Genomic DNA, 54103 nt, shown 5'->3' with positions numbered 1-54103 from the left:
GCAGTTCGACCCGCAGTTGGAAAGTGCCCTGAGAACCGTTCAGGTCCTCGGGGCGCAGCTCGCGCAGGAAGGTCTGGAACATGTCCTGCAGTCGGGGCAGGTTCGGCGTCAGCGCTTCGGCCGTGTCCTCATCGGGCAGCTCGAAGGTCAGCTTCAGTTTCAGGAAGGTCGACTTGCCGTCGGCCGTCTGCATGTTCACGACGATGTCGGGCAGCGTGTAGAAGACCACGCCGTCGGGGCCTTCCTTGATCACGGGCGCCGGACCGCCAGCAGCGGCCGCGCCGCCCTCGCCTTCCTTCTTCTCGCCCTTCTCTTCCTTTTTTTCCTTCTTCTCTTTCTTTTCCTTGCCGTGTTCGCCTTCAGCGGCGGCCTCCGGCTTGGGCTTCATCAGGAAGAAGGCCGCGGCTCCGCCGCCGCCCAGGACGAGGACGCCCGCGGCGATCGCGATGATCAGGATTGGCGGCTTCTTTTTCGCCGGGGCTTCGCCCTCGACGCCCTCTTCCCCTTCGGGAGCGGGAGCTTCCTTTTCCGGTTTCTTGGCCACGCGCGCGGTTCCTTGGAATCTATGCCCGTACACATGCGGGGGACATGGTTAACGATGTGTTTTGGAAGCCATTCTGTCGCAGGCTGAATCTGCCCGGCAGACTCCTCCACTCACCCCTGCGTTAACCTTCCTATTTGTTGATTTATAACGCGTTTTAGAGCTGGCACGAAGGTTGCTTCTGGAGATGCGGCGCATTTGTCGCGCCAGCCGCCCGAGTTAACTCGCCATGGACAACGCGCTTTATGTCGGCCTGTCGCGTCAGATGACGCTGCGCCGCCAGCTCGACATCGTGGCCAACAACATCGCCAACGCCAACACCACGGGCTTCAAGACCGAAGACCTGATGGTCGCCACCGAACAAGGCAAGCCGGCCCGGACCCTGGACGGCAAGGCCACGGTCAAGTTCGTGCTGGACACCGGCGTGGCCCGCGACTTCACGCAAGGCGCCATGACCAAGACGGGCGGCGACTTCGACCTGGCGATCGAGGGCAACGGTTTCTTCCACGTCCAGGCTGGCGGCGCCGACCGCTACACCCGTGACGGCCGCTTCACCACCAACCCGGAAGGCCAGCTGGTCACCCAGGAAGGCGCTCTGGTCCTGGACGACGGCGGCGGTCCTCTGACGATCGACCCGACGCTGGGCCCGGTCGCCATCGGCAAGGACGGCACGGTCAGCCAAGGCGCCGTGCGTGTCGGCCGCCTGGCCGTGGTCCGCCCCGACGACCTGTCGTCGATGGCCAAGGACGGCGACAATCTCTACCGCAACACCACCAACACCACCCTGGCAGCCGCCCCGGACGCCCGCGTCCACCAGGGCATGCTGGAATCCTCGAACGTCCAGCCAGTCATCGAGATCACCAAGCTGATCGAGATCCAGCGCGCTTACGAGAGCGTCGCCAAGATGATGGACAACACCGCCGAACTCTCCCGCACCGCCGTCGATCGGCTGGGCAAAGTCAATTAAGGGACGCTAGCCGATGCAAGCTCTCCGCACCGCCGCTTCGGGCATGTCAGCGCAACAGCTGAACGTCGAAGTCATCTCGCACAACATCGCGAACATGAACACCGTGGGCTTCAAGCGCCAACGGGCCGAGTTCCAGGACCTGCTGTACCAGCAGGTGGAGCGCGCTGGTTCGCAGTCGTCCAGCAACGGCAACATCGTCCCGACCGGCGTCCAGGTCGGCGGCGGCGTCAAGGCCGGCTCGGTCTATCGCATCACCGAGCAAGGCACCCCGACCCTGACCGACAACCCGCTGGACATCGCCATCCAGGGCAAGGGCTACCTGCCGATCCTGATGCCCTCGGGCGAGACGGCCTATACCCGCGCCGGCAACTTCTCGACCAACGACCAGGGCCAGATCGTCACCGAGGACGGCTACACCGTCCAGCCGGGCATCACGGTCCCGCAGAACGCCACCGACATCATCATCAGCAAGACCGGCCTGGTGCAGGTGAAGCTGGACGGCCAGACCGATCCGCAGACCATCGGCCAGATCCAGCTCGCCAACTTCATGAACGAAGGCGGCCTGGAGCAGATCGGCGACAACCTGCTGCTGGAAACCGCCGCCTCGGGCGCCGCCACCCTGGCCGCCCCCGGCGAACCGGGCTTCGGCATGCTGATGCAGCACTACACCGAAGCCTCGAACGTCGATGCGGTGACGGAAATCACCTCGCTGATCACGGCCCAGCGCGCCTACGAGATGAACTCGAAGGTGATCACCACAGCCGACCAGATGCTCCAAGCCACCTCGCAGCTGCGGTCGTAAGCTCATGAAGTCCTTCCTGTTCGCCGCCGCCGCCACGCTGATCGTCAGCGTCCTGTCCGCCCCGGCCTTCGCCGGCACGCCGGTGTCCCTGCGCATGGACACCACCGACGCCGACGGCCGCATCACGCTGGGCGACCTGTTCGACGGCGTGTCCGGCCCGGCCGCCAACATGGTCGTCGCCGCCCGCATGGGCCCGACCGCGGTGCTGGACGCCGGCCAGGTGCAGGTCTCGGCCCGCCGCGCCGGCTTCGACTGGACCAACAGCAACGGCATCCGCCGCATCATCGTCCGCGAAGGCCTGGACAATGGCGGCGTGTCGGCTGGCGCCGGCGGCGCTTCGGCCTCGGCCGCGCGTGGCAATGTGGAAGTTCTTGCCTATGCCCGCAGCATGATGGCCGGCGAAATCGTCCAGCCGCAGGACCTGATCTACGTGAAGATGGCCGGCGCCCCGGTCGACGCCCCGCGCGATTCCGACGCCGTCATCGGCCTGGCGGCCAAGCGCCCCCTGCGTGAAGGCGCCGCGGTCTCCCTGCGCGATGTTGCCGCAGCCCAGGTCATCAAGAGCGGCGACCTGGTCACCATCACCTATGATGACGGCGGAATTTCCCTTTCGCTTCAAGGCAAAGCGCTGGCCGCCGCCGCCACCGGCGACGTCTTCGCCGTCCAGAACACGCTCTCCAAGAAGGTCATTCAGGCTGTCGCGACCGGTCCCGGAAGCGCCGCCGTGGGTCCGCAGGCCCGGAGCTTGCAAGCCCGTTCGCAACCCGTCCGTTTCGCCGCTCGCTAAGAGGTAGCTCACCCCATGCGTCGCCCCGTCATCCTCGCCGCCGCCGTCCTGCTCGCCCCGCTGGCCGCCTGCTCCACCGTCACCGAAGCCGTGAAGGGTCCGAACCTGGCCCCGGTCGGCTATCCGGCCGAACTGGCCCCGATGCAGCAGCAATATGTCTCGGCCCGTGAGCCGGCCCCGCAGGCCGCTTCGGCCAACTCGCTGTGGCGCGTCGGCGCCCGCGCCTTCTTCAACGACCAGCGCGCCAGCCGCGTCGGCGACATCCTGACCGTGATGATCGACATCGACGACAGCGCCAGCACCAAGAACCAGACCGCGTCCTCGCGCACCTCGAACATGAAGGCCGGCATTCCGAACCTGCTGGGCCTGGAATCGAGCCTGGGCAAGGTGCTGCCGGGCGGCTTCGATCCGGCCAACGCCCTGAACACCAACTCGGCCACCACCAATGCCGGCGCCGGCAGCGTCCAGCGCTCGGAAAAGATCAGCCTGACGATCGCCGCCGTGGTCAGCCAGGTCCTGCCGAACGGCAACATGGTCATCCAGGGCACCCAGGAAGTCCGCACCAACGCCGAGCTGCGCCAGCTGACGGTGGCCGGCATCGTGCGTCCCGAGGACATCTCCTCGGCCAACACCATCAAGCACACGCAGATCGCCGAAGCCCGCATCAGCTACGGCGGCCGCGGCGACATCAGCCGCGTGCAGAAGACCCCGGCCGGCCAGTCGCTGGTCGAGAAGTTCTCGCCCTTCTAAGCGAGACGAAGCGTAAAGCCTTGAACGGGCGCGGCGGCTTTGGCCTCCGCGCCCGATTTCGTTTCAGGAGCCATTCAGGTCCCCGCGGCGTTGATCGAGCGAGGAGGACCTTCCCATGGCGTCCCGTATCGCCCTCGCCGCTCTGACGATCCTGACCGCAGGCCTGGCCGGCTGCGCGCACGAGAAGGTCGCGGTGAGCGGCTATCGCTGGGCGTATCTCGAAGCCCAGCAGGAAGCCCCCCGCCTGGCCTATGGTCGCCCGAACAGCGACGATGTCGTGCTGATGATCAGCTGTCGCCCTGGCCAGGACCAGGTCGACGTCTCGGCCGTGGGCCTGTCGGGCGGCGAGATCGTCCTGGCCTCGGGCCGCGCGGAAACCCGCTTCGCCGCCGCCAAGGTCGACAACGCCATGGGTGACGGCGGCCTCTTGGAGGCGCAAGGCAAGGCCAGCGCCCCGGCGTTGGCGGGTTTCAAGCGATCAGGCGACCTGGCGCTGCTGACCAAGGGCGAGCGCCACGACCTGGCGGCAGGTTCTGCCGACCAGGGTCACGTGAAAGCGTTCTTCAAGGCGTGTGGGGTCTAACAAAAACCGCTCATCCCCGCGAAAGCGGGGACCCAAGCGGCATTGGCCTGTAGGCATGTCTCAGCAAAATCCGCAGACTCAGCTTGGGTCCCCGCTTTCGCGGGGATGAGCGGATGTGGGAGTGAGCTTACGCCCTACGCCCAGCCCCCGCCGCGCTCACATTATCCATCCCCAGCGCCGAAAGCGCCCCGCGCAGGATACCATCCGCGTCGAGGCCGGCTTGGGCGTACATGGCGTCGGGCTTGTCCTGGTCCTGGAAGACGTCGGGCAGGCACAGGGTGCGGATCTTCAGGCCGCGATCCAGGGCGCCGTGCTGGGCCAGGGCCTGCAGCACGAAAGCGCCGAAGCCGCCCATCGAGCCTTCTTCCACCGTGACGATGGCCTCGTGCTCGCGCGCCAGACGCAGCAGCAGGTCGAGATCCAGCGGCTTGGCGAAGCGGGCGTCGCAGACGGTGGCCGACAGGCCACGCGCGGCCAGCAGGTCGGCGGCCTTCAGGCTTTCGGCCAGGCGGGTGCCGAACGAGACGATGGCGACGCTGGTCCCTTCGCGGACGATGCGGCCCTTGCCGATCTCCAGCGGGTCGATGGTCGCGGGCATTTCCAGGCCCAGGCCCTCGCCGCGCGGATAGCGGAAAGCCGACGGGCGGTCGTCGATCGCGGCGGCGGTGGCGACCATGCGGGCCAGCTCGACCTCGTCGGCGGCGGCCATCAGCACCATGCCGGGCAGAGCGCCCATGAAACCAATGTCGAAGCTGCCGGCGTGGGTGGGGCCATCGGCGCCGACCAGGCCGGCGCGGTCCATGGCGAAGCGCACCGGCAGGCCCTGGATGGCCACGTCGTGCACCACCTGGTCGTAGCCGCGCTGCAGGAAGGTCGAATAGATCGCCGTGAACGGCTTCATGCCGTCGGCGGCCAGGCCGGCAGCGAAGGTCACCGCGTGCTGCTCGGCGATGCCGACGTCGAAGGTGCGCTCCGGGAAGGCCTTGCCGAACAAATCGAGGCCCGTGCCCGAGGGCATGGCGGCGGTGATGGCGACGATCTTGTCGTCCTTCTCCGCCTGGCGGATCAGTTCCTGGGCGAAGACCTTGGTGTAGCTGGGCGGGCCGGCGGCCGCCTTCTGCTGCTGGCCGGTGACGACGTCGAACTTGGCCACGGCGTGCAGCTTGTCGGCCGCGCCCTCGGCGGGAGCATAGCCCTTGCCCTTCTGGGTGACGCAGTGGACCAGCACCGGCTTGTCCTCGAACGCCTTGGCGTTCTTGAGCACGCTGACCAGGGCGTCCATGTCGTGACCGTCGATCGGGCCGACATAGTGGAAGCCCAGTTCCTCGAAGAAGGTGCCGCCGGTGACCATGCCCCGGGCATATTCTTCCGCCTTGCGGGCGGCTTCGCGCATCGGGGTCGGCAGCTTTTCGACGACGGTCTTGCCCAGCTTGCGCACCGAGCGATAGGCGCCGCCCGAGACCAGGTTGGCCAGATAGGCGCTCATGCCACCCACCGGCGGGGCGATCGACATGTCGTTGTCGTTGAGGATGACGATCAGGCGCTTGGTCGTATCGGTCGCCGCGTTCATCGCCTCATAGGCCATGCCCGCGCCCAGCGAGCCGTCGCCGATCACGGCGATGACGCTGTTGTCTTCGCCCCCATTAGCCACTCGGGCGTCGCGCGCGGCGCAGAAGCCCAGCGCCGCCGAGATCGAGGTCGCCGCGTGAGCCGCGCCGAACGGGTCGTATTCGCTCTCGGCCCGCTTGGTGAAGCCCGACAGGCCGCCGCCCTGCCGCAGCGTCTTGATGCGATCGCGGCGGCCGGTGAGGATCTTGTGCGGATAGGCCTGGTGGCCGACGTCCCAGATGACGATGTCCTTGGGCGTCTCGAACACGTGGTGCAGGGCCACGGTCATCTCGACCACGCCCAGGCCCGCGCCCAGGTGACCGCCCGTCACCGACACCGCGTCGATCATCTCGGCCCGCACCTCGGCGGCCAGCTGCTTCAGCTCGGGTACGGAGAGGCCTCGCGTATCGGCGGGCGAAGCGACGGTGTCGAGCAGAGGCGTTTTCGAAGACATGTTTGACAAAAGCGCGGTCAGTTGCGGCGGTCCAGCACGAAATCAACGCTTTCGCGCAGATGTTCGGCTCGTTCGCCAAAGATTTCGAGATGGGAACGGGTTTGGTCGGCGAGAAGCGCCACGCGCTCTTTCGCCGCGTCCAGCCCCAGCAGGGTGACGTAGTTGGCCTTGCCCATGGCGGCGTCCTTGCCGCCCGTGGCCTTGCCCATGGTCTCGGGGTCGCCCTCGGCGTCCAGGATGTCGTCGACGATCTGGTAGGCCAGCCCTAAGTCCTGGGCGAAGGCCATCAGGGCGGCGCGCTCGGAATCCTTTGCCCGGGCGATGATCAGCGGAATCTCGAAGGCGAAGGCGATCAGGGCCCCGGTCTTCAGGCGCTGCATGCGCGCCACCGCGCCCAGGTCGTCGCGGACGCCCAGGATGTCGATCATCTGGCCCCCAGCCATGCCCTTGGCGCCCGAGGCGATGGCCAGTTTGCGCACCAGTTCCGAGCGGACATGGCCGTCGTCGTGGGTGTCGGGGTGGGCCATGATCTCGAAGGCCGCCGTCTGCAGGGCGTCGCCCGCGAGGATGGCGGTGGCCTCGTCATATTGCTTGTGCACGGTCGGACGACCGCGGCGGACGTCGTCGTCGTCCATGGCCGGCAGGTCGTCATGCACCAGGCTGTAGGCGTGGATGCATTCCAGCGCGCAGGCCGCCCGCAGCACCGGCCGCTCGGCCAGGTCGAACATCTTGCCGGTCTCGAGCGCGAAGAATGGGCGCAGGCGCTTGCCGGGGCCCAGGGCCGCGTAGCGCATGGCCTCGGTCAGGCGCGTTTCCGGACCGTCGGCGCGCGGCAGCAGCTCGTCCAGCGCCACGGTGACGATGTCGGCGGCCTGGACGATCCGCTTCTCGAGATCGCTTGCCGGACGCGGGCCCGCCATCAGTTGAACTCAGCCGCTTCGGCCGAGACGGCCCCGCCCTGCCCCAGGACGATCTTCTCGACCTTCAGGCGCGCGGCCTCCAGCTTCTTTTCGCAGTGGGCCTTCAGGGCCGCGCCGCGTTCGTAGATGTCGATGGAGCGCTCCAGCGGCGCCTGGCCCGACTCCAGCTCGGCCACGATCCGCTCCAGCTGCGCCAGGGCTTCCTCGAAGCTCAAGGCGGAGATGTCTGCGGGGGCGTTAACGGCGTCGGTCATTTCAACTCTCAGGTGAACAGGCGTCAGCCTAGTGTCCCAGGCCGATGCGAGCAACGGCCTAGAGCCTAGGCGTGGTTAAGGGAAGAGGCTTTGCGAGATCAGGGACAGATCAGGCGCGGCGGAAGCGCTTGATGCTCCAGTAGGCGTGGCCTTCGTCGACCAGTTTCGCCAGGCCACGCTGCTTCAGCGCGTCGGCGATCATCCAGTTGAAGAAGCCGTGAGCCACGACCAGGACATCCTGGCCCTGGTCGGAAAGCTCGACCAGCAGGTCGGCGGCCTTGCCGGCCCGCACCTCGGCCTCGGCGCGGGTCTCCTGGCCGCCGTGGTTGTTGAAGAACCACCACCAGAAGCGCGCGAAGAACCCCAGGCGCTTGGGCGACATCTTCAGCCACAGGGGCCAGGGCGGCGGCGGCAGCGGGGCCTCGATGAAGGTCGGGTCGGTGGCGAAGGCTCGGCCGCCGGTCACCGCCTGGGCCGTCTCGATGGCGCGGCGGCGGGTCGAGGCGATCAGCACGTCGGCGTCGCGAGCGATCTGGATCAGCGAGTCCGGCGGGGTCTGGCCTTCCTTCAGGCCGCCCACTTCATAGAGCGCCCACCAGTCGCCGTATTCGGGCGCGTTCAGGCGGACCTTGCGCGACAGGGCGGGTTCGCCGTGACGGGCCAGGGTGATGGTCCCCGACTTCACGGGCGGGGACGCTTGGTCGGCGGTCGTAACGTCGGCCATGTTGTAGAGAAGTCGGTCGGCGACCTCGCCGTTCCGTCCTCTCACCCCTCCTGAAGAGCGCGCACATGCGCGGCGGCGGATCGCCCCAGCGCCTGGAGGTCGTAACCGCCCTCGAGCGAGGACACAACCCGGCCCTTGGCCCTGGCGTTGGCCACCGAGACGATCGCCCGGATCGCCCAGGCAAAATCGTCCTCCTCCAGGCTCTGGGCCGACAAGGGATCACGGACGTGGGCGTCGAAGCCGGCCGAGACGATGACCAGCTCGGGCGCGAAGGCGTCGACCTTGTCCATCAGGCCCTCGAATCGCGACCGCCAGGTCTCGCGCGGCGCATGGGGAGCCACGATGGCGTTGGCGATATTGCCCAGCCCCGTCTCGGACGGATCGCCGGTGCCGGGATACAGCGGCGACTGGTGGATCGAGGCGAAGAACACCGTCGGATCGTTCTCGAACACCGCCTGGGTGCCGTTGCCGTGATGGACGTCGAAATCGACGATCGCCACCCGCTTCAGCCCCGCCGCCTGGGCCGCGCGGGCCGCCACGGCGACGTTGGAGAACATGCAGAACCCCATGGCCGCGCCCGGCTCGGCATGGTGGCCCGGCGGCCGCACGGCGCAGAACGCCCGCTGGGTCTCGCCGACCGCCACAGCGCGCACCGCCGCCGCGCAAGCCCCGGCCGCCCGACGCGCGGCTAGCAGGCTGCCGGTCGACATCACCGTGTCAGGATCCAGGGCCCGCCGGCCGCTGCTGGGCGCGGCGGCGAAGACGGCGTCCACGAACGCTTGCGGATGCACCCGCAGCAGGTCCTCGACATCGACCAGCGGCGCATCCTGCGGCTCCAGCTCCAGGTTCGGATCATCGTTCAGGGCGTCGATCACCGCCCGCAGACGCTGAGGGCTCTCCACGTGGCCGTCGCCCGGCTGGTGGTCCAGCATGTCGAGGTGGGTGTAGAGCGCCAAGGTCATGGGTCAGCCGGCCTTTCGCTCGGGCTCGACGGGCATGCCCAGCACATTGGCGTCGCCCCAGGCCTTCAGCGCGCAGATCACCGGCTCCAGGCTCTTGCCCTTGGTCGATAGCGAATATTCCACGCGCGGCGGCACCTCGGCATAGACGGTGCGGACGATCAGGCCGTCGGCCTCCAGCTCGCGCAGCTGCTTGGTCAGCATGCGCTGGGTCACCGCCCCCAGCTTCCGCGCCAGGGCGTTGAAGCGCATGCGGCCGCCCATCAGGTGGTACAGGATCACGCCCTTCCACTTGCCGTCGATCAGGCCCAGCGCCGCCTCGACGCCGCATTCCTTGGGGTCTTCCACGGCAGCCTCACAGTATACAAACGGGTACTACATACAGAAAATGACCGTACTTGCGAAGATCGTAGCATAGAGCGATCTCCTCCGCAGCGGTTCGAAACCGCCCATCTTTGGAGATCCCCATGAAGATCGTCGGCTTCCGCGAGCTCAAGCCCGCCACCGATCCCAACGCCCTGCTTGACCTGGAAGCGCCCGCCCCTGTGGCCACTGGCCACGACATCCTGGTGCGGGTGAAGGCCGTGTCGGTGAACCCCGTCGACACCAAGGTCCGCAGCCGCGCCCAACCCGCCGAGGGCGAGGTTCGCATCCTGGGCTATGACGCCGCCGGCGTGGTCGAGGCGGTTGGCGAGGCCGTCACCCTGTTCTCACCCGGCGACGAGGTGTTCTACGCCGGCGCCATCCACCGCCCGGGCTCGAACGCCGAGCTGCAACTGGTCGACGAACGCATCGTCGGCAAGAAGCCCAAGACCCTGGACTTCGCTCAGGCGGCGGCCATGCCGCTGACCTTCATCACCGCCTGGGAACTGTTGTTCGACCGCCTGGGCGTGGCCCGCGACGGCGGCGAAGGCCAGAGCCTGGTGATCATCGGCGGGGCCGGCGGCGTCGGCTCGGCCCTGATCCAGCTGGCCCGCAAGCTGACCAAGCTGAACGTGGTGGCCAGCGCTTCGCGTGACGAGACCCGCCAGTGGGTGGAGGGCCTGGGCGCGCACCAGATCTTCGACCACACTAAGCCGCTGGCCAGTGAGCTGGCGCGCCTGGGCCTGGACGCGCCGGCCTATATCGCCGTGCTGACCCACAGCGCCCAGCACTTCCCGCAGGTCGTCGACGCCATCGCCCTGCAAGGCAAGATCGGCATCATCGAAGCCGACGGCGATCTCAACATCCGCCCGCTGCAAGCCAAGGCTGCCTCGATCCACTGGGAATACATGTTCGCCCGGCCGCAAGGCACGCCGGACATGATCGAGCAGCACAGGCTGCTGGATGAGGTCGCGGACCTGGTCGACCAGGGCGTTCTGCGCACCACCCTCACCCAGGTGGTCGGCAAGATCCGCGCGGCCGACCTCTTGGAGGCCCACCGCATCGTCGAGAGCGCCCGGACCATCGGCAAGGTCGCCCTAGAGGGGTTCTAAGAAGCAAGGCTTCTGATTGAAGGGTCCGGTCATGGCGGCTACTCAAGCTGCCATGACCGACACCCTGCGCCGCGCCACCATCGAAGACGCCGACACCGTGTCCAGCCTGGGCGCGCGGACCTTCACGGAAACCTTTGCCCACCTCTATCCGCCCGAGGATCTGGAGACCTTCCTGGCCTATGCCTACGGCCTGGAGCGGACCCGGAACGACCTGGCTCATCCCGACAAGGCGACCTGGCTGCTCGAGGACGAGGACGGCGAGGCCATCGGCTACGCCCTGGCCGGGCCTTGCGACCTGCCGCACGACGAGATGGCTGAGGGTGACGGCGAGCTGAAGCGGATCTATGTGCTGAAAAGCCACCAGGGCGGCGGGCGTGGATCGCGGCTGCTGAACACGGCGCTGGACTGGCTGGGCCCGCGCCGGATCTGGATTGGCGTGTGGTCGGAGAACTTTGGGGCCCAGAAGCTGTACGGGCGGATGGGGTTTACGAAGGTCGGGGAGTATTTCTTCAAGGTCGGCGAGACGAACGATCTGGAGTTTATTCTCAGGCGAGGGTGAGTGACCTCCTTCTGCCCCCTCCGGGGGCGGACGACCGCGAAGCGTCAGGTGGGGGCCTGTGCGCCGGCCGACTCGCCCCCTCCGCGCCTTCGGCGCTCCTCCCCCGGAGGGGGAAGAAGGGTCACGGCATTGCGTCTCCAATCAGAACCCTCCACAATCCGAACATCCGTTCGAAAGTCGCGCCGATGTTCCTTCGTTTCTTCTCCGAGCTGCGCCAGGCCAAGGTGCCGGTGAGCCTGCGCGAGTACCTCCTCTTGATGGAGGCCCTGGACAAGGACGTCATCGACCGTCGGATCGAAGACTTCTATTTCCTGTCGCGCGCAAGCCTGGTGAAGGACGAGAAGAATCTCGACAAGTTCGACCGCGTGTTCGGCCACGTCTTCAAGGGCCTGGAGACTGTCAACGAAGGCCTGGCCGCCGACATCCCGGAAGAGTGGCTGAAAGCCCTGACCGAGAAGTTCCTCACCGACGAGGAGAAGGCCCAGATCGAGGCCCTGGGCGGCTTCGAGAAGCTGATGGAGACCCTGCAGGAGCGCCTGCGCGAGCAGAACAAGCGCCACGAGGGCGGCAACAAGATGATCGGCTCGGGCGGGACCTCGCCGTTCGGCAACAACGGCTACAATCCCGAAGGCGTGCGCATCGGCCAGGACAAGAGCCGCCACGGCCGCGCGGTGAAGGTCTGGGACAAGCGCGAGTACAAGAACCTCGACGACAGTGTCGAACTGGGCACTCGCAACATCAAGGTCGCCCTAAGGCGCCTGAGGAAGTTCGCCCGCACCGGCGCGGCCGACGAGCTGGACCTGAACGGCACGATCAAGGGCACGGCCGAGAAGGGCTATCTGGACATCCAGCTGCGGCCCGAGCGCCGCAACGCCATCAAGGTGCTGATCTTCTTCGACATCGGCGGCTCGATGGACGGCCACATCAAGCTCTGCGAGGAGCTGTTTTCCGCCGCCAAGACCGAGTTCAAGAACCTGGAATTCTACTACTTCCACAACTGCCTCTACGAGACGGTCTGGAAGGACAACAAGCGCCGCCACACCGAGAAGATCCCGACCTTCGACGTGCTCCACAAGTTCCCCGCCGACTACAAAGTGATCTTCGTCGGCGACGCGACCATGAGCCCGTACGAGATCACCTATCCGGGCGGCAGCGTCGAGCACTGGAACGAAGAGCCCGGCGCCATCTGGATGCAGCGGGTCACCGACATCTATCAGAGCTGCATCTGGCTGAACCCGACGCCCGAGCGGCACTGGGACTACACCCAGTCGATCGGCGTGATGAAGCAGATCCTGAGCGACCGCATGTATCCGCTGACCCTGGAAGGCCTGGATAAGGCGATGCGCGAGCTGGTCAGGGGCTAGAGCCCCCTCCCCCTTTTAGCGCGTGGCGGGCGGATCGCCGGGATGGCCGGCGATGTCGGTCGTGGTCGCTTGGCCGACCAGGCCGATGGTCGATGTGTCGAAGTGATCGTTGGCGATCGTCGTGCCCAGCTTGAAGGTGGCCGTCGTCGCGCCGCCCAGCAGGATGAACACGTCCTCGCGCCCGTCGCCGTCCAGGTCGAAGCCGACGCGGACGCCTGACACGGCCTTGGTCACGTCGGTCACCTGGGCGGCGGTCGCTTCGTTCAGCGTCGCGCCCTGGACGGCCAGCACGTCGTTGACGGCGGTCGTGGTGACCACGGTCAGCTCGCCCTTGCCGGTCACGGCCAGGTGGTCGCCCTTGCTGGCCTGATAATCCAGCACGACGCCCAGCAGGGCTTCGGCCTTGTCGGTCGGATGCTGGGCCGAAAGCAGGAAGGTGTCGGCGCCGGCGCTGCCGGAAGCCACGACACGGGCATTCATGACGATGCGGTCGTCGCCCGCGCCGCCGTCGATGCGGTCGATCTGGCCTTTGCCCGCGCCACCGCCATCGATGTAGTCGTCGCCGGCGCCGGCGGCGATCACTTCACCCTCGGCCGTGCCATGCAGGACGTCGTTACCGTTGGTGCCGACCACGGCCGCCTTGTCGCTGGCGAAGGCCAGCTCACGGACCTCGGCATTGCCCAGCGACAGCTCGTACTGGCCCTCGCGTTCCCCCTCCGCCGACTGCGGGACCGGATGGGTTTCGGACGAAGCGGTCGGAGTCGGCGCATGGCTCATATGCGCGCCATCGACCTGGGGCAGGCCATCATGGCCCTGCGCCGCGGTCTCGATCGCGAGGCCGTGGGCCGTAACGGCCTTGACCGGCGTCGCGTTGGCGGCTTCGCCTTGCGCGGCCTGCGGCGCGACATGGCTCTGGGACCGATCGGCTTCGAGGTTCAGCGCCGCGATCAGCTTGGACGCCACGCCCTCGATCGCCGGATCGTCCAGGCGCGGCAGGTTCTCGAAGTTCAGGCGGCCGGCTTCGCCCAGATCGACGCCGCGCAGCTCCAGATAGAGACCCACGGCGATGACCAGCGACAGGAAGGACTGGGCCTCGCGGCTGGCGGGATTGAACGCGACCACGACGCCGGTCTGGTTGTCGACGTTCGAGGACAGCACCTGGCGCAAGGCGCCCCACAGGCTGCCGACCTGATGGAACATGTCGACCGCCGCGTCGTGCACCACGAACTGGCCGTCGATACGGGCGATATGAACCAGCACATCCTGGTTGCCGTCGGTCACGACGTACCAGGGATCGCCGGAATCGGTCTGACCGAACACGACATCGATGTCGCCATAGGTCGACTCGAGTTGCTGGGTGAGCAACAGCAGCAGGCCCCGCTCGTTGGCGGACCAGTCGGTGGCCGGAGGCCGGGGACTGAAGGCTAGGATCTCACCCATCAAGCGGCTCGTCAGGCTTGCGCCGCTCTGTCGGCGACAGGCTCGGCCTCTTCGGCCGCGCCGTCGAACAACAGGCGGTACAGCTCAGGTTCGTAGTACCGCAGCAATGTGCGGGCGAATTGACCGGGTTCAAGCCCCAGGCTTTCGGCCCAAACGGCCTGGGCCTCGATCGGCACCCGACCCAGACCGTTCTCCACCTGAGACACGAAGGTATAATAACGCAGGCCGGTCTTCTCGGCCAACTCGGCCTGAGTCAAGCCTACCGCCTCGCGTGCGGCCTTAAGCCACCGCCCCGCTTCACGCCGGAGGGTCTTCGTCAACGCCGCCTTGGCGGGGTTCATCGCCGTTCTGGACATCGCTAAGCCGCTTTCGCGCCCAACTGCGGGCGCTCCCCTAGTTGTTACACATTGCGTAAAAACGCAACAATCTGTTGCGACCTCATCGAGAGGCCTTGCGGAACATGAATTCCGCACATACAGTTTTTATGCAACTATTTTGAGCGCAACAAACACATGTTTGTCTCGATCGACCCCGCCCACTCCCGCGCCGCGACCCGGAGCGTTCAACCGCGCCTGTCGCTGATCATGGTCGTCTACATGACCGGCCCGGCGCTGATGGAGAGCGTGCGCCACGTCCTGGACGAGCCGCTGGTCGAGGAATTCGTCCTCGTCGACAACGGCTCCTCCCTGGCCGACGCGGCGTGGCTGCGCGAGCTGGCCCGCCGCGAACCGCGCGTGCAGCTGCTGCAGGGCCTGGGCAATATCGGCTTCGCGCGCGCCGCCAATCTGGGCGCGGCCGCCGCGAAGGGCGAGGCGCTCGTCTTCCTCAATCCGGACGCGTTCCTGACCCCCGGCGCGGTGGCGGCCCTCGTGGACGCCGCCCGCGACCGCCCCTCGCCCTGCGTGATCGGGGCCCGGGTCTTCAACACCGACGGCACAGAACAGCGGGGCGCGCGGCGCGGCGAGATCACGCCGGTCACGACCCTGCTTACCCTCTCGAAGCTTAGCGCCACCCTGCCCCCGCTGCGCCGCTTCGAGATCCACCGGGAGAGCGAAGCCCCCCCTTCGCACCCGGTGGACACCCCTACGATCTCGGGCGCCTGCTTCTATATGTCGGCGGCCGACTTCCACGTCCTTGGCGGTTTCGACGAAGGCTTCTTCCTGCACGTCGAGGACATCGACCTGTGCTGGCGCGCCCGCCAGCAGGGCGGCAGCGTGCTGTTCCAGCCCAACGCCCGCATCATCCACGTCGGCTCGACCAGCAAGGAAAACCCGCTGATCATCGAGTGGCACAAGGGCAAGGGCCTGGTCCGCTACTTCCTCAAGCGCGCCGACACCCTGCAGCGCAAGCTGCTGGCCCTGGTGCTGGCCCCGCTGATCCTGGGCACGGCCGTCGCCCGTCCGCTGCTGCGCCAAGTGCTGCGCGGCCGCATGGGCCGCCCGGCCGAACGCCTGGCGCCCTTGACGAAACCGGCCGTCTGAAGCCTCACTGGATCACCCGAAGGTTGATCCAGTCATGCGCCGACATCTCGCCCTCACCGCCGTCGCCTGCGCCCTGCTGGCCGCCTCGGGCGCACACGCCCAGCGCCAGCGTGGCGACGAGAGCTGGGGCCAGACCGGGGTGTCATACCTGCAGTACCGCACCGACGCGGTCGAGTGCGCCTACAAGGTCGGCCAAAGCGCGCCGGTGGCGTTTGCCGAGGTCGACCTGATCTTCGGGAGCAACATCTCCATGCCCGGCGCCGAGAAGGACGTCGACCTGCCGATGCGCGAGATGGTCGACTCCGCCAATCCCAACCCCGGCCGCATGAGCCGTCCGTTCCGTGAGATCTCCAGCCAGCTGCAGGAGCCGCTGGCCAAGTGCCTGGGCGAGCGCGGCTACCGCCGTTTCCGCCTGACCAAGGATCAGACCAAGGAGCTGAAAGGCCTGTCGGTCGGCTCCAAGGCTCGGCAGGTCTATCTGTGGAACCTGGCGGTGGATCCCCAGGTCCAGCAGCGCCAGACGGCGCGCCGCTAGCCGGCCTTTCTAGCCTGCGAGGGGCTTCATGCAGGCGGCGTCGACCACGCTCTCGTCGAAGGCGCCTGGCTCGGGCTTGGTCCAGGCGCGGTCTTCGAAGGCATAGGCCGTCTCGGCGCCCTTCAGATTGTTCTCGGGATAACGATAGACCGCCAGGCTGCGGAAGCTGCGGGCCTGGCAGTCGACATCCTGAGCCATGCGCTCGGATCGGAAGCTCAAGCCCGCCTCGCTCTGCGGCGTGCGGAACTCGTGGCGCACCCAGACCCGCTGCCAGGGCTGCCCGGCCGGCGTCTTGCCAGTCTTGGCGAAGGTGATGACGCCCTTGTCCTCGCCCACGCCCAGGAACGGCCAGCCGATGCCCTCGATGCGCTCCGACCACCGGGGCGCGGCCTTCGTCTTCTGGTCCGGGGCCGTGATCGTCACGGAATCGACTTTGGCCTGGTCGTCCTGAGCTTGAGCCGGGGTCGCGGCCTGTCCGCCCAGCAGCAGAAGAGCCGTCAGCATGCCGATCATCGCTCGCTCCCCGTGCATTCCTTGGGAAAAGCCTAAACGCGAACGCCGTTACGCGCTACAGGGACGATCTTGACGCTTGCGCCAAATTCGAACGGCCGTAAGACTTCCCTACGGGTAAAGGGGAATACGTAGTGAGTCCGACCACCGACGCCGCCGCTTCAACCGAAGTCGAGGCCGCCGAGACCGAAGCCGCCACCAAGAACCTGGTCTTCGTCGCCGCCGAGCGCCTGTTCGCCCTGCACGGTTTCCAGAACGTCTCGGTGCGCGACATCACCGCCGCCGCCGGCGTGAACCTGGCCTCGGTGAACTATCACTTCGGGTCCAAGGACGCGTTGCTGTTCGAGATCTTCCGGCGTCGCACGGCCGAGCTCAATCGCGAGCGCGCCAAGATGCTGCACGAGGCCAACGACCGGAACACCGGTTCGCCGCCGGTGCGCGAGATCCTGGCCGCCCTGCTGACCCCGCCCCTGCGCTGGCTGGCCCCGGACCACGAGCGCCGCATCTCGCTGCAGTTCCTGATCCGCGCCCGCAGCGAAGGCACCGACGAGATCCGCAACGTGCTGAAGACCGACGTCTCGCACCTGCGCCGCTTCTCCGACGCCCTGCTGCGCGCCCGCCCCGACCTGTCGCCGGAAGACGTCTACTGGCGGCTGCACTTCACGCTGGGCATGCTGCACAACAACCGCTTCGCCGAGTTCGACCGCCTGAACGTGCTGTCGGAAGGCCAGACCAGCGAGTCCGACGTCGTGGCCCTGCTCGAGCGCATGCTGGCCTTCGCGGAAGCCGGTTTTAAGGGCTAGGAACCTCAACCATGCCGGGCGCGTTGAAGCCCCGGCATGGGACGGCTGCGCATCCTTCATGAGACGCGGTACTACTATGAACGGCCGGTGCGGTTCGGACCGCAGCGGCTGCTGATCCGGCCGCGCGACAGTCACGCCCTGCGCATCGTCGAGGCCAGCTTGCGCCTCTACCCGCCCGGCGCCACGCGCTGGAGCTATGACGCCAACGGCAACTGCGTCTGCATCTTCGAGCCCAGCGGCAAGTCGGACGCCATGCGGGTGGCCAGCGAGCTGGTCATCGACCGCTATCCCGCCCCGCTGGTCCCACAGCGGGTCGAGAACCCCGACACCCTGATGCCGATCGTCTATTCCCGCGAAGACCGCACGACGCTGGAGCCGTTCATCGCCCCGGTCACCGACGATCCGGACGCGGTGCTGCTGCGCTGGCTGCGCGGGGTGCAGGCCCACAAGGACGAGCCGGCCCTGGCCTTCCTGCTGCGCATCAACGAGCTGATCCACAGCCAGTTCACCTATTGCAACCGCTACGAAGAGGGGGTGCAGACGCCGGTCGAAACCCTGCAAAAGCGCAGCGGGGCCTGTCGCGACCTGGCCTGGCTGATGGTCGAGGGCCTGCGCCGCCTGGGCTACGCGGCGCTGTTCGCCACCGGCTACATCCACTCGCCCGGAACCCAGATCCGCGGCGCAGGCGCGACCCATGCCTGGTGCGAGGTCTTCCTGCCCGACCTGGGCTGGCTGGAGTTCGACCCCACCAACGGCCTGGCGGAATCGCCTGACCTGATCCGTGTCGCCGCCACCCGAACGCCTGCTCAAGCGTTACCTGTCTCGGGCGCCATCATCGGCGACCCAGGCGCGGCGCGCCTTCAAGTTTCCGTCGACGTTCGGTTGGTCGAGGATATCAACTCTGCGGCGTGATAAGTTCAGTGGCGTACGGGAGGAAAAGCCCATGACCAGAGGCTTCCAGAACCAAGACCCGATGCAGAACGTCTGCTTCCCAAAGGCTGAGCCCAAACCTCAGCACGGCCAGAAGCCGGATCCAGCGTGCGTGAAGCTGAAGGAAAAACGGACCTTCGAGCCCAAGCCGGGCCACTAGCGCGCTGATCTTACTCGCGGTTCGGTTGTCACGCGAGCTGGCTATACATGTGCGCTAGGGACCGTTAACTTACGTTAGGGGATATGGGGAGCTGATCGAGCATGCGACGCCTTGCGCTCGTATGTCTGCTGACGACAACCGGCGTCGCGATCGTGGGATCGGCGACCGCGCTGTCGACTCGCGTCCCTGAGGAATTCAACCAGACCCTAACCCTGGCTGGCGGCCCCGAGGCCACGAGCCAGCCCGCCTATGTCGACGATCCGGACGCGCCGATCGCCACCGCTCGGTATGGCGGCGAGCGTTCGCGGGCCCCGTCGGTCGAAACCTATGCCACGCCGACGGCCGCCACGGTGGCGCTGGCGGGTGACCCAGCCGAGACCGCCCTGGCTGGCGCGCCTTCCGTCATCGCCGAGCAGGCCGCTCCGCTCCCGGCCCCCAAGACCATCCCCGCCAAGATCGAACCCGCCCGGCCCGCCGCCCGCATTCTGGCGGAAGCCCCCGCTCCGCGTCGCGCGCCCGTGCTGGCCCTGACCCGCGTCCACGAGATCCGCCCCTACGGCAAGGTCCTGAAGGTCGAGGTCAACGACCAGCCCCTGCCCTTCACGCCGCTGGGCCTGCAGTCCAATGCCGTGAAGCGCATCACCCTGACGGCCTCGAACATCATGTCCAAGACCCGCGCCTCGGCCGAGGACCTCAAGCGCGGCCGCTGGATGCTGTTCGCCGCCAGCTCGGGCAAGGCCTATGGCCTGAACCTGATCCGCGACACCATCGATGGCTGGCGCAACGCCGGCTACAGCGAAGAACGCGTGGCCCGCTTCGGCAGCCGCCAGGTCGGCCTGGGCTGGCGCAAGGACAACCGCCAGGTCTCGCTGACGGCGACGCGGCGGAAGCTGAACTCCATCGACTATTCCGACAAGGATACGGTCGTGGGGGTGACAGTTTCGGTGCGCGGGAAGTAGCGCCTACCTCCGGAAACCCGACTATCCCCGCGAAGGCGGGGATCCAAGCCGACTTTCCACAATCTCCGTCATTCCCGCCCTTGTGGCGGGAACCCCTCTATCCGCCGCAAGTGCGGAGGGCCGCTTGCATCTCACGTATCAGCTGAACCAGGGGTTCCCGCCACAAGGGCGGGAATGACGGTGGTGAGGTGCGTGATGAACGTCGATCCGCGCTACCCCTTCTTCACCGGCCACAGCCCATCCACCGGTCGCTTCAACACCTCCGCCGCCTTGGCGTGCAAACTCGCCGCCCCGAGCTTCCCCCCCTTGGCCGCCGCGATCGTCCAGGCCTCCAGATTACCCCCCGTCCGGTCGTAGCCGTCAGCCTTCAACAGGCCATACAGCCCCGCCGCTAGCACGTGCATGCCGTCATCGGCCTTCTCCCAACGGACGTGAGGCTCGACCGCAAAACCCAGGCGCTCGCTGACGATCTGCTCCAGCGCCTCGACCATGTCCTCGTTCAGCAGGCCTTCCAGGCTGTTGTAGCCGAAGGACGGATCGTGCTCGGCGACGATCTTCTTGAGCAGGGCGTCCTGCTCCAGCACCACCAAGGCCGCCTTGGCGGCGGGGCCGTCCATCGGGAACGGCGGGTGCAGCACCTCGTGAGCGGCGTTGCGCAGCACGATCTCGTCAGGCCAGGCGATGCCGGTGATGAAGCGTTGGCCCTGTACGCGGATGCCGTGGGGCTTGTTGAACCACAGCAGGACGATCTCCAGCGAGGCGTCCAGCGGCCGGCCCAGCAGACGCTCCTGCTCGGCGATCACGTCATAGCCGGCCAGCTTCTGGCGCAGGGCCGGCAGGCGGGTCTCGGCGGTCGGCGCCAGCATCTTTTGGCGTAGCTCGACGAAACCCGCTTGGCGCAGGCCGTCCAGCACGAGCCGGATGCGCGGCCGGCGGGCGATGAACTGGTCCCAGTCCTTCTGGTCCCAATAGGCGCTGGCCTTGTAGGGCGGCAGGATCGCGGTCTCGGCCGCGTCCAGGGCGGCGATCACCGCGTCCAGGGTGTCGAGCCAGGCGCCCGACATCAGGGTGCACAGGCCCGGTCCAAGGAGCTGGTTTTCCTTGTCGGCCTCGGCCTGCAGGCTGGCCATGGCCTCCATGGCGGCCTTGGGCATGCGCGGCAGGACCTGCGCCAGCTCGTCCTTGTAGTAGCGGGCGTAGAAGTCCTTGCCCGACAGCGGGCCCAGGAAGCACAGGGCGTCGAAGCCCTCCGACAGGCTGACCGTCCACTGGGTGCGGATCGCGGCGAAGGCCGGAGAAGCGGAGACGGCTGCCAAGGCGGCGGCGGTGAGGAAGAGTTGACGGCGGTTCATGGACCGGACCTTCGCCATGCCCGGCTGTTTCGGTCTTGAAAGGATGTGACCGCTCAGCGTCTGGACCCTCGCCGTCCACAGGCGTAAAGCGCCCTTCGTGTCCGATCAGCCTCCCTCCCCGCTCGCCACCCGCCTGATCTCGATCGCGGTGGCCAGCGCGCTCCTGATGGAGTTCATCGACTCCACGGCCCTGTCGACCGCTCTGCCGACGCTTTCCAGAGCCTTCGCGGTCGACCCGATCCACCTGAAGCTGGCTTTGACCTCCTACATTCTGGCCCTGGCGGTGTTCACGCCAGCCAGCGGCTGGGCGGCCGAGCGGTTCGGCGCGCGGCGGGTGTTCCTCAGCGCCATGGTCGTCTTCCTGCTGGGCTCGGCGCTTTGCGGCCTGTCCAGAAGCCTGGAGGCCCTGGTGGTCTCGCGGATCCTGCAGGGGATCGGCGGGGCGATGATGACGCCGGTGGCGAGGCTGATCGTGGTCGGGGCCACGCCCAAGGACAAGCTGCTGACCGCCATGGGCTGGTTCACCATGCCCGCCCTGGTCGGCCCCCTCATCGGTCCGCCGATCGCCGGCCTGGTGCTCAGCGTCGCCGACTGGCCGTGGATCTTCTACATCAACCTGCCCGTCGGCCTGCTGGGCATGACCGCCGTGATGCGCTTCGTGCCCAAGAGCGAGCCGCGCAAGGATCTGGGCCGCTTCGACACCCCCGGCTTCATCCTGTCGGCCCTGGCGATCAGCGGTCTGGTGGTCGTGGCCGAGACCTCGGGCGTCAACCTGCTGCCGCCTTGGGCGCAGATCGGATTGCTGGTCCTGTCCGTGGCTTGCGGCGCCATCTACCTGCGGATCGCCAAGCGCACCGGCCGGCCGATCCTCGACCTGACCCTGCTGCGCTATCCCACCTATCGCGCCAGTCTGCTGGGCGGGACGCTGGTTCGGTTAGGCATCGGGGCCAGTCCGTTCCTGATGCCGCTGCTGCTGCAGGTCGCCCTGGGCTGGAGCCCGCTGCGGGCCAGTTTCGTCACCCTGGCCACCGGCGTCGGGGTGCTGGTCGCCCGGCCGTTCGCGGCGGCGGGCCTGAAGCGGTTCGGCTTCCGCACCTCGCTGATGGTGTTCGTCAGCCTGACGGCGCTGTTCACGGCCGCGCCCGGCTTCTTCGGACCCGCAACGCCCATGTGGCTGATGATGGCCGCCCTGACCCTGGGCGGGTTCTGCCGCTCGAACCAGTTCATCGCCGCCAACACCATCGCCTATGCCGACGTGCCGGAAACCTCGACAGCGGCGGCCTCGACCTTGGCGGCGGTCTCCCAGCAGGTCGGCTTGGCCCTGGGCGTCAGCTTCGGCGGCATGATGCTGCACTGGGCGCGCGGCGCGGACGGCGCCCTGACGCCCGACCGGTTCACCATGCCGTTCGTGGCCATCGGCGTGGTGACCCTGCTGGCCCTGCCGGTCTATCTGGCCTTGGACAAGGACGCCGGCTCGGCGATCAGCGGGCGCAAGCGGCCAGTCTAGGCCTTGCTGCGCCGGCCGCCGCGCGAATGATTGGCGGTCATCGGATCAGGCTTCTTCGGCGGGACCCAGCCTTCTGGCCGACGCGGAACGGGCTGGTCGGTGCCAAGGCCCATCTTGCCGGGCGTCTGGCGCTGGAAGTACGAGGCCTGGGGCTGCCCCTCGACGTCGCGCACCATGGCGCTGTGCTGGATGCCTTCGATCTCGACCCGCAGCTTGCCGGCGGTCTCGAAATCCTGAGCGGCGACAGCCTCCGCCAACTGCTCTTTCAGTTCGTCGAGATGCGACATGGACGCCTCCGTGGGACCTGCCCACGGAGAACGTCCGAAGTCGGATTTAGCCCCGTGCGGCAGCGATGCGGGCGCGGGCGATCTCGTCGGCGACCAGGTTGGCCGGACGCTTTTCGCTGATGGACTGGTCGATGACCTCGGCCAGGGTCTGGGCCAGGCGGTCCAGCTTGCCGGCCACCCAGTCGCCATCGAAGGCGCCGCCGGCTTCCAGGCCGCGGATCTCGGCGGCCACGTTGATGATGCCGCCGCCGTTGATGACGTAGTCGGGGGCATAGAGGATGCCGCGATCGAACACGGTCTGGCCGATCATGGCGTCGGCCAGCTGGTTGTTGGCGCCGCCGGCGATCACCTTGACCTTCAGGCGTGGCAGGGTCGTTGCCGAGATCGCGCCGCCCAGCGCGCAAGGGGCGAAGACGTCGGCCTCGACGTCGAAGATGGCGTCGGCCGGGACGATCGTCGCGCCGGTCTTGGCGGCGACCTCGTTCAGGGCCTGCTGGTTCACGTCGGCGATGGTCAGGACCGCGCCGGCGGCGTGCAGCTTCTCGGCCAGATAGGCGCCGACATGGCCCACGCCCTGGATAGCGACGTGGACACCCTTGAGATCACGCTTCAGAGCGCGCTCGACACACAGGCGCACACCCCGGAACACGCCCTCGGCGGTGACCGGCGACGGATCGCCCGAGGCGGCCGCGTGGCCTTCCAGGCCAGCGACGAAGCGGGTGGTCTTGCGGGTGCTTTCTAGGTCGGCCGGCGAGACGCCGACGTCTTCAGCGGTCCAGTACTTGCCGCCCAGGCTGTCGACGGCGCGGCCGAAGGCCTCGAACAGCTCCGGCGTCTTCTGGCTGCGGCTGTCGCCGATGATCACGGCCTTGCCGCCGCCCAGGTCGAGCTCGGCCATGGCGTTCTTGTACGACATGCCGCGCGACAGGCGCAGAGCGTCGGTCAGGGCCGCGTCGCTGCTGGAGTAGTCCCACATCCGGCAACCGCCGGCGGCCGGGCCGCGCGCGGTCGAGTGGATCGCGACAATCGACTTCAGACCAGTTTTTTCATCGAAGAAAGCGTGGACGCCTTCGTGTCCCTCGAAATCGGGGGAATCGAACAAGGTCATGCTGTCGGTCTCGCCTCAGCTAGAATGAACGTGGCGGCGGTGTACGCCCCCTCGCCGCGCCCTACAACCCTCAACGCTACCGCTGCGACGACTTGCGTTTCTTGGGCTTCGGCGGGTCCAACGCTGTCATCGCCGCCACGCTGGAAGGAATGGGCGGCGCGCCCGACGGCGGCCAAGGCCCGGGGGCGTCGCGCAGGAAGGCCTCGGCGTCGCCCCAGACGTTCACGGCCTGCTTGTCGACCAGCAGCAGGTGGTAGCCTTTGGCGTAGTAGGCGGTACGTGCGCCAGGCCGCAGCCGGCCCACCGCCTCGACCGTCGGCTCGCGCGGAATGACCTTGTCGTTGGCGCCGTAGAACCAGGCGGTCGGAACCTTGATGTCGCCGGTCGACTTCCAGGCCCGCTCCATCAGCCCGACCAGGCCGTAGATGGTGTCGGACCGCGCGCCCCAGATCATCAGCGGGTCGCGGCCCATGCGGCGCAGCTCGTCGATGTTGTCGGACGCCATGATGTCCTTGACCAGCCAGTCCGGCGGCTTGACCACCCAGCTGCCTGTGGCGTGAGCGGTGATCCACAGGCTGAGCCGATTGGGCAGCGGCTGGTTCGACCAGCCCCAGACGGCCGGCGCGAACAGCATCAGCTTGTCGACCGGCGGCGGATTGTCCGAGGCCATGGCGCTGATCGCCAGACCACCGCCCATGCTGATCCCGGCCAGGGCGACCTTGGCGTTCGGATGCCGCTCGCGCACCGCCGTGATCAGCGCCCGCACATCGTCCAGCACCAGGTCGGCCGGCGCCCAGACGCCACGCTCGGGCGAGCGGCCAAAGCCCCGGACGTCCAGGGCATAGGTCGCGATCCCCCTGCCCGCCCACCAGCCGGCCGCCAGGTGGAAGGCGTTGGCGTAGTCGTTCATGCCGTGCAGGCCGACAATCACCCAGTCAGGCTCGCTGGCCGGCAGCCAGCGCATCAGGCCCAGCTTGGCCCCGTCGAAACTCACGAAACCGTCGTCGGTGATCCGAGGCCCGCGAAAGCCCAAAGCAGCCAGGTCCGGCCTCTGCCGGAGCGGCGCGCAGCCGGCGAGGACGGCGGCCGAGGCGGTCAGGATCAAGGCGCGGCGGTTCATGCCGAGAGAATGTCCGCGACACGTTGGCGAAGGAAGGGCACGACCTCGGCCTCGAACCACGGATTGCGCTTCAGCCAGCCGGTGTTGCGCCATGACGGATGCGGCATCGGCAGGACATTCGGCCCGAATTCGCGCCAGCGGGCGATGGTCTCGGTCATGGTCCTGCTGGTGCGGCCCGGCAGCGCCCAATCCTGGGCGTAGCTGCCGACCAGCAGGGTCAGCTCGACATTGGGCAGCTGCGCGAGCAACGGCGCCCGCCACATCGCCGCGCAGCGCGGCGGCGGCGGATAGTCACCGCCCTTCGGATTAGTGCCCGGAAAGCAGAAGGCCATGGCCGCCACGCCGATCTCGGGCCGGCCGTAGAAGGTCTCACGATCGATCCCCATCCACTGGCGCAGGCGATTGCCGGACGGATCGTTGAACGGCAGGCCGGTCTCGTGGACTAAGCGCCCGGGCGCCTGGCCGGCGATCAGGATCCTGGTCTCCTCACGCACCCGCGTCACCGGCCGGGGCACATGCGGCAGATACGGCGCGCAGGCCCGGCAGGCGGCGATGTCGGAGAGGATCGTGTCGAGCGGCATCGGCGAGGATTTAGGCGCGCCTCGCCAAAACCCAAGCTCGACTAGTCTTCGTCGCCGTCGATCTCGGCCTCGGGGGTTTCCTCGAACGAGGTCGGATCGCCTTCCAAGCGCGTACGGATGCGATAGACGCCGCGGAATTTCTCGGGGTTCACCGGCTTGTTGTGGCGCAGGATCACCACCTTGCCCTCGCGGGCCAGCTCGATGGCGTTGGTGCGCACGTGGCCCAGGATCTGCTGCCAGCGCTCGGGCTGGATCGCCTTGGCGACGTTCATCGGGTCGATCGACTTGCCCTCGGCCAGCGGGGCCAGCATGGACAGGATCGTGTCTTGGATCGGGGAGGTCATGAGCGCTCCCTTGCCACGGATTGTCAGCAGAGGCGAGACCGAGCGCTTGCGCCTCACTCCGCGCCCTTCTAACTGAACATCGATAAGAACAAGCGGAGGGAGCAGGTCATGGACGGTGGCGCCGACATCTGGAGCGGTCCCAAGCTGGTCGAAGACGGCGAATGGGCCGGCTGGCGCACCTGGACCGGCATGGACCCGTTCGAAGACCGCGCTGGCCCCTTCTACTTCCGGGAGGCGGACGACGGCCGCATCACCGCCGCCTTCCGCGCCGAGGCCCACCACATGAACGGCGGCGGCTTCATGCACGGCGGCTGCATGATGACCTTCGCCGACTACTCCCTGTTCGCGATCGGCTGGCGCGCCCTGGAAGACAGCCGCGCGGTGACCGTCAGCCTCAATGGCGAGTTCATCGGCCCCGCCCGCCCCGGCGACCTGGTCACCTCGACCGGCGAAGTGATCAAGGCCGGCGGCTCGCTGATCTTCATCCGCGGCCTGATCTCGACCGGCAGCGGGCCGATGCTGAACTTCTCGGGCGTGGTGAAGAAGATCAGGGCGCGCTAGGCCGCCATCCCCGCCTTCGCCGCCGGACGCGCCAGCATCGCGTCGAACCAGCGGTTCACCTGGACTAGCTGAGGATCCGGCCGCCACTTGATCATGCGGCCAAAGTCGATGCTGGCCACGGCCACCACGTCGGCGATGGTCACGCGATCCGTGGCGATGAAGGCGCTCTCGGCCAGGCGGCGATCCAGCATCTTCAGGCTGCGCATCGCCCCGCCCAGATTGTAGGCCGCCACCTCGGGGATCTGCGCCTCCAGCGCCGCCATGCCCGGATGGCTGTGGCGCACGCCCTGCATGATCGGCGTAGCGACCATCAGTTCGGTGCGCCGCAGCCACATCTCGATGATCGCCGTCTCCTTCGGATCGCGCCCGAACAGGTTCGGCTCGGGATAGACGCTCTCCAGGTAGCGGCAGATGGCGACGGACTCGGTGATCACCGTCCCGTCGTCCAGCTCCAGCGCCGGCATGTGCGCGAGCCCGGCCTTGGCCTTGTACTCCGGCGACTTGTGCTCGCCGCTCATGATCGACAGCGTGACGATCTCGACGTCGTCGATCCCCTTCTCGGCCATGAACCAGCGGACACGCCGGGGATTGGGCGCGCGGAGGCAGTCATAGAGTTTCATACGGTTTCCTCCCGTTGCCGGCAGGATGAGCGCTTTCCGTCACGGAACAAAAGCCCTTCCCCCTTGATGGGGGAAGGGTTGGGATGGGGGTGACTGCTGAATGGCCGCCGCGACGCGCGGGTCTTGGGCGGATCGAAATTCAGCTTTGAGCCCCCAAACCCGATCATCCCCGCGAAGGCGGGGATCCAAGCTGATTTTCAGGATGAGGCTAGGCCGAGCTACGACCCTCTGACTCGGCTTGGATCCCCGCCTTCGCGGGGACGATCGGTGAGGGGATAGAGAGGCTTGTGAATCTTGCGCGCTTGACCGCGCCGGGTGCGTGCCGAGGTCTTGGAGTTCCTTCGGACACGCTGTCACCCCATCCCCAACCCTTCCCCATCAAAGGGGAAGGGAGAGAATGAAGCAACCAATCGTTGATTACAGCCCGAACAGCGCTCGCGGCATCAGGCCGATCAGCGAGCCGGTGAGGCAGGTGGCCAGGAAGCCGGCCATCATCGCCTTCCAGACCAGGCTCAGCACCTCGGCGCGGCGTTGCGGCACCAGGACCGAGAAGCCGGCCACGTTCATGCCGACCGAGCCGATGTTGGCGAAGCCGCACAAGGCATAGGTCATGATCATGCGGGTGCGCTCGTCCAGCGTGGTCGCGCCGATCTTGGCCATCTGGATGAAGGCGGTGAACTCGGTGAGGATCAGCTTGACGCCCAGCAGGCCGCCGGCGGTGCCGGCTTCCTTCCACGGCACGCCCATCGACCAGGCCAGGGGCGCGAAGACCACGCCCAGGCCGCGCGCGATGCTCAGCGGCTGGCCGCCGACCGGGGGCATGACGCCCAGGATCTTGTCGACCATGGTGGCCAGGGCCACGAAGACGATCAGGGTCGCGCCGACGTTCAGCGCGATCTGCAGGCCATCGGTGGTGCCCTTCATGACGGCGTCGATCGAGCTGCCGTAGGTCTTGTCCTCGACCGAGAGATCCAGGTCGCCGCCCTTCTCCATCGGGTCGGACGGGACGATGATACGGGCCAGCAGCACGCCGGCCGGGGCCGAGATGATCGAGGCCGTCAGCACGTGGGCGGCGGCGTTGGGCAGAACGCCGGCCAGGATGGTGGCGTAGGCGACCATGGTCGAGCCCGAGACGCAGGCCATGCCGACCGCGATCAGCATGAAGAGCTCCGAGCGCGACAGCTTGTCGAGATAGGCGCGGATGAAGATCGGGCCTTCGATCTGGCCCATGAAGATGGTGGCGGCGGTGGCCAGGGCCGGCGGGCCGCGCAGGCCCAGCGTCTTCTGGAACAGGAAGCCGAAGCCCTGGGCCAGCCACTTCAGGATCTTCCAGTGCCACAGCAGCGCCGACAGCGCGCAGACCACCAGGATCACCGGCATGACGCGGAAGGCGAAGATGAAGCCCGCGCCCGGATTGCTGACCGGATACGGCTGATCGCCGCCCGCCAGGAAGCCGAACACGAAGGCGGTGCCGGCCTGAGTCGAGCTGGCCAGGCCCTCGACGGCGCCGTTGACGCCTTGCAGCAGCTGGCGCGCCTGCGGCAGGCCGAACAGCACCACCACCAGCAGGACTTGAACGACGAGGGCGGCGATCGCCAGAACCCACGGGAATCGCTTGCGATTCTCGGAAACGAGCCAGCAGAGGCCCAGGGTGAGCGCCAAACCCGCCAGGGCCTGAACGTTCTCAGGACGGAACATCAAGACGAAGACCTTACTCAAGTGGCGCGCGCCCCCGCGACGCCGGCCAAGGGCGAAGAATGACACCAAGTCAGCGGTCGCACGCAAGCGCCTTGCGTAAGGTTTGGTTAAGGAAGGCGTCGATTGCCTAAGTCAGAAGCCTATTACCAACAGATCCTGTCATCCCGGCCGAAGCGGAGCGTAGAGCCGGGACCGCCGCAAACACGGAGCGTCCGGCGGTCCCGGCTCGGCGCGCTACGCGCTTGGCCGGGATGACAGCATGGGGCGTTACGCCGTCACACTCGCCCCACTACCGGCGCTCGAGGAACTGGAAGAGCTGCTCGACGCCTCGGTCCCCTCGCTAGGCGGCGGTCCAGGCAGCGGGCCGCGCATGGCGTGGGTCGCCTGGTTGGCGGCGGCGCTGGAGATCGCGCTGGAGATCTCCTCGGTCGACAGGCTGCCGTCGCCATCGCTGTCGAGGGCCGAGACGATGTCCGACGCCATCTTGTCCTCCAGCCCCTGCCCTTTGACCGCGTCGGGCGCATTGGCGGCCAGGGCGGTAGAGATCTCGCTGGCGGTCAGCAGGCCGTCGCCGTCCGCGTCGCCAGCCGACATCACCGAGCTGGCGACATCGTCGACCGACTGGGTCGACAGCAGCGAGCTCAAGGTATCGCCGCCGAAATGTCCGCTCGGGCCGCCGCCGCCGCGCATGGGCGGCGTGCCACGATGCTCACCACCCGAGCCCTGCACATTTTGCCCGATAGACTGGAATTCGGCCTGCGACAGCTGCCCATCGCCGTCGGCGTCGGCGGTCTTGAACATCTCCGCCTGCTGGAGCTGGCGCAGCTGGGCCCAGTTTGTAGAGGACGCAGCGCTTGTGACGCTCATATCGCTCTCCCGTTGTTGAAGGCGCCGAGAAGCCGGCGCACGGGAGACGCAGCCAAAAATGTTCCAGCTTTCCGCGTGTTACACGGCCGAAACGAAGCGCCCTTAGCGCCCGGTCAGCTCGCTGACCAGGTCGCCGCGCTCATACACCTTGTCCAGCGCCTGCAGGATCGCCGGAGCCGAGAGCGAGACGGTCCGGTTCGTGGCGCCGTCATAGCCATAGGCCCCGCCCAGCGAGGGCAGGTTGCCGTCGAACGCCACGCCGATCAGGCGCCCCTTGGCGTCCAGCACCGGCGAGCCCGAATTGCCCCCGATGATGTCGTTGGTGCTGGTGAAGTCGAAGACGGTGTCGCCCTTCAGCCGATCCTTGGCCTCCAGCCAGCGCGGCGCGGCGGCGAAGGGCTCGGCGCCGGTCACCCGGTCGTAGAAACCGGCGAAGGTCGTCGTGGCCGCGATCGCCCTGCCCCGCTCTTCCCAGCCGGCGACCTTGCCGTAGGACAGCCGCAGCGAGAACGTCGCATCGGGATAGACGCTGTCGCCCAGCACGGCGAAGCGGGCCTTGGCGATCTTCTCGGCGGCGATGTCGGTCGGGCCAGAGACCTGGGACTCGTAGGCGGCGCGGGCCTCGCGGGCCACCGGGTCGGTGCGCAGGATGAAGCGGATCAGCGGATCCTCGGAAGCCTGCACCGCCGCCAGGCCACCCTTCCACAGAGCCATCCGCATGTCGGGATCGCCAAAGTCCGTCTTGGCCAGGGCCTCGGCGACAGCTTCCGGGCTCTCGCGGCCCAGCAGCGCCTTCACCGGCGCGGAGTCGACGCCCAGGGACTCGCGGGTCTTGAGCAGCCAGTGCTCCAGATAGATCCGCTCCAGCGCCGGATCGGCCGGCGGCGTGTCGGCCAGCTTGCGCTCGATCAGCGGCAGCCTAGCGTCGACATATTCGGGCAGGCGCTCGGCCTCGGGCTTCTCGCGCTCCACGGCGGCGCGCACCAGCAGGCGGGCATAGTAGTAGAGCTCCGAACCGAGGCCCGCGCCGCTTTCCAGCATCCGCCAGGGGACGAACAGCTCGGCGGCGGCGTGTTGGGCCTGCGCGATTTCGTCCCAGGCCGCGCCGGTCTGCGCCGCCAGCGCCGGATCGGCCGCGACCTTGGCGCGCAGGGCGTCTTCGTCGGCGCGCTTGGCCGCCATGAAGGCCTTGTCGTTCAGCGCCGCCTGCTTGCCCACGCCCAGCTTGTAGCTGTTCTGCACCCAGGCCAGGGCCTGGGCGGCGATGCGAGCCTCGCCGGTCCCCTCCCGGCCAAACTGGATCAGCCGCCCGCGCACCTCGGCCCGCTGCAGCTGGGTCACCGGCAGGACGAGGTCGCGCTGCGTCTCCAGCTGGGCCACGGTGAGCTGGCGCTCCGTCGAGCCTGGGCTGCCAACGACGAAGGTCGGCTCGCCCTCCACCGGCGGCGCGTCGCGCCACTCCAGGTGGCTGCGCGTCGAGGCCGGCTTGCCGTCGACATACAGCCGCACGAAGGCGACATCGAAGGCGTAGCGCGGGAAGTTGAAGTTGTCGGGATCGCCGCCGAACGCCGACGCGGCGATCTCGGGCGCGAAGACCAGCCGCACGTCGCTGTAGCGGCGGTACTTGTAGACCTTGTACTGCCCGCCCCGGAAGAAGCCGATCGCCTGGCAGCGCAGGGTCTGGTCCATGCCGCAGGCGGCCAGTTCGGCCACCGCCATGGCCCCGTCGCGGACCCGCAGGAAGTCGCGCCCGGACTTGCCCACCACGGCGGCCCGCACCTGGTCGGTGACGTCGATGATGGTCAGCAGCACCTCGGCCTGGACGCCGGCGCACTTGCGCTCCTCGTCGCGGCCGTCGGTCAGGAAGCCGTCCCGGGCGTAGTCCTCATCTTCCTGCGTCGACAGCACCTGGGCGCAGTCGGCGACGCAGTGGCTGTTGGTGATCGCCAGCCCCTGGCCGCTGACCAGCCCCGCCGAGCAGCCGTTGGTCAGCCGCACCGCCGAGGCCTGGGCGGCGTCCAGCCAGGCCGGATCCAGGGTCACGCCCGTGGCGGCCTTGATACGCTCCACCGGGATCTTGTCGAAGGTCCACATGCCCTCGTCGGCGCGTACAGGCGCCGACGCGGCGAACGCCAGCGCCAGGCCGGAAGCCGCGCGAAAGATCGTGAAGGGGTGGCCTGATCGCTGCACTGAAGGAGTCGCTTAGCCCCGACGACGGCGCCCAGCCAGCCCGTTCCGCTCGCCGCGCGAATATTTCACATCGGAAATGCGCCTTACCCCGATTTAACTTGGCCGTCTGGCGATCGACGGTCATTGCTGCAACCAACGGTTTGGGGGAGCAAGAGTCGGAATGTCGTTGGCCTTGGCCACTCTTCTCTATGAGTGGCGACGTTACATGGCGGCCGTTGTCGCCCTGGCCTTTTCGGGCCTGCTCATCTTGGCCCAGGTCGGCATCTTCGTCGGCATCGGCAAGGGCTTCACCGCCCAGATCGACCGCGCCCGCGCCGACATCATGGTGCTGGGTCCGGGCGCCAAGGCCCTGTTCGGCGGCCCGTCCGGCCTGCCGCGCCGCATGATCCCGCTGGTCTACAGCCATCCCGAGGTCACCCAGGTGGCCCCGCTGGACGGCTCGGGCGGCCGCTTCCAGAACATCCTCAGCCCCGAGGAGCAGGCCAAGGAAGAAGCCCGCGCCAAGCGCGCCGGCAAGGGCAAGCCCGGCGGCTCGGCCCGCAAGAGCGAGTTCGTCAACGTCACGGTGATCGACGCCATCCCCGGCTACGTCACCGTGCCCACCGACTACACCCAGTCGATGATCGAGGCCCTGCGCCGCCCCTACGCTATCGCGGTGGACGAGACGGCGCTCAAGCGCCTGGGCGTCAAGAAGGGCGACAAGGCGCTGTACAACGGCAAGACCGTCTATGTCGCCGTCGTCACCAAGGGCTATCCCAACATCATCCAGCCCACCCTGGTCATGTCGCGCGACACCCTGCGCATGCTGGGCGAGGCCGACACCGGCCAGCGCGTCGGCCCGCTGATGGTCGAGATCCAGGACCCCTCGCGCGCCGAGATCGTCGTGGCCCAGCTGAACAAGAAGGCAGACGGCAAGTTCCGCGCCTGGACCCGCCAGGAACTGGCCGACGCCAATTCCGGGGCCATGCTGGACGACCAGATCATCGGCATCATCCTGGGCTTCTCGGCCTTCCTGGGCCTGCTGATCGGCGTGATCATCACTTGGCAGACCCTGCGCGGCGCGATCATGGCCAACATCAAGGAGTTCGCCTCCTTGCGCGCCCTGGGCGTGTCGATGGGCGACCTGCGCAACATCGTCATGGAGCTCTCCTTCTGGGTCGGCGTCGTCGGCGTGGTCGCCGCGGGCCTGCTGACCTGGCTGGTGTCGCTGATCGCGGTGGCCGGCGGCGTGCCGATGTATTTCCCACCGACCCTGATCATCATCGTCGCCGTCTTCCTGGTGGTGATCGCCATGGTGTCGGGCTTCCTGTCGCTGGGCATCCTCAAGAACAGCCAACCTGCGGATCTTCTGCGATGAGCGGCACCAACAACGCCCACAAGCGCGGCGAGACCGCCCTCGAGGCCAAGGGCATCGTCAAGCGGTTCAAGACCGGCCGCACCTTCATCGAGGTGCTCAAGGGCGTGGACTTCGACGCCAAGCACGGCGACGTGACCATGGTCATGGGCCCCTCGGGCTCGGGCAAGTCGACCCTGGTCGCCGCCCTGTCCGGCCTGCTCAAGCCCGACGCGGGCCACGTGGCGGCGCTGGAGGCCGACGACCTGTGGTCGCTGTCGCGCGGCAAGATCGACAAGTTCCGCCTCGACCACTGCGGCTTCATCTTCCAGGGCTTCAACCTGTTCCCGGCCCTGTCGGCCAAGCAGCAGGTGATGACCGCGCTGAAGTACCAGGGCGTCGGCAAGGGCGAGGCCGCCCGACGCGCCCAGGCGGCGCTGGAGTCGGTAGGCCTGGGCGCCCGCGTCAACCAGCGCCCGTCCGAACTCTCCGGCGGCGAGAAGCAGCGCGTGGCCATCGCCCGCGCCCTGGCCAAGAATCCCAACCTGCTGTTCGCCGACGAGCCGACCTCGGCCCTCGACGGCGAGAACGGCCAGATCGTCATCCGCCTGCTGCGCGAGGCGGCTTCCGTCCGCGGCGCGGCGGTGATCTGCGTGACCCACGACCCGCGGCTCGAGGCCTATGCCGACCGCGTCATCCACATCGAAGACGGCCGGATCCTGGACGACGTGCGCCGCACGCCCGACGCCAATCCCGCGCCGCTCAGCCACTGATTTCCTGGGGGAATTTTAGACCATGCCCGCGTTTCTGCGCCGCCCCGCCTTCTGGATCGTCATCGTCGTCGTCGCGCTGCTCGGCGGCGGGTTCTTCTACATGAAGGGCCAGGCGGCCGAGAAGAAGAAGCAGCTCGAAGCCGCCGCCGCTCAAGAAGAGCCCTCCCCCTACGCCGCCATCGCCCAGGGCAAGGCCGACGTCGAGGGCGGCGTGATCCAGGTGGCCGCGCGCCGCCAGGGCATCGTCCGCGAGGTCTATGTCCAGGAAGGCGACATCGTGAAGGCCGGCCAGCCTCTGGCCAAGCAGGAGGACGACGACGTCCGCCTGGCCTCTCAGACCGCCGCCGCCGCCCTGGCCTCGGCCAAGGCCCAGCTGCAGCTGTTCCAGGTGCAGCTGCGCACCGCCCAGCGCGAATATAACCGCCTGCAGAACCTGTCGGCCTCGAACTTCGTCGCCGGCCAGCGCCTGGACGCTGCCCGCGACCAGATTGCCTCGGCCCAGGCCAATATCGGCGCCCAGCAGGCCGCCATCGGCGTGGCCTCGGCCCAGGTCGCCCAGGCCCAGTACAACCAGGAACTGACGATCATCCGCGCCCCGGCCGACGGCCGCATCGCCCGCCGCCAGGCCAATCCGGGCGCCGGCGCCTCGACCCTGAACGTCACGGCCATGTTCGACCTCGAGCCCAACACCCAGCGCATCGCCCGCGCCGAGATCGTCGAGGCCGACATCCCCAACGTAACCATCGGCCAAGAGGTCGAGATCCAGCCGGAAGGCAATCCCGACAAGACCTACACCGGCAAGGTCCTGCGCCGCGCCGCCGTCTTCGGCGCCCGCAAACTGGCCTCCGACGACCCCAGCCAGCGCAGCGACGAACGCGTCGTCGAGGTGGTGGTCAGCGCGGACGGGGCGCCGCTGCTGGTGGGCCAGCGGGTGCTGGTGAAGTTCATGAAGCCCGGCCAGAAGGCTGGGGTGAAGCGGGATAAGCCTGCGGCCCCGGTGGCTGGGGGGATGACGAAGAAGAAGGCGTAGGGCGCTACGTCTGCCCTCTCCCCTTGCGGGAGAGGGTGGCCCGCGCAGCGGGTCGGGTGAGGGGTTGCGCTTCGTTATCCGACAAGCCTTTCGACCCCTCATCCGTCGCCTGCGGCGACACCTTCTCCCGCAAGGGGAGAAGGGAACGCATGTCCACTTCCGCTCATACTTGCCCCCTCCGCGCTGACGCGCTCCTCCCCCTTAGGGGGAAGAAGGAGCGCGATCACCTTCCGCCCCCTTTGGGGGCGGACGACCGCGTAGCGGTCAGGTGGGGGCCTGCGGCGGTGGCCGCTCCCCACCCATTGCAGACGTCACCCACCAAACCCCTCTCTCTTAGAGAGAGGGGATCTGGGGTGCTGTATGCTCGGCGTTCGCGCGATTGAACCCTGCGAAATCAACCGCTTGTCGATTTTACACGCCTTTCAATCCCCCGCCCTCACCACCGCCCCATACTAACCCCACCTGGCGGCTTGGAAGGGACGTCCGGCCGGCGATCGTGACGGCTGTCAGGGGTGGTCGAGCGGGAAGCGCTTGTCGGCGCGGGGAAACTCGCAACTGCATCCCTCCTACGGCGGTCGGCCCTGGAACACAGAAACGACGTGGGATGTCAGGCCGATGAGAGCAACAGGTCCGGGCTGAAATCGCCCGGGCGTTCCGGGACCGGGGTCGTCGCCCCGGCCCGCCCGTCGGGGGCCGACTGTCGGAAGCGGGTTAATACCCCGCGCGCCGCTGGCTCATCGGATAACGGCTACGCGGAGCGCTCTGGCTTCGTCGAAACGGTAATCACTCTCCAACCTCCGGGCGTCGCCCGGGCGCTCCGCTTCCCCTCCCTCGCTTCAGCGGCCGAGCCGCGTGAAGGCGAACAACCGTGCGTGCGGAGCTCCCCTTGACCTCCCTTCTCCCGCGCCGCACAACACGGCCAAACCAAACACGCGTTTGAGGAGACGACGGGCATGACGGACATCCGCTTCGACGGCAAGGTGGCGATCGTGACGGGGGCCGGCGGCGGCCTGGGCCGGCAGCATGCCCTGGAGCTGGCGCGGCGCGGCGCCAAGGTCGTGGTCAACGACCTGGGCGGCAGCGTCGACGGCTCGGGCGGCTCGTCCGAAGCGGCCCAGAAGGTGGTGGCCGAGATCGAGGCCTTCGGTGGCGAAGCCATCGCCCACGGCGCCTCGGTGACGGACGACGCCGGCGTCGCCGACATGGTCAAGACGACCATGGACAAGTGGGGCCGCATCGACATCCTGATCGCCAACGCCGGCATCCTGCGTGACAAGACCCTGACCAAGATGGAGCTGGCCGACTTCGAGCTGGTCATGCAGGTGCACGTGTTTGGCACCTTCAAGCCGATCAAGGCGGTCTGGGACATCATGAAGGCCCAGAACTACGGCCGCATCGTCGTCACGACCTCGTCGTCGGGCATGTACGGCAACTTCGGCCAGAGCAACTACGGCGCGGCCAAGATGGCGGTGCTGGGCCTGATGAACACCCTCAAGCTCGAGGGCGCCAAGAACGACGTGAAGATCAACGCCATCAGCCCGGTCGCCGCCACCCGCATGACCGAAGGCCTGATGCCGCCGGAAGTGCTGGCCAAGCTGGCGCCGGAATATGTCACGCCGGGCGTCGTATACCTGGCCTCGGAAGAGGCTCCGACCGGCGCGATCCTGACCGCCGGCGCCGGCGCCTTCGCCCTGTCGCGCATCTACGAGACCGAAGGCGTCTATCTGGGCGAAGGCGGCCTGTCGGCCGAGGAAGTCCGCGACAGCTGGGACAAGATCACCGCCGAGGACGGCCAGAAGGCCTACTTCAACGGCGGCGAACAGGGTCAGAAGTTCTTCCGCAAGATGGCTGGCGGCTAACCTTAGGTAAAGCGCCAGAATTCGGTCCATTTTGACAGAACAACGATTGATGCGGGGCCTTTACGGCCCCGCTTCTTTAACGAAACCGACAAAATTCATGTTCTGGACAATTTATAGCAACGCTATTTGAACAGGTACGTTAAAGGCGGCGCTCCTCCAGCGCCGATAGGTGCTCGGCGGGCCTCTTCCTCCCCAAGAAGGTCGCTGTAAAATGTCTCTCTCGCGTACCAGCCTCGCCGCCGGCGTTGCTCTGCTGGCGCTCGCCGCCGCTTCCCAGGCCTCCGCTTCGGCCTTCTACCTCCAGGAACAGTCGGTGCGCGGCACCGGTCGCGCCTATTCCGGCGAAGTCGCCGACAAGGGCGTGGGTAGCCTGTGGTGGAACCCCGCCGCGATCGCCGGCATCGAAAAGAGCGAAGCCGTCTTCGGCCTGAACCTGATCCAGGTGAACTCCAAGGTCACCAACAACGGCTCGACGATCACCCGCCCGGTGCCGCCGGCCGGCGTGACCACTCCGATCGGCGGCGCGGGCATCGCCTACGACCCGATCAATGACGGCGTCGTGCCGAACGGCGGCGCCGCCTTCAAGATCAACGACAAGCTGTCGGTCGGCATCAATGTCGCCGCGCCGTACAACTTCACCACCGAGTACAACGCCGACAGCTGGACCCGCTACGACGCGCTGAAGTCGCACCTGCGGACCATCAATGTCGACGGCGTCGTGGCCTATCGCGTCAACGACATGATCGACCTGGGCGTGGGCGTCACCGCCCTTTACGCCGACGCCGAGCTGACCAACGCCCTGCCCAACATCTCGCCGCTGCAGCCCGACGGTTCGCAGGCGCTGAAGGGCGACGGCTGGGCCTATGGCTACACGGTCGGCGCGCAGATCCACCCGTCGTCGAGCTTCACGATCGGCGCCAGCTATCGCTCCAAGATCGACCAGAAGCTGGACGGCACGGTGAAGGTCGCCGGCCTGCTGGCCCCGATCCCGGCCGCCAACAACTTCACCGCCGACGGCCAGGCCAAGATCACCCTGCCCTGGATCGCCAATGTCGGCGCCCGCTGGGCCGTGAACGACGCCTGGACCCTGAACGCTTCGGTCAGCCGCGTGGGCTGGGGCGAGTTCGACGCCATCCGCGTCAGCCTGCCGGGCGCCACGACGGTCAACGTCCAGAACTACAAGGACGTGACGACCTACGCCGCCGGCGTCGACTGGCAGGCCTCGCCGCGCCTGACCCTGCGGGCCGGCGTCCAGTACGACCCGACCCCGACGCCGGACGTCGGCCGCACCGCCCGCGTGCCGGACGGCGATCGCATGATGTACGCCGCCGGCGCCACCTGGGCCGCGACCGACAACATCAAGCTGGACGCGGCGATCAGCTACATCAGCTTCGACGACACCAAGATCACCCGCGACGACCTGACGGCGACCAGCTCGACCGTCCGCCTGCGCGGCGACGTGACGGGCTCGGCCGTCGTGCTGTCGACCGGCGCGCGCTTCAGCTTCTAAGCTGACGCAAGGCTGAAAATGGAAAGGCCGCTGGAGCGATCCAGCGGCCTTTTTCATCTCTATCTCCCGCTTTCGCGGCGAAAGCCGGGACCCAGATCGAGCCCTGAAATATTCAGGACTGGGTGAAGCGGCTCTCGGATCATCCCCAGACGCTCTGGATGAACCTGGGCCCCGGCCTTCGCCGGGGAAACGGATATCAGTCAGCCCTTCACAGTTTCCCAGAGCGTAGCGGCCGCCGCGACGAAGACTTGCGCCGCCTGGCCCTTGGGCTCGGAGATCACGACCGGCACGCCCTGGTCACCGCCGACGCGGACGGCGATCTCGATGGGCACGCGGCCCAGCAGCGGGGTCTTCAGGCGCTCGGCCTCGGCCACGCCGCCGCCTTCGCCGAAGATCGGGATCAGCGCGCCGGTCGAGGGATCGGCGAAGAAGGCCATGTTTTCGACCAGGCCCAGGATCGGGGTGGCGGTCTTCTCGAACATCGCCGCGGCGCGGCGGGCGTCGATCAGGGCGATCTCCTGCGGCGTGGTGACCAGCACGACACCGTCGATGCGCAGCTTCTGCACCAGGGTCAGCTGGACGTCGCCCGTGCCCGGCGGCAGGTCGACGACCAGCACGTCCAGCGGCTGGGCCTCCGAGCCCCAGGCCACGTCGTGGATCATCTGGCGGACGGCCGACGAGGCCATCGGCCCGCGCCAGATCATCGCCTTGCCCTCGTCGACGATGAAGCCGATCGACATCAGCTTGACGCCGTGGGCCTCAAGGGGCTGCAGCTTGTCGTTCTCGAACAGCGGATCGCCATCGACGCCCATCATCTTGGGGGCCGAGGGACCGTAGATGTCGGCGTCCAGCAGGCCCACGCGCAGCCCTTGCTTGGCGAAGGCGACGGCCAGATTGGTCGAGACGGTGGACTTGCCCACCCCGCCCTTGCCCGAGGCCACGGCGATGACGTGGCGGACATGGACCGGCTTCTCGGCCTCCGGCGGTGGGACCATCTTGGCCTGCGGATCCTCGGTGACCTTGGCGCCCTTGCGCACCCGGGTCGCGCCCTCGGCGGCCTGGGCGGTCAGCACGACCTGGGCCTGCTCGACGCCCGGCAGAGCGGCCAGAGCCTTCTCGGCGGCGTCGCGGATCGGGGCGTAGGACGCGGCCTGGCTGGCCGGGACTTCCAGCATGAAGCCGGCGCGGCCGTTGCGGACGACGAGGCCCTGCACCAGGCCGGCGGCGACCAGCCCCTGCCCGCTCGCCGGGTCGACGATACAGTCCAGCGCCACGCGGGCGTCGTCGAGGGTAGCGGTCACGGGGAAGCCTCCGAATAGGAGCGCCTCATATCCGCGCGACCGCCAGCCTTTTCAAGCGCCTTAGCGCTCGACGATGTCCTTCTGCTGCGGGGCCAGCTTGGCCAGCAGCTTGTTCTGGGCGGCGAACGGCACGCCTTCCTTGTCCATCGCGAACTGCAGGTTCTCGATCAGCGCGTTCATGTCGCGATTGGTCGTGCCCTGGTCCTTGTGCGAGCTCTTCATATCCTTGCCGGTGTAATCGCAGCCGCCGCCCAGGATGTAGCAGAACTGCTCCTTCAGGGTCCGCTTCAGCCGCACCTTGTCGGCGGCGGCGAAGAAGTCCTTGATCCGCGGGTCGGCGAAGTTGCGCTCGACCATGGTCTCGACGATGCGGTCGATGCCCGCCTTGCCGTGGAAGGCTTCGAACACCTTGGTGTCGGTCATCGGCGTCGCGCCGGCATTGGCGTTCGACTGCTTGTAGGCGTCGACGGGCTTCTCACCGGGAGGCACGGCGTCCTGGGCGAAGGCCGAGCCGGTCAGGGCGAAGGCGGCGACGGCCGCGAGGAGATACGTCTTTTTCATCGGCGAGATCCCCTTAGAAGCCGGCTTGCAGCGACAGGTAGAACCCGCGCTGGTTCTTGAAGGTGGCGATGTCGCCCAGGTCCACATAGGCCCCGGTCACCGAAAGATGCTTGTTCACGGCATAGGCGACGAACAGGTCCTTCCAGTCGTCTTCCTTGGCGAAGCCTAGGTTGCTGGGCTTGGTGCGGTACTCGCCCCCGACCACCAGGCGCTTGCTGAGCAGATAGCCGGCCGAGCCCTCGAACTGCGGCTTGTAGCTGTCGCCCTTGTCGCCGCCGAAACCCAGCAGGCCCGACTGGTTGGCCTTGGTCAGGCGCACGGTCCCGTTCAGTACCAGCGACTTGTCGAGCAAGAGCTTGGTCGCCGCCACGTAGAAGTCGACCCCGCTGTCCTTCTTGGCGCCGACGGCGCGGACGATGGCGTCCTGATCGTTGTCCTTGTACTGGGCCCCGACGCTGACCTGCGGGATCCAGGTGTCCTGGGTGTAGACGGCGTCGCCCAGCACCCGGACCTTGGCGCCCAGCACCGTCTGCTTGAAGGTGAAACCCTTGCCGAGACCCAGCTTGGCGCCCGTCGCGCCGGTGTCGAATTCCTGGCGGGCGGCCGACAGCTCGACGCGGTCATGCCAACCGACGGCGGCGCCATAGGTGCGCAGGCTGTAGTCCTTGACGTCGACATAGGTCCCGTGGACCTCGCCGCCGACGCCGTGATTGGTCTCACCGCCCGCGATCACGGCCCAGGTCGACAGGCCGCCGCCCGCGCTGCCCTCGACCGTGCTGACACCGTGGGTCAGCAGCAGCTTGCCGCCGGTCTCGATCTCGCCGGCATGCGCCGCGCCCGATGCGCAGACCGCCAGCAGGGTCGCGGCGATCGCCGCGCTCGAAAGTCGCTTCATAGCCCCCTCCTCAAGAGAGCCGGCGACAAGCCCCACTCGAGCGCCGACGTGCGGGACCGTGACCGCGAAGCTTTTACAGACGGTTTCCAAGTAAATGCCGGATACCCGAAACAGTGTCGCACCCCGTGTCGCACCCGTTAACGCGCATTTCATCCCGCCAGAGCTAGAAAAGGCGTGATGAAAAGGCTCGCTCTACTTCTGATGGCCACGCTGTGGGCAGCGCCCGCCATGGCGGGTGATTTCACCGTCACGGTGCGCGGCGCCGACGGCAAGCCCGTGCCCGACGCCGTGGTCATGGTCTATCCGAACGGCCAGCCGACCAAGGGTCCGATCAAGTTCCCCTGGCCCTATCGGGTGGCGCAGCAGAACATCCAGTTCAACCCGTTCATGCTGGTGGTCCCGGTCGGCGCGGACGTCTCGTTCCCCAATCTCGATAAGGTTCGTCACCACGTCTACTCGTTCTCGGCAGGCAACAAGTTCGAGATCAAGCTGTACGGCCACGAAGAGAACCGCACGGCCAAGATGAACACGGCCGGCGTCGCCGCGATCGGCTGCAACATCCATGACCAGATGGTCGGCTTCATCCGCGTGGTCGACACCCAGTACGCCGGCAAGACCGACGCCAACGGCGTGGTGACCATCCAGGACGTCCCGGCCGGCGCGATCAAGGCCAGCGTCTGGCACCCGTACATGCGAGCCATGAAGAACGAGAAGACGCTCTCGACCACCAGCGTCGGGGCCGGCGCGGCCCGCGAGCAGGTCGCGGTCGAGCTGCGCGCTCCGGCGGGGCACTGACGCGCCGATGTTCCAGCGCCTGCAGACCAAGCTCACCGTCCTCTATGCCGGGCTGTTCGCCCTGGCGCTGAGCCTGGTGGCGGTGACGGTCTATGTGGCGATCGCCAAGAACGCCCAGCGGGCGGTGCGCGAGGAGATGGCCGCGTCCGGCACGGTGTTCGACCGCGTCTGGACCCTGCGCAACCAGCGCCTGCACGACGGCGCCGAGCTGCTGTCACGCGACTTCGGCTTCCGCGCCGCCGTCGCCACCCATGACCGCCCGACCGTGGAGTCGGCGATCGCCAACCTGCGCCAGCGCCTGGGTCTGGACCTGGCCTTCACCGTCGGCGTCGACGGCGAGGTCGTGGGTCTGGACCCGGCTCGCCTGGACCTCGAAAAGCTGTGGAGCGCCCTGGACGCCGAGGACGACGCGCAAGGCGTCTTCGCCATCGACGGCAAGCCCTACCAGCTGATCTCCGCCCCCATCCTGTCGCCCACCCTGACCGGCTGGATCGTCTTCGCCGCCAAGCTGGACGAGCCCGAGATGCAGGGCCTGGAGAAGCTGTCGGCCATCGGCCTGGACGCCCAGGTCTTCGACCAGCGCGGCGAGCAGTGGGTCTCGGCCGACACCGGCCCCGTCAACAAGCCGCTGGCCGCCTTCGTGGCCAAGGCCATGCACGACAAGCTGCGCGCGCCGGCCTTGCTGCGCGGCGGCGCCGACAGCCTGGTGCTGGTCAAGCCGATCCGCACCCTGGACAAGAGCTCCGGCGCGGCCCTGGTGCTGCGTTATCCCGTGGCCCAGGCCATGGCGCCCTACCAGCCGCTGATGGCCGCTGTCCTCGCGGTCGGGCTGATCGGCGCGGCCCTGGTCGCCGCCGCCAGCTGGGCGCTGTCGCGGGGCCTGGCCAAGCCGATCACCGCCCTGGACGTCGCCGCTAGCCGCCTGCGCGACGGCGAGGACGTCAGCGTCGAGGTCACCACCCAGGACGAGATCGGCCGCCTGGCCCAGAGCTTCAACCAGATGGCCTCGGAGATCCGCGAGCGTGAAGCCCGCATGATCCACCAGGCCTCGCACGACAACGAGACCGGCCTGCCCAACCGCGTGGCCATCGAGGCCGTCATCGCCCAGCGTCTGGCCGCCGCCAAGCCGGGCGAGCGCGTGGTCATCGACGCCATCGGCCTGGACCGCTTCCCCGCCGTCCGCGCCGCCATCGGCTACGACCACGCCACCGCCCTGCTCCCCGAGATCGCCCGCCGCATCAAGGCCGTGGCCCCCGCCGCGATCGTCGGCCGCCTGACCACCTCGATCCTGTGCGTGGTCTCGGACCTGACCGCGATCGAGGAGGTCCAGGTCCGGGTCGAGGGCGCGGCCACCGCCCTGCGCGAGCCGGTCCGCGTCGGCGGCGAACTGGTCGACGTCCACATGACCCAGGGCCTGGCCCATGCCGGCCAGGGCGAGATGGACGCCTCGCGCCTGATCGAACGCGCCCTGATCGCCCTGGACCAGGGCCGCGAGGCGCACCGCAAGATCATGGTCTTCGACCCGGTCGCCTATGGCGATCCCTCGGCCAACCTGTCCCTGATGAGCGAGATGCTGCAGGGCGTTCGCGACGGCGCCCTGTTCCTGAACCACCAGCCCAAGCTCGATTTGCGCACCGGCGCGATCACTGGCGTCGAGGCCCTGGTGCGCTGGAACCACCCGACCCGCGGCTTCCTGCGCCCCGACCTCTTCGTCGGCATGGCCGAGGAGACTGGCCACATCCGCGCCCTGACCGACTACGTCCTGGGCCAGGCCATCAAGGACCAGGCGGAACTACGCGCCGCCGGCCACGACGTGCTGATGTCGGTGAACATCTCGGGCCGCCTGATCGACGACCACGCCTTCGCCGAGCACGCCATCGCCCAGGTCGCCGCCTCGGGCGCCCGCCTGTGCTTCGAGATCACCGAGACGGCCGTGATCGGCAATCCGGACGTGGCCCTGTCGGTGCTGGAGCGCCTGGCCGAGGCCGGCATCCCGGTGTCGATCGACGACTACGGCTCAGGCCTGTCGTCCCTGGCCTATCTGAAGCAGATCCGCGCCGACGAGCTGAAGATCGACAAGGCCTTCGTCATGACCCTGGAGGCCGGCGGCAAGGACGCCCTGCTGGTCAAGTCCACGGTCGACCTGGCCCACAGCCTGGGCATGAAGGTCACCGCCGAAGGCGTCGAGACCCGCGAGGGGCTGGCCGTCCTGCAATTGATGGGCTGCGACCTGGCCCAAGGCTACCACATCGCCCGGCCGATGGGCCTGGACAAGCTGGTTGAATTCCTGGGCGGCTGGTCGATCGAGCTGCCCGGCCCCAAAGAGACGCGGCAGGACGAGACGCGCAGGAGCGCCTGATACGTGCTAGGATAACGGCGATTGTGGAGATGACCGCATGGCCAAGAAATCGCCCCTGAGCCCTGGCGCCTATGGCAAGCCGCAGCGCTGGCACGAGATCCTCACCGAAGCCGCCGAGGCCCGCGCCGCCAAGCGCGACGAACAGCGCCGCCGCAATGCCGAGGCGGCGACCACGGTCATCATTATCCCGCCGTCCAGTTAGACGCTCTCTTCCACCGACGCCTTCAGCAGATCCAGCACGTGGTGCAGGCTGTCGGCGATGTGGACGCACTTGTCGTGCATCTCTTCGTTGGGATCGAGGATGTCGGGGACCATCACCGTCATCATGCCGGCCGCGTGGGCGGCGCGGACGCCGGGGTGGCTGTCTTCCAGCGCCAGGCAGTGGGTCGGGTCGACGCCCAGGCGTTCCGCCGCCAACAGGTAAGGATCCGGGTTCGGCTTGTGCTTGGTCACATCGTGGTGGGCGACCACCGCGTTGAAGCGGCTCAGCAGGTCGAAGCGGCCCAGATACTTCTCGACCGCGACCATGCCGTTCGAGGTGGCGATGCCGCGCGGAATGCCCAGGTCGTCCAGGTAATCGAGGATCTCAATGACCCCGGCCTTCAGCTTGGTCTCGGCCTCCAGCAGGTCTTCGACGTCGGCCCAGACGCGCTCGAAATAGGCCTGGACCGGGAACTCCTCGCCGTACAATTCGCGCAGCATGACCCCGCACTCGGGCGTCGTCTTGCCCACCATCGAGGCGTAGATCTCGCCGGTGAACTGCACCCCGAACACGTTGCCCGCCTCGATCATGGCGGCGCGGTAGACGATCTCGGTGTCCAGCAGCAGGCCGTCCATGTCGAACACGACGGCGTCCACGCGGCGGGGAAAGCTCACTTGTAGAAGTCCTCGGTCTTGTAGCCCTGGAAGTAGAGCAGCGTGGTCAGGTCGGTGTGGTCGACCTTGGCATGCGCCTGGGCGGCGACGATCGGCTTGGCGCGGTAGGCGACGCCCAGGCCCGCGGCCTCGATCATCGCCAGGTCGTTAGCGCCGTCGCCCACGGCCAGGGCGTCGGCCGGGGTCAGGCCCAGCGCCGCCGTCTCCTCGTTCAGGGCGGCCAGCTTGGCTTCCTTGCCCAGGATCGGGTCGCCGACGTGACCGGTCAGCGCGCCGTCCAGCTCGATCAGGGTGTTGGCGCGGTTCAGGTGGAAGCCCGCCGCCTGCGCCACCCGGCTGGTGAAGAAGGTGAAGCCGCCCGAAACCAGGGCGCAGCGCGCGCCATGCTTCGCCATCGTGCGGACCAGGATCTCGGCGCCCGGGTTCAGCTGGACCCGCTGGTCGTAGCAGCTCTGCAGCGCCTCGACGCCCAGGCCCTTCAGCATGCCGACCCGCTCGCGCAAGGCGCCCTCGAAGGCCAGCTCGCCGCGCATGGCGCGCTCGGTGATCTCGGAGACCTGCGCCTTGACGCCCGCGAAGTCGGCCAGCTCGTCCAGGCACTCGACGTTGATGATCGTCGAGTCCATGTCGGCGATCAGCAGGCGCTTCCTGCGGTTCTCGGCGGACTGGACGGCGAAGTCGACCGGCAGGTCCGCCAGGTCGGCCTTCAAGGCGTCCAGATCGCCGTCGCCGAAGAAGAAGTCCGCGGCCAACGGCCCCAGATCCTCACGACGGCTGGACAGCCTGGCTTCGACGCGCGAAACGGCTTGTGCGTATGCGTCGGGGCTCGCCCCAACGATGGTGAGGACGGTCGGAATGGTGTTGAGTTCGGACATCGCGCCCCGCATCTGGCTGATCGCGGGGCCGACCGCAAGCGGCAAGTCGGCCTATGCGCTGGATTTGGCGCAGCGGACCGGGGCTGAGATCGTCAATGCCGACTCCATGCAGATCTATGCGGGCCTGCGCGTCCTGACCGCCGGCCCCTCGCCCGAGGAGACCGCCCGCGCCCCACACCATCTGTTCGAGGTGGTCGACGCCGCCGTCGGCTGGTCGGTCGGCAGGTGGCTGGAAGCGGCGACCAAGGTCCTCGCCGAGATCGAACAACGCGGCAATCCGGCCATCATCGTCGGCGGCACCGGCCTCTATTTCCGCGCCCTCACCCACGGCCTGGCCGACGTGCCGCCGGTGCCCGAGACCCAGCGCGAGATCTCCGGCCTGCTCTACGCCGCCCGGGGCGAGGAAGACTTCCGCGCGATCCTGAAACCCCTGGATCCCGAGGCCGAGGCCCGCATCGAGGTGGGCGACCGTCAGCGCCTGGTCCGCGCCCACGCCGTGGCCATCGCCACCGGGAAGTCGCTGACGTCCTGGCAGACCGACACCAAGCCGGCCATCGCGCCGGGTGATTGGAAGGGCGTGGTGCTGGATCCGCCGCGCGCCGACCTCTACGCCCGCTGCGACGCGCGCCTGGCGGTGATGGTCGAGCACGGCGCCCTGGACGAGGTGGCGGCCATGGAGGCGCGGGGCCTGGATCCGTCGCTCCCCGCCCTCAAGGCCGTCGGCTATCGCGAGTTCGCCGCCCACGTGCGCGGCGAGACCACGCTGGACCAGGCCCTGGACGCCGCCCGCCAGGAAACCCGCCGCTACGCCAAGCGCCAGCTGACCTGGTTCCGCAACCAGACGCCGGACTGGGAGAAGGTCAGCGTTCCGTGATCGTTACGCCGGTTTTCAGCAGCCGCGGCTTGATGGCTAGCTGGTAGTCCTCGTCGAACATCTGGTCCTTGATCCGGTCCAGGGTCGCGATCACCCGGTCCTCGGCCGCCGTCACCGGCTTGGCGAAGACTTCGCAGGCCGTGCCACTCGGCAGATCGGCCTGCCCGTTCTCGATCGCCTGCAGCGGCTTGGTCGCGCCCTCCTCGCAGCCGAGGAAGCCCGAGATCGAATAGAAGCAGAGGTCGCGCTGCAGGTACGACTCGACGACCCAGGCGCACGGGATAGCCGAGAGCGTCACGCCCTCCGGCGTCGCCGGAACCGCGCCCGGCTTGGCGATCGTGCGCAGGAAGATCTGGTAGCGCACCACAACGTTCTCGGTCCGGCCGCCCTTGGCCAGGGTCAACGCCTTAGGCTTCTGCGCCACGGGCGCCAGCCGTTGCAGTTGCGGGGGCAAGGGCGCGGCGGGGGCGGTCGCGGCAGGCGGCGGCGGGACATCTTGCAGCAGCACGAAGGTCTCCAAGGTTGAGCTTGGCCATGATGAGCACGCCGGCTCAATCTTGGCGATAGCCGCTGTTTGCAGACCCGCGACTTGCGCCTATGGAGGGGTCAACACCAAGGAAGCCAGATGTCCGACCTCAACGCCCTCGCCGAACGCGTCGCCGCCGCCCTGATCGCCCGGGGCGAGACCGTCGCCATCGCCGAATCCTCGGCCGGCGGTCTGATCTCGGCGGCGCTGCTGGCCGTGCCGGGCGCGTCGAAATTCTATGTCGGCGGGGCGGTCGTCTATACGGCGCGGGCTCGCCTGACCCTGATGGACATCCCGCAGAAGGCCATGGACGGCCTGCGCTCGGCCAGCGAGCCCTACGCCGTGATGCTGGCCCGCGTGGCGCGCAAGAACCTGAAGGCCAACTGGGGCCTGTCGGAAACCGGCGCCGCCGGTCCCGATGGCAACCGCTATGGCGACGCGCCCGGCCACTGCTGCTCTGCCGTGGTGGGCGAAGAGGTCTCGTTCAGCGCCACCCTGGAGACCGGCAGCGACCAGCGCGCCGCCAACATGCAGACTTTCGCCGCCTTCGCGCTGGAGCAGCTGGCCCAGACGCTCGAGGCGCTGGAAGCCTAGGCCACCGCGAACAGGGCGTAGGCGAACTCGTCCATCGCCTTCTGGGTGATGCTCGTATTGTTCAGCAGCACGACGGTGGTCTGGTCGTCGAAGCGATGCGCCAGCACCGAGCGATAGCCCGCCGCCCGCCCCGTCTCCCAGGCGAAGACGCGGGGCATGCCGTCCGCGAACAGGCTCTTCACCCGGCCACCAAGAGCGTAGTCCTGATCGGGCCAGCCCACGGTCAGCAGCGCCTTCTTGCGCGCCGGCGGCAGGAACGAGCCGTCGAACACCGCATGGGCGGCCTTCAGCAGGTCGCCCGCCGTGCTGACATAGCCACCGCTGGCGGCCATGAACGGGAAGCGCTCGTTCGACTGCCGGACCAGCGGCTCCAGGGTCCGGTACGAGATGGCGATGTCGACCGGATCGGCCGGCATGGTGCGGGTCAAGCCCAACGGCTTGATCACCAATTCGGCCATGGCCTCCGCATAGGCCTTGCCCCTCACCGCCTCGACGATCGCCGCGATCAGGATCCAGTTGGTCAGGGCGTAGTCGAACTTGGTCCCCGGCTCAAAGGCCAGGTCGCCCGAGCACCACAGCGTCACCGCCTGGTCGGTCGTCATCGGCTTCTTGAAGAGGTCGGGATCCGGGTTGGCCCTGGTCCAGGTGATGAAGCCGTTCGGGATGCCGCTGACGTTGGTCATCAGGTGACGCAGCTTCACCTTGCCGCCCGTGTCGGCGCGGTAGCCTGGCAGATAGGTCGTGATCGGCGCGTCCAGGTCCAGCTTGCCGGCCTCGACCAGCTTCAGCAGCGCCGTCGAGGTCAGCCACTTGGAGATGGAGGCGATGGCGTAAGGCGTGTCCAGCGTCGTGGCCCGCTTGGCCTCGATGTCCGCGAACCCGATGGTCCGGGAATAGATCGGCTTGCCGGCCTTGCCGATCAGCACCACGCCCTGGAACGGCTGGGTCCGGAGGAAAGCGTCGACCGCCTTGTCCGCCGCGCCGCCCGACAGCACCGCCGCCGATGCGTTTTCGACCAAACCCAAGGCGGCCGCCCCGGCCAAGAATTCACGCCGTCCGAACACACAAACGCTCCCCGATTTCAGGAGCGCGACCGTGGCGGGGAAAACCTGCCCCTGTCACGTGAAGTTTCGGTAAGACCAACCGCCCAGCAAAGGCACATCCTTGCGGCAAACCGCGCCTTGACGCTCCGACTGGCGCATGTCATGACCCCTTTCGTAGCTTTGGAGCAAGACTCGTGCGCAAAACCATGATCGTACTTATGGAGCGGCCGTTCGCGGGGTGACCTCGAAGTCACGTCGTAGCTCGGTCGCGCGCGCAAAGGTCCTTCGGGACCTTTTTTCTTTTCCGCCTACCTCCAGTCCAGCTTTCCGCCCCTTCCCTCACCGGACCCGTCCCATGACCGCCCACCAGACCATCGAGAGCAAGGCTCCCGCCCAGACCACCGACCGCGCCATGACCGGCGCCGAGATCGTGGTTCGCGGCCTCGTGGACCAGGGGGTCGAGGTCCTGTTCGGCTATCCGGGCGGCGCGGTCCTGCCGATCTATGACGCGCTGTTCCACGAGCCGCGCCTGCAGCACATCCTGGTCCGCCACGAACAGGGCGCGACCCACGCCGCCGAGGGCTACGCCCGTAGCTCGGGCAAGCCGGGCGTCGTCCTGGTCACCTCGGGCCCCGGGGCGACCAACGCCATCACCGGCATCATGGACGCCCTGATGGACTCGATCCCGATGGTCGTCATCACCGGCCAGGTCCCGACCCACCTGATCGGCACCGACGCCTTCCAGGAAGCCGACACGGTCGGCATGACCCGCTCGTGCACCAAGCACAACTACCTGGTCAAAGACGTCCGCGACCTGCCGCAGATCATCCACGAGGCCTTCAAGATCGCCACCACCGGCCGTCCGGGCCCGGTGCTGATCGACATCCCCAAAGATGTCCAGTTCGCCAAGGGTGAGTACTTCGGTCCGACCGAGGTCGCCTCGACCCACGCCTATGCGCCCAAGACCAAGGGCGACGCGGGCCGCATCGCCGAGGCGGCCAAGATGATCGCCGGCGCGCGTCGCCCGATCTTCTACACCGGCGGCGGCGTCATCAACGCCGGCCCCAAGGCCAGCGAGGCCCTGCGGGAGTTCCAGGCCCTGACCGGCGCGCCGGTCACCTCGACCCTGATGGGCCTGGGCGCCTTCCCGGCGGCCGATCCGGCGTGGCTGGGCATGCTGGGCATGCACGGCACGTTCGAGGCCAACAACGCCATGCACGATTGCGACGTGATGATCTGCGTCGGCGCCCGCTTCGACGACCGCGTCACCGGCCGCCTGGACGCCTTCTCGCCGGGCAGCAAGAAGATCCACATCGATATCGACGCCTCGTCGATCAACAAGAACGTCCGCGTCGACCTGCCGATCGTCGGCGACGCCGGCTCGGTCCTGGAAGACCTGATCGCCGCCTGGAAGGCCGGCGGCCATCAGCCCAACAAGGCCGCCCTGACCGACTGGTGGGCCCAGATCGACCAATGGCGCGCCCGCCAGTGCCTGAACTATCGCCGCTCGGACTCCGTCATCAAGCCGCAGTACGCCATCGAGCGCCTGTACGAGCTGACCAAGGACAAGGACGTCTACATCACGACAGAGGTCGGCCAGCACCAGATGTGGGCCGCGCAGTTCTTCCGCTTCGAGGAGCCGAACCGCTGGATGACCTCGGGCGGCCTGGGCACCATGGGCTACGGCCTGCCCGCCGCGCTGGGCGTGCAGCTGGCCCACCCCGGCTCGCTGGTCGTTGACATCGCCGGCGAAGCCTCGATCCAGATGTGCATCCAGGAGCTGTCGACGGCGATCCAGTTCGACCTGCCGGTCAAGATCTTCATCCTGAACAACGAGTGGATGGGCATGGTCCGCCAGTGGCAGCAGTTGCTGCACGGCGAGCGCTACAGCCACTCGTATTCGGACAGCCTGCCCGACTTCGTGAAGCTGGCCGAGGCCTACGGCGCCGTCGGCATTCGCTGCGACAACCCGGCGGAGCTGGACGGCAAGATCCTGGAGATGATCAACAGCGACAAGCCGGTGATCTTCGACTGCCGCGTCGAGAAGCACGAGAACTGCCTGCCGATGATCCCCTCCGGCAAAGCCCACAACGAGATGATCATGGGCGAGGTCGAGGACATCGGTAATGTCATCGGCGAGGATGGGGCTGGGTTGGTCTAAGCCCCCTCGCCCTCCCTCACTCCTTTGGCATAGAAGCGATCCATGACCGCCAACGTCCAACCCGCCCCCGCCTCGGCCTATGACCTTAGCCCCACGGGCCAGGCCGAGCAGACCGCCACCTTCGCGCTGCTCGTCGACAACGAGCCCGGCGTCCTGCACCGCGTGGTCGGCCTGTTCGCCGCGCGGGGCTACAACATCGAGAGCCTCACGGTCGCCGAGACTGACCGCAAGGCCCACACCAGCCGCATCACCGTGGTGACCCGCGGCACGCGCCAGGTGCTGGAACAGATCGAGGCCCAGCTGAACAAGGTCGTGAACGTCCGCCGCGTACACGACGTGACCCGCGACCCCAACGGCGTCGAGCGCGAGCTGGCGCTGGTGAAGGTGCGCGGTTCGGGCGTCGACCGCGTCGAGGCCCTGCGCATCGCCGAGATCTTCCGCGCCAAGCCGGTCGACACCACGCTGGAAAGCTTCGTGTTCGAGATCTCGGGCGCGCCGTCCAAGATCGACAAGTTCCTGGACCTGATGCGCCCGCTGGGCCTGGTGGAACTTTCCCGCACGGGCGTCCTTTCCATCGAGCGGGGCGTCGAAGGGATGTAGGTGATGAGCGGCCTGACAGGACTGATCGCGGGGCTGGCCCTCGCCGCCGTCCAGCAAGGCCCGCCGCCCGCGCCTCTACCCGATCCGGCGACCTGGTGGTCGCCGGAGGTCCCGCGTCCGCCGCCCGAGCTCGAGCCGCTCTACAACAGACGGCTCGGACGCGACGAGCGCCCCATCCCGATCGACAACGGTGTCGAGCCCCTGCTCTACCGCCTCTGGGGTCTGCAGCCGCTGCAGAGCCAGGTCGTCAAGCGCGGCGAGCTGATCCTGGAGGTCTGGGCCCGGCCCGCGCGCGGCGTGCGCCAGGCCGTGGTCCGCGTCACCCTGCGCCGCGACGGCCGCGCCTTCGTCCAGGCCCGCGCCGGTCTCGGTTGCTGCACGCCCGAGATCGGCCGCCGGGTCGACATCAACGCCGAACTCGCCGAGCCGCAGATTACGCCGCTGAAGTCACTGCCTGCCGACCCAGCCTGGGGTCAGCCGCGATCCGTGATCGTCGACTATAGTGGCGGAGCCGTCTCGGCCCTCTGCGTCGACGGCGTGTCGTGGGATGTCACTCTGCTAGTCCCTGGCCAGGCCCGCCACCTGCGGAGAGCCTGCGACGACGCCGAGGTCGGCTCGATCGCTCGCATCCTCTCCGCCGCCTTGGGCGCCGCCGCCGGCCGCGATCCGCGCTTTGACGCCGTACTGCCTCGGGGCGCGGACTTCTCGCGGCAGGACACGGCCTACCAATCACTGGTCCAGTCCGGCGGCCGGGTGATCCCAGGCGAGAGCAACCGTCCTCAGCCACCGGCGGTCCCCGTGGCGGCGGACGACGCAGAAGTGCCTACACCCCCACCGCCGCTTCCGGCTGCTCCCGAAGGCGCGCCACGTCCCTGAGCGGCGGCGCGCCGAACAGGCGGGCATATTCGCGGCTGAACTGCGAGGGGCTGTCATAGCCGACCGTATGGCCGGCCGTGGCCGCGTCCAGGCGCTGGACCAGGATCAGGCGGCGCGCCTCCTGCAGACGGATCTGCTTCTGGTACTGCAGCGGCGACAGCGAGGTCACGGCCTTGAAGTGCTGGTGCAGGGCCGACGCGCTCATCCGCGCCTCGTCGGCGACGGCGTCGATGCTGAAGGGCTGGTCGAAGTTGCGCTTGATCCAGCCGATGGCGCGATTGACCTGGCGCAGGCGGCCGTCGCGGCGGGCGATCTGGGCCAGCCGCGGGCCCTGCGGGCCGGTCAGCAGGCGATAGAGGATCTCGCGCTCGATTAGCGGGGCCATGATCGCCACGTCCTCGGGCGTGTCCAGCAGGCGCACCATCCGGCAGACGGCGTCGAACAGCTGCGGCGTCATCGCGCCCGCCGACATGCCGCCGACCAGCGGCGCGGCGGCGTCCAGGCGCGCGGCCAGGCCCGCCTCCATGATCATCTCGCTGATCAGGTTGGCGTCCAGCACGATGCGGAAGCTGAGATAGGGCTTCTCGGCCGAGGCCTCGACCACACGCCCTGTCACCGGCACGTCGATCGACGACAGGAAGAAGTTCCGCTCGTCATATTCGTGGGCGACATCGCCGACCAGCACCTGCTTGCGACCTTGCGCCAGCACGCAGAACGACGGGTCGTGCAGGGCGTGCGACGGCTCGCTGGGCGCGTGCAGCCGGTACAGGTTGACCCTGGGGCAGCAGGTCTCGACCGGGCCTTCGTCCGGCGCGAATCGTTCAATCAGGGCGGCCAGCGCCTCGCGCGTGCTCATGGCTTTTCTCTTGTTGGAACAGGACCATTTGTAAGCCTTGCACGATCCTCCGTCACGCGACGCCGTTCGCTTCCGGAGAAATGTGCAATCATGCCGGAGCATCGGTCTACCGACTGGACGGACCCGTGCTGCATATTGGCCTCGTTCCGCTTCCCAACGCGGCCAACCCCAAAATCAGAGCTCTGCGATGAGACGCTACACGCCCCGGCGCGGCGTGACGGCTCCGCGCTGGTTCGTCGTCGCCCTGCTGGGCGGGACGGCCGCGCTGACGGCCGCCACCGCCGCGCTCCCGATTGCTACGCCCGCCCCTGCCGCCACCGCCTGGAGGATCGCCTCATGACAATGATGTCCGCCATCGTTCCCCACATCCCGGTCGCCGGCGTCTGGACCTCGCCCGACGGCCACATCTCGCTGGAGCTGCGCGCCGACGGCCGCTTCATCGAGACCCGCGACGACTTCGCCGACGTCTTCACCGGGGTCTATGTCCTGGTCGGCGAGCGCCTGAAACTGTTCGAGGATCGCGGCGCGGTGATCAGCGGCACACTGGTGGATGGCCGCCTAAGCCTGGGGACAGCTTAGACCCCGCCCTTCCCTTGGGGGGACGAA

60 protein-coding genes, 1 other RNA gene and 2 pseudogenes (2 of these 63 only partly in view) are annotated in these 54103 nt (G+C 67.9%); 34 read left to right on the top strand and 29 right to left on the bottom strand.

Annotated features, from left to right (window positions below):
* Positions 1 to 544, bottom strand: the 5' portion of a protein-coding gene (gene fliL, locus J7528_RS00615) for a flagellar basal body-associated protein FliL (RefSeq protein ID WP_291870301.1). It extends 74 nt beyond the left edge of the window; 544 of the gene's 618 nt are visible here — the first part of the coding sequence; its start codon is at positions 542 to 544; the stop codon falls past the left edge of the window.
* A gap of 226 nt (positions 545 to 770) precedes the next feature.
* Here fliL and flgF point away from each other — a divergent pair, with 226 nt between their 5' ends.
* The 5 genes from flgF to J7528_RS00590 all read left to right on the top strand — a co-directional run bounded on the left by flgF (position 771) and on the right by J7528_RS00590 (position 4430).
* On the top strand, positions 771 to 1508 hold the full coding sequence (gene flgF, locus J7528_RS00610) for a flagellar basal-body rod protein FlgF (protein WP_291870299.1): 738 nt from the start codon (positions 771 to 773) through the stop codon (positions 1506 to 1508).
* 13 nt (positions 1509 to 1521) lie between these two features.
* A complete protein-coding gene (gene flgG, locus J7528_RS00605) occupies positions 1522 to 2310 on the top strand; it encodes a flagellar basal-body rod protein FlgG (RefSeq protein ID WP_291870297.1) in 789 nt (262 codons plus the stop codon).
* Between the two features lie 4 nt (positions 2311 to 2314).
* Complete coding sequence (gene flgA, locus J7528_RS00600; protein WP_291870295.1) at positions 2315 to 3097, top strand: flagellar basal body P-ring formation chaperone FlgA; 783 nt, start codon at positions 2315 to 2317, stop codon at positions 3095 to 3097.
* 15 nt (positions 3098 to 3112) lie between these two features.
* Entirely contained in the window at positions 3113 to 3847 is a 735-nt protein-coding gene (flgH, locus tag J7528_RS00595) for a flagellar basal body L-ring protein FlgH (protein ID WP_291870293.1), read from the top strand.
* Positions 3848 to 3962: 115 nt separating this feature from the next.
* Complete coding sequence (locus J7528_RS00590) at positions 3963 to 4430, top strand: hypothetical protein (protein ID WP_291870291.1); 468 nt, start codon at positions 3963 to 3965, stop codon at positions 4428 to 4430.
* 127 nt (positions 4431 to 4557) lie between these two features.
* Here the strand turns inward: J7528_RS00590 and dxs are convergent, their stop codons facing one another.
* From dxs to J7528_RS00560, 6 genes are all read right to left on the bottom strand, one after another.
* Entirely contained in the window at positions 4558 to 6492 is a 1935-nt protein-coding gene (gene dxs, locus J7528_RS00585) for a 1-deoxy-D-xylulose-5-phosphate synthase (protein WP_291870289.1), read from the bottom strand.
* A gap of 17 nt (positions 6493 to 6509) precedes the next feature.
* Positions 6510 to 7412: a farnesyl diphosphate synthase gene (locus J7528_RS00580; RefSeq protein WP_291870287.1), complete on the bottom strand. Its 903-nt coding sequence runs from the start codon at positions 7410 to 7412 to the stop codon at positions 6510 to 6512.
* Positions 7412 to 7666, bottom strand: coding sequence for an exodeoxyribonuclease VII small subunit (locus J7528_RS00575; protein WP_291870285.1), 255 nt, complete (start codon positions 7664 to 7666; stop codon positions 7412 to 7414). The genes J7528_RS00580 and J7528_RS00575 overlap by 1 nt, the downstream gene beginning before the upstream one ends.
* Positions 7667 to 7775: 109 nt before the next feature.
* Positions 7776 to 8435, bottom strand: coding sequence for a histidine phosphatase family protein (locus J7528_RS00570; RefSeq protein WP_291870283.1), 660 nt, complete (start codon positions 8433 to 8435; stop codon positions 7776 to 7778).
* Positions 8432 to 9352, bottom strand: coding sequence for a histone deacetylase family protein (locus J7528_RS00565; protein WP_291870281.1), 921 nt, complete (start codon positions 9350 to 9352; stop codon positions 8432 to 8434). The genes J7528_RS00570 and J7528_RS00565 overlap by 4 nt, the downstream gene beginning before the upstream one ends.
* 3 nt (positions 9353 to 9355) lie before the next feature.
* Positions 9356 to 9697, bottom strand: a complete 342-nt coding sequence (locus tag J7528_RS00560) for a helix-turn-helix domain-containing protein (RefSeq protein ID WP_291870278.1) — start codon at positions 9695 to 9697, stop codon at positions 9356 to 9358.
* 119 nt (positions 9698 to 9816) lie between these two features.
* Between J7528_RS00560 and J7528_RS00555 the strand changes: the two genes are divergently transcribed.
* From J7528_RS00555 to J7528_RS00545, 3 genes are all read left to right on the top strand, one after another.
* Entirely contained in the window at positions 9817 to 10824 is a 1008-nt protein-coding gene (locus J7528_RS00555; protein WP_291870276.1) for a zinc-binding alcohol dehydrogenase family protein, read from the top strand.
* Positions 10825 to 10855: 31 nt separating this feature from the next.
* Positions 10856 to 11383, top strand: coding sequence for a GNAT family N-acetyltransferase (locus J7528_RS00550; protein WP_291870274.1), 528 nt, complete (start codon positions 10856 to 10858; stop codon positions 11381 to 11383).
* Between the two features lie 185 nt (positions 11384 to 11568).
* Positions 11569 to 12747, top strand: coding sequence for a VWA domain-containing protein (locus J7528_RS00545; protein ID WP_291870272.1), 1179 nt, complete (start codon positions 11569 to 11571; stop codon positions 12745 to 12747).
* Positions 12748 to 12762: 15 nt separating this feature from the next.
* On the opposite strand, the gene J7528_RS00540 is transcribed toward J7528_RS00545, so the two are convergent.
* Together J7528_RS00540 and J7528_RS00535 are read right to left on the bottom strand one after the other, a co-directional pair.
* On the bottom strand, positions 12763 to 14187 hold the full coding sequence (locus J7528_RS00540) for a calcium-binding protein (protein ID WP_291870271.1): 1425 nt from the start codon (positions 14185 to 14187) through the stop codon (positions 12763 to 12765).
* Between the two features lie 11 nt (positions 14188 to 14198).
* Entirely contained in the window at positions 14199 to 14543 is a 345-nt protein-coding gene (locus J7528_RS00535; RefSeq protein WP_291870269.1) for a helix-turn-helix transcriptional regulator, read from the bottom strand.
* A gap of 156 nt (positions 14544 to 14699) precedes the next feature.
* Here J7528_RS00535 and J7528_RS00530 point away from each other — a divergent pair, with 156 nt between their 5' ends.
* Together J7528_RS00530 and J7528_RS00525 are read left to right on the top strand one after the other, a co-directional pair.
* Entirely contained in the window at positions 14700 to 15668 is a 969-nt protein-coding gene (locus J7528_RS00530; RefSeq protein ID WP_291870267.1) for a glycosyltransferase family 2 protein, read from the top strand.
* A 34-nt stretch (positions 15669 to 15702) separates the two neighbouring features.
* Positions 15703 to 16203: a hypothetical protein gene (locus J7528_RS00525; RefSeq protein ID WP_291870265.1), complete on the top strand. Its 501-nt coding sequence runs from the start codon at positions 15703 to 15705 to the stop codon at positions 16201 to 16203.
* A 9-nt stretch (positions 16204 to 16212) separates the two neighbouring features.
* Here J7528_RS00525 and J7528_RS00520 read toward each other — a convergent pair whose 3' ends face one another.
* Complete coding sequence (locus tag J7528_RS00520) at positions 16213 to 16716, bottom strand: surface-adhesin E family protein (protein WP_291870263.1); 504 nt, start codon at positions 16714 to 16716, stop codon at positions 16213 to 16215.
* A 131-nt stretch (positions 16717 to 16847) separates the two neighbouring features.
* On the opposite strand from J7528_RS00520, the gene J7528_RS00515 reads away from it, so the two are divergent.
* From J7528_RS00515 to J7528_RS00495, 5 genes and pseudogenes are all read left to right on the top strand, one after another.
* Positions 16848 to 17516, top strand: coding sequence for a TetR/AcrR family transcriptional regulator (locus J7528_RS00515; protein ID WP_291870261.1), 669 nt, complete (start codon positions 16848 to 16850; stop codon positions 17514 to 17516).
* A gap of 36 nt (positions 17517 to 17552) precedes the next feature.
* Positions 17553 to 18428 carry a transglutaminase family protein gene (locus tag J7528_RS00510; protein ID WP_291870260.1) on the top strand — a complete coding sequence of 292 codons (876 nt, stop codon included), beginning with the start codon at positions 17553 to 17555 and terminating at the stop codon, positions 18426 to 18428.
* Between the two features lie 31 nt (positions 18429 to 18459).
* Entirely contained in the window at positions 18460 to 18606 is a 147-nt protein-coding gene (locus tag J7528_RS00505) for a hypothetical protein (protein WP_291870258.1), read from the top strand.
* Positions 18607 to 18707: 101 nt separating this feature from the next.
* Complete coding sequence (locus J7528_RS00500) at positions 18708 to 19565, top strand: hypothetical protein (RefSeq protein ID WP_291870256.1); 858 nt, start codon at positions 18708 to 18710, stop codon at positions 19563 to 19565.
* Between the two features lie 23 nt (positions 19566 to 19588).
* Positions 19589 to 19745: pseudogene (locus tag J7528_RS00495) on the top strand (hypothetical protein); the annotation flags it as partial.
* A 32-nt stretch (positions 19746 to 19777) separates the two neighbouring features.
* On the opposite strand, the gene J7528_RS00490 reads toward J7528_RS00495, so the two are convergent.
* On the bottom strand, positions 19778 to 20917 hold the full coding sequence (locus J7528_RS00490; RefSeq protein ID WP_291870254.1) for a hypothetical protein: 1140 nt from the start codon (positions 20915 to 20917) through the stop codon (positions 19778 to 19780).
* Between the two features lie 97 nt (positions 20918 to 21014).
* Here J7528_RS00490 and J7528_RS00485 point away from each other — a divergent pair, with 97 nt between their 5' ends.
* Positions 21015 to 22424 carry an MFS transporter gene (locus J7528_RS00485; RefSeq protein ID WP_291870252.1) on the top strand — a complete coding sequence of 470 codons (1410 nt, stop codon included), beginning with the start codon at positions 21015 to 21017 and terminating at the stop codon, positions 22422 to 22424.
* Here the strand turns inward: J7528_RS00485 and J7528_RS00480 are convergent.
* The 5 genes from J7528_RS00480 to J7528_RS00460 form a co-directional block, all read right to left on the bottom strand.
* Positions 22421 to 22711 carry a UvrB/UvrC motif-containing protein gene (locus tag J7528_RS00480; RefSeq protein WP_291870251.1) on the bottom strand — a complete coding sequence of 97 codons (291 nt, stop codon included), beginning with the start codon at positions 22709 to 22711 and terminating at the stop codon, positions 22421 to 22423. The two genes, J7528_RS00485 and J7528_RS00480, sit on opposite strands and share 4 nt — an antisense overlap.
* 46 nt (positions 22712 to 22757) lie before the next feature.
* Positions 22758 to 23819, bottom strand: a complete 1062-nt coding sequence (locus J7528_RS00475) for a Glu/Leu/Phe/Val dehydrogenase (protein ID WP_291870249.1) — start codon at positions 23817 to 23819, stop codon at positions 22758 to 22760.
* A gap of 76 nt (positions 23820 to 23895) precedes the next feature.
* Positions 23896 to 24939 (bottom strand): lysophospholipase, encoded by a 1044-nt coding sequence (locus J7528_RS00470; RefSeq protein ID WP_291870247.1) that lies wholly within the window; start codon positions 24937 to 24939, stop codon positions 23896 to 23898.
* Positions 24936 to 25520: a uracil-DNA glycosylase family protein gene (locus tag J7528_RS00465; RefSeq protein ID WP_291870245.1), complete on the bottom strand. Its 585-nt coding sequence runs from the start codon at positions 25518 to 25520 to the stop codon at positions 24936 to 24938. The genes J7528_RS00470 and J7528_RS00465 overlap by 4 nt, the downstream gene beginning before the upstream one ends.
* Positions 25521 to 25561: 41 nt before the next feature.
* A complete protein-coding gene (locus tag J7528_RS00460) occupies positions 25562 to 25864 on the bottom strand; it encodes a DUF3253 domain-containing protein (protein WP_291870243.1) in 303 nt (100 codons plus the stop codon).
* A gap of 108 nt (positions 25865 to 25972) precedes the next feature.
* Between J7528_RS00460 and J7528_RS00455 the strand changes: the two genes are divergently transcribed.
* Positions 25973 to 26425, top strand: a complete 453-nt coding sequence (locus J7528_RS00455; RefSeq protein WP_291870241.1) for a PaaI family thioesterase — start codon at positions 25973 to 25975, stop codon at positions 26423 to 26425.
* Here the strand turns inward: J7528_RS00455 and J7528_RS00450 are convergent.
* From J7528_RS00450 to J7528_RS00435, 4 genes are all read right to left on the bottom strand, one after another.
* A complete protein-coding gene (locus J7528_RS00450) occupies positions 26422 to 27045 on the bottom strand; it encodes a glutathione S-transferase (RefSeq protein ID WP_291870239.1) in 624 nt (207 codons plus the stop codon). The genes J7528_RS00455 and J7528_RS00450 overlap by 4 nt on opposite strands.
* A 417-nt stretch (positions 27046 to 27462) precedes the next feature.
* On the bottom strand, positions 27463 to 28743 hold the full coding sequence (locus J7528_RS00445) for a nucleoside transporter C-terminal domain-containing protein (RefSeq protein WP_291871288.1): 1281 nt from the start codon (positions 28741 to 28743) through the stop codon (positions 27463 to 27465).
* Between the two features lie 267 nt (positions 28744 to 29010).
* Complete coding sequence (locus tag J7528_RS00440) at positions 29011 to 29610, bottom strand: EF-hand domain-containing protein (RefSeq protein WP_291870237.1); 600 nt, start codon at positions 29608 to 29610, stop codon at positions 29011 to 29013.
* A 102-nt stretch (positions 29611 to 29712) separates the two neighbouring features.
* Positions 29713 to 31800 (bottom strand): S46 family peptidase, encoded by a 2088-nt coding sequence (locus tag J7528_RS00435; protein WP_291870235.1) that lies wholly within the window; start codon positions 31798 to 31800, stop codon positions 29713 to 29715.
* A 160-nt stretch (positions 31801 to 31960) separates the two neighbouring features.
* On the opposite strand from J7528_RS00435, the gene J7528_RS00430 reads away from it, so the two are divergent.
* The 3 genes from J7528_RS00430 to J7528_RS00420 are packed head-to-tail and all read left to right on the top strand — an operon-like array spanning position 31961 to position 34936.
* Positions 31961 to 33157, top strand: a complete 1197-nt coding sequence (locus tag J7528_RS00430) for an ABC transporter permease (protein WP_291870233.1) — start codon at positions 31961 to 31963, stop codon at positions 33155 to 33157.
* Positions 33154 to 33906, top strand: coding sequence for an ABC transporter ATP-binding protein (locus J7528_RS00425; RefSeq protein ID WP_291870231.1), 753 nt, complete (start codon positions 33154 to 33156; stop codon positions 33904 to 33906). Before J7528_RS00430 ends, J7528_RS00425 begins: the two co-directional genes overlap by 4 nt.
* Before the next feature lie 22 nt (positions 33907 to 33928).
* Positions 33929 to 34936, top strand: coding sequence for an HlyD family efflux transporter periplasmic adaptor subunit (locus tag J7528_RS00420; RefSeq protein ID WP_291870229.1), 1008 nt, complete (start codon positions 33929 to 33931; stop codon positions 34934 to 34936).
* Between the two features lie 12 nt (positions 34937 to 34948).
* On the opposite strand, the pseudogene J7528_RS00415 reads toward J7528_RS00420, so the two are convergent.
* Positions 34949 to 35087: pseudogene (locus J7528_RS00415) on the bottom strand (hypothetical protein); the annotation flags it as partial.
* Positions 35088 to 35889: 802 nt separating this feature from the next.
* Here J7528_RS00415 and J7528_RS00410 point away from each other — a divergent pair.
* Both J7528_RS00410 and J7528_RS00405 read left to right on the top strand, forming a co-directional pair.
* Positions 35890 to 36795 (top strand): SDR family NAD(P)-dependent oxidoreductase, encoded by a 906-nt coding sequence (locus J7528_RS00410; protein WP_291870227.1) that lies wholly within the window; start codon positions 35890 to 35892, stop codon positions 36793 to 36795.
* 211 nt (positions 36796 to 37006) lie between these two features.
* A complete protein-coding gene (locus J7528_RS00405) occupies positions 37007 to 38305 on the top strand; it encodes an outer membrane protein transport protein (RefSeq protein WP_291870225.1) in 1299 nt (432 codons plus the stop codon).
* 200 nt (positions 38306 to 38505) lie between these two features.
* Here the strand turns inward: J7528_RS00405 and J7528_RS00400 are convergent, their stop codons facing one another.
* The 3 genes from J7528_RS00400 to J7528_RS00390 are packed head-to-tail and all read right to left on the bottom strand — an operon-like array spanning position 38506 to position 41062.
* The gene (locus J7528_RS00400; RefSeq protein ID WP_291870223.1) at positions 38506 to 39606 is read right to left on the bottom strand and encodes an Mrp/NBP35 family ATP-binding protein; all 1101 of its coding nucleotides are present in this window, start codon (positions 39604 to 39606) and stop codon (positions 38506 to 38508) included.
* A 60-nt stretch (positions 39607 to 39666) separates the two neighbouring features.
* Entirely contained in the window at positions 39667 to 40167 is a 501-nt protein-coding gene (locus J7528_RS00395) for a group 1 truncated hemoglobin (RefSeq protein ID WP_291870221.1), read from the bottom strand.
* 13 nt (positions 40168 to 40180) lie between these two features.
* Complete coding sequence (locus tag J7528_RS00390) at positions 40181 to 41062, bottom strand: DUF3034 family protein (protein ID WP_291870219.1); 882 nt, start codon at positions 41060 to 41062, stop codon at positions 40181 to 40183.
* Positions 41063 to 41239: 177 nt separating this feature from the next.
* Between J7528_RS00390 and J7528_RS00385 the strand changes: the two genes are divergently transcribed.
* The 3 genes from J7528_RS00385 to J7528_RS00375 are packed head-to-tail and all read left to right on the top strand — an operon-like array spanning position 41240 to position 44418.
* Positions 41240 to 41857, top strand: coding sequence for a methylamine utilization protein (locus tag J7528_RS00385; protein WP_291870218.1), 618 nt, complete (start codon positions 41240 to 41242; stop codon positions 41855 to 41857).
* Between the two features lie 7 nt (positions 41858 to 41864).
* Positions 41865 to 44216 carry an EAL domain-containing protein gene (locus J7528_RS00380; protein ID WP_291870217.1) on the top strand — a complete coding sequence of 784 codons (2352 nt, stop codon included), beginning with the start codon at positions 41865 to 41867 and terminating at the stop codon, positions 44214 to 44216.
* A 37-nt stretch (positions 44217 to 44253) separates the two neighbouring features.
* A complete protein-coding gene (locus J7528_RS00375) occupies positions 44254 to 44418 on the top strand; it encodes a hypothetical protein (protein WP_291870216.1) in 165 nt (54 codons plus the stop codon).
* On the opposite strand, the gene J7528_RS00370 is transcribed toward J7528_RS00375, so the two are convergent.
* Together J7528_RS00370 and serB are read right to left on the bottom strand one after the other, a co-directional pair.
* Positions 44415 to 45092, bottom strand: coding sequence for an HAD family phosphatase (locus tag J7528_RS00370; protein WP_291870214.1), 678 nt, complete (start codon positions 45090 to 45092; stop codon positions 44415 to 44417). The two genes, J7528_RS00375 and J7528_RS00370, sit on opposite strands and share 4 nt — an antisense overlap.
* Positions 45089 to 45967 (bottom strand): phosphoserine phosphatase SerB, encoded by an 879-nt coding sequence (gene serB / locus J7528_RS00365; protein ID WP_291870211.1) that lies wholly within the window; start codon positions 45965 to 45967, stop codon positions 45089 to 45091. Before serB ends, J7528_RS00370 begins: the two co-directional genes overlap by 4 nt.
* Here serB and miaA point away from each other — a divergent pair.
* On the top strand, positions 45948 to 46841 hold the full coding sequence (gene miaA / locus J7528_RS00360; protein ID WP_291870209.1) for a tRNA (adenosine(37)-N6)-dimethylallyltransferase MiaA: 894 nt from the start codon (positions 45948 to 45950) through the stop codon (positions 46839 to 46841). The genes serB and miaA overlap by 20 nt on opposite strands.
* Here the strand turns inward: miaA and J7528_RS00355 are convergent.
* Positions 46828 to 47349 carry a hypothetical protein gene (locus tag J7528_RS00355; protein WP_291870207.1) on the bottom strand — a complete coding sequence of 174 codons (522 nt, stop codon included), beginning with the start codon at positions 47347 to 47349 and terminating at the stop codon, positions 46828 to 46830. The two genes, miaA and J7528_RS00355, sit on opposite strands and share 14 nt — an antisense overlap.
* Positions 47350 to 47466: 117 nt before the next feature.
* Between J7528_RS00355 and J7528_RS00350 the strand changes: the two genes are divergently transcribed.
* Positions 47467 to 47961, top strand: coding sequence for a CinA family protein (locus J7528_RS00350; RefSeq protein WP_291870205.1), 495 nt, complete (start codon positions 47467 to 47469; stop codon positions 47959 to 47961).
* On the opposite strand, the gene J7528_RS00345 is transcribed toward J7528_RS00350, so the two are convergent.
* Complete coding sequence (locus J7528_RS00345) at positions 47958 to 48986, bottom strand: serine hydrolase domain-containing protein (protein ID WP_291870203.1); 1029 nt, start codon at positions 48984 to 48986, stop codon at positions 47958 to 47960. The genes J7528_RS00350 and J7528_RS00345 overlap by 4 nt on opposite strands.
* Before the next feature lie 212 nt (positions 48987 to 49198).
* Between J7528_RS00345 and J7528_RS00340 the strand changes: the two genes are divergently transcribed.
* The 4 genes from J7528_RS00340 (at position 49199) to J7528_RS00325 (ending at position 52641) form a co-directional block, all read left to right on the top strand.
* Entirely contained in the window at positions 49199 to 49246 is a 48-nt protein-coding gene (locus J7528_RS00340) for a hypothetical protein (RefSeq protein WP_024265762.1), read from the top strand.
* 113 nt (positions 49247 to 49359) lie between these two features.
* A complete protein-coding gene (locus J7528_RS00335) occupies positions 49360 to 51165 on the top strand; it encodes an acetolactate synthase 3 large subunit (protein WP_291870201.1) in 1806 nt (601 codons plus the stop codon).
* 42 nt (positions 51166 to 51207) lie between these two features.
* A complete protein-coding gene (gene ilvN / locus J7528_RS00330) occupies positions 51208 to 51765 on the top strand; it encodes an acetolactate synthase small subunit (protein WP_291870199.1) in 558 nt (185 codons plus the stop codon).
* 3 nt (positions 51766 to 51768) lie between these two features.
* Entirely contained in the window at positions 51769 to 52641 is an 873-nt protein-coding gene (locus J7528_RS00325) for a hypothetical protein (RefSeq protein ID WP_291870196.1), read from the top strand.
* Here the strand turns inward: J7528_RS00325 and J7528_RS00320 are convergent.
* A complete protein-coding gene (locus J7528_RS00320; protein ID WP_291870194.1) occupies positions 52589 to 53497 on the bottom strand; it encodes an AraC family transcriptional regulator in 909 nt (302 codons plus the stop codon). The two genes, J7528_RS00325 and J7528_RS00320, sit on opposite strands and share 53 nt — an antisense overlap.
* A 187-nt stretch (positions 53498 to 53684) precedes the next feature.
* Here J7528_RS00320 and J7528_RS00315 point away from each other — a divergent pair, with 187 nt between their 5' ends.
* The 3 genes from J7528_RS00315 to ssrA form a co-directional block, all read left to right on the top strand.
* The gene (locus J7528_RS00315; RefSeq protein ID WP_291870192.1) at positions 53685 to 53837 is read left to right on the top strand and encodes a hypothetical protein; all 153 of its coding nucleotides are present in this window, start codon (positions 53685 to 53687) and stop codon (positions 53835 to 53837) included.
* A complete protein-coding gene (locus J7528_RS00310; protein WP_291870190.1) occupies positions 53834 to 54076 on the top strand; it encodes an Atu4866 domain-containing protein in 243 nt (80 codons plus the stop codon). The genes J7528_RS00315 and J7528_RS00310 overlap by 4 nt, the downstream gene beginning before the upstream one ends.
* A gap of 5 nt (positions 54077 to 54081) precedes the next feature.
* Positions 54082 to 54103: a transfer-messenger RNA gene (gene ssrA / locus J7528_RS00305) on the top strand (it continues 343 nt past the right edge of the window).

Origin of the sequence: Caulobacter sp., assembly GCF_017744445.1 — a bacterium.
Lineage (GTDB): Bacteria > Pseudomonadota > Alphaproteobacteria > Caulobacterales > Caulobacteraceae > Caulobacter.
The sequence above is the reverse complement of the archived record's forward strand: the minus strand, read 5'-3'. Positions and strand labels throughout refer to the sequence as shown.

Coding starts and splice junctions, on each gene's coding strand:
- J7528_RS00520 (WP_291870263.1), bottom strand. CDS start 16,716: ATGATCGGCATGCTGACGGCTCTTCTGCTGCTGGGCGGACAGGCCGCG.
- flgF (WP_291870299.1), top strand. CDS start 771: ATGGACAACGCGCTTTATGTCGGCCTGTCGCGTCAGATGACGCTGCGC.
- J7528_RS00540 (WP_291870271.1), bottom strand. CDS start 14,187: ATGGGTGAGATCCTAGCCTTCAGTCCCCGGCCTCCGGCCACCGACTGG.
- flgG (WP_291870297.1), top strand. CDS start 1,522: ATGCAAGCTCTCCGCACCGCCGCTTCGGGCATGTCAGCGCAACAGCTG.
- ilvN (WP_291870199.1), top strand. CDS start 51,208: ATGACCGCCAACGTCCAACCCGCCCCCGCCTCGGCCTATGACCTTAGC.
- J7528_RS00530 (WP_291870267.1), top strand. CDS start 14,700: ATGTTTGTCTCGATCGACCCCGCCCACTCCCGCGCCGCGACCCGGAGC.
- J7528_RS00480 (WP_291870251.1), bottom strand. CDS start 22,711: ATGTCGCATCTCGACGAACTGAAAGAGCAGTTGGCGGAGGCTGTCGCC.
- J7528_RS00455 (WP_291870241.1), top strand. CDS start 25,973: ATGGACGGTGGCGCCGACATCTGGAGCGGTCCCAAGCTGGTCGAAGAC.
- J7528_RS00580 (WP_291870287.1), bottom strand. CDS start 7,412: ATGGCGGGCCCGCGTCCGGCAAGCGATCTCGAGAAGCGGATCGTCCAG.
- dxs (WP_291870289.1), bottom strand. CDS start 6,492: ATGTCTTCGAAAACGCCTCTGCTCGACACCGTCGCTTCGCCCGCCGAT.
- J7528_RS00545 (WP_291870272.1), top strand. CDS start 11,569: ATGTTCCTTCGTTTCTTCTCCGAGCTGCGCCAGGCCAAGGTGCCGGTG.
- J7528_RS00375 (WP_291870216.1), top strand. CDS start 44,254: ATGGCCAAGAAATCGCCCCTGAGCCCTGGCGCCTATGGCAAGCCGCAG.
- J7528_RS00440 (WP_291870237.1), bottom strand. CDS start 29,610: ATGAGCGTCACAAGCGCTGCGTCCTCTACAAACTGGGCCCAGCTGCGC.
- J7528_RS00550 (WP_291870274.1), top strand. CDS start 10,856: ATGGCGGCTACTCAAGCTGCCATGACCGACACCCTGCGCCGCGCCACC.
- J7528_RS00405 (WP_291870225.1), top strand. CDS start 37,007: ATGTCTCTCTCGCGTACCAGCCTCGCCGCCGGCGTTGCTCTGCTGGCG.
- serB (WP_291870211.1), bottom strand. CDS start 45,967: ATGTCCGAACTCAACACCATTCCGACCGTCCTCACCATCGTTGGGGCG.
- flgA (WP_291870295.1), top strand. CDS start 2,315: ATGAAGTCCTTCCTGTTCGCCGCCGCCGCCACGCTGATCGTCAGCGTC.
- J7528_RS00465 (WP_291870245.1), bottom strand. CDS start 25,520: ATGCCGCTCGACACGATCCTCTCCGACATCGCCGCCTGCCGGGCCTGC.
- J7528_RS00575 (WP_291870285.1), bottom strand. CDS start 7,666: ATGACCGACGCCGTTAACGCCCCCGCAGACATCTCCGCCTTGAGCTTC.
- J7528_RS00335 (WP_291870201.1), top strand. CDS start 49,360: ATGACCGCCCACCAGACCATCGAGAGCAAGGCTCCCGCCCAGACCACC.
- J7528_RS00395 (WP_291870221.1), bottom strand. CDS start 40,167: ATGAAAAAGACGTATCTCCTCGCGGCCGTCGCCGCCTTCGCCCTGACC.
- J7528_RS00385 (WP_291870218.1), top strand. CDS start 41,240: ATGAAAAGGCTCGCTCTACTTCTGATGGCCACGCTGTGGGCAGCGCCC.
- J7528_RS00425 (WP_291870231.1), top strand. CDS start 33,154: ATGAGCGGCACCAACAACGCCCACAAGCGCGGCGAGACCGCCCTCGAG.
- J7528_RS00460 (WP_291870243.1), bottom strand. CDS start 25,864: ATGACCTCCCCGATCCAAGACACGATCCTGTCCATGCTGGCCCCGCTG.
- J7528_RS00590 (WP_291870291.1), top strand. CDS start 3,963: ATGGCGTCCCGTATCGCCCTCGCCGCTCTGACGATCCTGACCGCAGGC.
- J7528_RS00500 (WP_291870256.1), top strand. CDS start 18,708: ATGCGACGCCTTGCGCTCGTATGTCTGCTGACGACAACCGGCGTCGCG.
- J7528_RS00390 (WP_291870219.1), bottom strand. CDS start 41,062: ATGAAGCGACTTTCGAGCGCGGCGATCGCCGCGACCCTGCTGGCGGTC.
- J7528_RS00535 (WP_291870269.1), bottom strand. CDS start 14,543: ATGTCCAGAACGGCGATGAACCCCGCCAAGGCGGCGTTGACGAAGACC.
- J7528_RS00510 (WP_291870260.1), top strand. CDS start 17,553: ATGGGACGGCTGCGCATCCTTCATGAGACGCGGTACTACTATGAACGG.
- J7528_RS00410 (WP_291870227.1), top strand. CDS start 35,890: ATGACGGACATCCGCTTCGACGGCAAGGTGGCGATCGTGACGGGGGCC.
- J7528_RS00525 (WP_291870265.1), top strand. CDS start 15,703: ATGCGCCGACATCTCGCCCTCACCGCCGTCGCCTGCGCCCTGCTGGCC.
- J7528_RS00505 (WP_291870258.1), top strand. CDS start 18,460: ATGACCAGAGGCTTCCAGAACCAAGACCCGATGCAGAACGTCTGCTTC.
- flgH (WP_291870293.1), top strand. CDS start 3,113: ATGCGTCGCCCCGTCATCCTCGCCGCCGCCGTCCTGCTCGCCCCGCTG.
- J7528_RS00490 (WP_291870254.1), bottom strand. CDS start 20,917: ATGAACCGCCGTCAACTCTTCCTCACCGCCGCCGCCTTGGCAGCCGTC.
- J7528_RS00420 (WP_291870229.1), top strand. CDS start 33,929: ATGCCCGCGTTTCTGCGCCGCCCCGCCTTCTGGATCGTCATCGTCGTC.
- J7528_RS00320 (WP_291870194.1), bottom strand. CDS start 53,497: ATGAGCACGCGCGAGGCGCTGGCCGCCCTGATTGAACGATTCGCGCCG.
- J7528_RS00380 (WP_291870217.1), top strand. CDS start 41,865: ATGTTCCAGCGCCTGCAGACCAAGCTCACCGTCCTCTATGCCGGGCTG.
- J7528_RS00475 (WP_291870249.1), bottom strand. CDS start 23,819: ATGACCTTGTTCGATTCCCCCGATTTCGAGGGACACGAAGGCGTCCAC.
- J7528_RS00470 (WP_291870247.1), bottom strand. CDS start 24,939: ATGAACCGCCGCGCCTTGATCCTGACCGCCTCGGCCGCCGTCCTCGCC.
- J7528_RS00315 (WP_291870192.1), top strand. CDS start 53,685: ATGAGACGCTACACGCCCCGGCGCGGCGTGACGGCTCCGCGCTGGTTC.
- J7528_RS00325 (WP_291870196.1), top strand. CDS start 51,769: ATGAGCGGCCTGACAGGACTGATCGCGGGGCTGGCCCTCGCCGCCGTC.
- J7528_RS00450 (WP_291870239.1), bottom strand. CDS start 27,045: ATGAAACTCTATGACTGCCTCCGCGCGCCCAATCCCCGGCGTGTCCGC.
- J7528_RS00430 (WP_291870233.1), top strand. CDS start 31,961: ATGTCGTTGGCCTTGGCCACTCTTCTCTATGAGTGGCGACGTTACATG.
- J7528_RS00310 (WP_291870190.1), top strand. CDS start 53,834: ATGACAATGATGTCCGCCATCGTTCCCCACATCCCGGTCGCCGGCGTC.
- J7528_RS00565 (WP_291870281.1), bottom strand. CDS start 9,352: ATGACCTTGGCGCTCTACACCCACCTCGACATGCTGGACCACCAGCCG.
- miaA (WP_291870209.1), top strand. CDS start 45,948: ATGGTGTTGAGTTCGGACATCGCGCCCCGCATCTGGCTGATCGCGGGG.
- J7528_RS00350 (WP_291870205.1), top strand. CDS start 47,467: ATGTCCGACCTCAACGCCCTCGCCGAACGCGTCGCCGCCGCCCTGATC.
- J7528_RS00555 (WP_291870276.1), top strand. CDS start 9,817: ATGAAGATCGTCGGCTTCCGCGAGCTCAAGCCCGCCACCGATCCCAAC.
- J7528_RS00445 (WP_291871288.1), bottom strand. CDS start 28,743: ATGTTCCGTCCTGAGAACGTTCAGGCCCTGGCGGGTTTGGCGCTCACC.